57 protein-coding genes and 4 tRNA genes (1 of these 61 running past the window's edge) are annotated in these 54,818 nt (G+C 65.7%); 17 read left to right on the forward strand and 44 right to left on the reverse strand.

From position 1 onward, the window contains the following. The first annotated feature begins 25 nt into the window (after positions 1 to 25). From AC5P5R_RS07200 to dxs, 5 genes are all read left to right on the forward strand, one after another. A complete protein-coding gene (locus tag AC5P5R_RS07200) occupies positions 26 to 577 on the forward strand; it encodes a lipocalin family protein (RefSeq protein WP_033833224.1) in 552 nt (183 codons plus the stop codon). Positions 578 to 746: 169 nt separating this feature from the next. After that, on the forward strand, positions 747 to 1,223 hold the full coding sequence (locus tag AC5P5R_RS07205) for an LEA/WHy family protein (RefSeq protein ID WP_049395301.1): 477 nt from the start codon (positions 747 to 749) through the stop codon (positions 1,221 to 1,223). A gap of 65 nt (positions 1,224 to 1,288) precedes the next feature. Continuing rightward, positions 1,289 to 3,079: an acyl-CoA dehydrogenase C-terminal domain-containing protein gene (locus tag AC5P5R_RS07210; RefSeq protein ID WP_065183448.1), complete on the forward strand. Its 1,791-nt coding sequence runs from the start codon at positions 1,289 to 1,291 to the stop codon at positions 3,077 to 3,079. Positions 3,080 to 3,510: 431 nt separating this feature from the next. Next, positions 3,511 to 4,176 (forward strand): HNH endonuclease, encoded by a 666-nt coding sequence (locus AC5P5R_RS07215; protein ID WP_005410414.1) that lies wholly within the window; start codon positions 3,511 to 3,513, stop codon positions 4,174 to 4,176. 105 nt (positions 4,177 to 4,281) lie between these two features. Then, positions 4,282 to 6,189: a 1-deoxy-D-xylulose-5-phosphate synthase gene (gene dxs, locus AC5P5R_RS07220; protein ID WP_012480865.1), complete on the forward strand. Its 1,908-nt coding sequence runs from the start codon at positions 4,282 to 4,284 to the stop codon at positions 6,187 to 6,189. A gap of 95 nt (positions 6,190 to 6,284) precedes the next feature. Here the strand turns inward: dxs and AC5P5R_RS07225 are convergent, their stop codons facing one another. The 3 genes from AC5P5R_RS07225 to AC5P5R_RS07235 all read right to left on the reverse strand — a co-directional run bounded on the left by AC5P5R_RS07225 (position 6,285) and on the right by AC5P5R_RS07235 (position 7,548). Beyond that, on the reverse strand, positions 6,285 to 6,488 hold the full coding sequence (locus tag AC5P5R_RS07225; RefSeq protein WP_005410416.1) for a hypothetical protein: 204 nt from the start codon (positions 6,486 to 6,488) through the stop codon (positions 6,285 to 6,287). Between the two features lie 168 nt (positions 6,489 to 6,656). Beyond that, on the reverse strand, positions 6,657 to 7,211 hold the full coding sequence (locus AC5P5R_RS07230; RefSeq protein WP_164281499.1) for a DUF3011 domain-containing protein: 555 nt from the start codon (positions 7,209 to 7,211) through the stop codon (positions 6,657 to 6,659). Positions 7,212 to 7,341: 130 nt separating this feature from the next. Then, a complete protein-coding gene (locus tag AC5P5R_RS07235) occupies positions 7,342 to 7,548 on the reverse strand; it encodes a hypothetical protein (protein ID WP_005410418.1) in 207 nt (68 codons plus the stop codon). A gap of 403 nt (positions 7,549 to 7,951) precedes the next feature. Here AC5P5R_RS07235 and AC5P5R_RS07240 point away from each other — a divergent pair, with 403 nt between their 5' ends. The 4 genes from AC5P5R_RS07240 (at position 7,952) to AC5P5R_RS07255 (ending at position 9,489) form a co-directional block, all read left to right on the forward strand. Further along, on the forward strand, positions 7,952 to 8,236 hold the full coding sequence (locus tag AC5P5R_RS07240) for a hypothetical protein (protein ID WP_005410420.1): 285 nt from the start codon (positions 7,952 to 7,954) through the stop codon (positions 8,234 to 8,236). A gap of 12 nt (positions 8,237 to 8,248) precedes the next feature. After that, entirely contained in the window at positions 8,249 to 8,482 is a 234-nt protein-coding gene (locus AC5P5R_RS07245) for a DUF1653 domain-containing protein (protein ID WP_059034964.1), read from the forward strand. 88 nt (positions 8,483 to 8,570) lie between these two features. Continuing rightward, positions 8,571 to 9,143: a TetR/AcrR family transcriptional regulator gene (locus AC5P5R_RS07250; RefSeq protein WP_164281498.1), complete on the forward strand. Its 573-nt coding sequence runs from the start codon at positions 8,571 to 8,573 to the stop codon at positions 9,141 to 9,143. A 13-nt stretch (positions 9,144 to 9,156) separates the two neighbouring features. After that, on the forward strand, positions 9,157 to 9,489 hold the full coding sequence (locus AC5P5R_RS07255; RefSeq protein ID WP_005414055.1) for an SMR family transporter: 333 nt from the start codon (positions 9,157 to 9,159) through the stop codon (positions 9,487 to 9,489). A gap of 22 nt (positions 9,490 to 9,511) precedes the next feature. Here the strand turns inward: AC5P5R_RS07255 and AC5P5R_RS07260 are convergent, their stop codons facing one another. Beyond that, entirely contained in the window at positions 9,512 to 9,685 is a 174-nt protein-coding gene (locus tag AC5P5R_RS07260; protein WP_005410424.1) for a DUF1328 domain-containing protein, read from the reverse strand. A 94-nt stretch (positions 9,686 to 9,779) separates the two neighbouring features. Beyond that, complete coding sequence (locus AC5P5R_RS07265; protein WP_005410425.1) at positions 9,780 to 10,421, reverse strand: LysE family translocator; 642 nt, start codon at positions 10,419 to 10,421, stop codon at positions 9,780 to 9,782. Positions 10,422 to 10,577: 156 nt separating this feature from the next. Between AC5P5R_RS07265 and AC5P5R_RS07270 the strand changes: the two genes are divergently transcribed. Then, complete coding sequence (locus AC5P5R_RS07270; protein WP_005410426.1) at positions 10,578 to 11,270, forward strand: aspartate/glutamate racemase family protein; 693 nt, start codon at positions 10,578 to 10,580, stop codon at positions 11,268 to 11,270. Between the two features lie 24 nt (positions 11,271 to 11,294). On the opposite strand, the gene AC5P5R_RS07275 is transcribed toward AC5P5R_RS07270, so the two are convergent. Beyond that, a complete protein-coding gene (locus tag AC5P5R_RS07275) occupies positions 11,295 to 11,690 on the reverse strand; it encodes a hypothetical protein (protein ID WP_099497996.1) in 396 nt (131 codons plus the stop codon). Positions 11,691 to 11,933: 243 nt separating this feature from the next. Between AC5P5R_RS07275 and AC5P5R_RS07280 the strand changes: the two genes are divergently transcribed. The 3 genes from AC5P5R_RS07280 to AC5P5R_RS07290 all read left to right on the forward strand — a co-directional run bounded on the left by AC5P5R_RS07280 (position 11,934) and on the right by AC5P5R_RS07290 (position 13,320). Beyond that, positions 11,934 to 12,443, forward strand: coding sequence for a DUF3011 domain-containing protein (locus tag AC5P5R_RS07280; RefSeq protein WP_005410428.1), 510 nt, complete (start codon positions 11,934 to 11,936; stop codon positions 12,441 to 12,443). A gap of 86 nt (positions 12,444 to 12,529) precedes the next feature. Continuing rightward, positions 12,530 to 12,883 carry a DUF6713 family protein gene (locus tag AC5P5R_RS07285; RefSeq protein WP_099497997.1) on the forward strand — a complete coding sequence of 118 codons (354 nt, stop codon included), beginning with the start codon at positions 12,530 to 12,532 and terminating at the stop codon, positions 12,881 to 12,883. Then, positions 12,880 to 13,320: a GNAT family N-acetyltransferase gene (locus tag AC5P5R_RS07290; RefSeq protein ID WP_099497998.1), complete on the forward strand. Its 441-nt coding sequence runs from the start codon at positions 12,880 to 12,882 to the stop codon at positions 13,318 to 13,320. The genes AC5P5R_RS07285 and AC5P5R_RS07290 overlap by 4 nt, the downstream gene beginning before the upstream one ends. A 64-nt stretch (positions 13,321 to 13,384) precedes the next feature. On the opposite strand, the gene AC5P5R_RS07295 is transcribed toward AC5P5R_RS07290, so the two are convergent. The 9 genes from AC5P5R_RS07295 to thrS form a co-directional block, all read right to left on the reverse strand. Then, a tRNA-Pro gene (locus AC5P5R_RS07295) sits at positions 13,385 to 13,461 on the reverse strand. A 68-nt stretch (positions 13,462 to 13,529) separates the two neighbouring features. Then, a complete protein-coding gene (locus AC5P5R_RS07300; RefSeq protein WP_005410431.1) occupies positions 13,530 to 13,886 on the reverse strand; it encodes a MerR family transcriptional regulator in 357 nt (118 codons plus the stop codon). After that, positions 13,867 to 14,166: an integration host factor subunit alpha gene (locus tag AC5P5R_RS07305; protein ID WP_005410432.1), complete on the reverse strand. Its 300-nt coding sequence runs from the start codon at positions 14,164 to 14,166 to the stop codon at positions 13,867 to 13,869. The genes AC5P5R_RS07300 and AC5P5R_RS07305 overlap by 20 nt, the downstream gene beginning before the upstream one ends. A 27-nt stretch (positions 14,167 to 14,193) precedes the next feature. Further along, positions 14,194 to 16,575 (reverse strand): phenylalanine--tRNA ligase subunit beta, encoded by a 2,382-nt coding sequence (gene pheT / locus AC5P5R_RS07310; protein ID WP_099497999.1) that lies wholly within the window; start codon positions 16,573 to 16,575, stop codon positions 14,194 to 14,196. Between the two features lie 120 nt (positions 16,576 to 16,695). Further along, the gene (locus tag AC5P5R_RS07315) at positions 16,696 to 17,691 is read right to left on the reverse strand and encodes a phenylalanine--tRNA ligase subunit alpha (protein ID WP_005410434.1); all 996 of its coding nucleotides are present in this window, start codon (positions 17,689 to 17,691) and stop codon (positions 16,696 to 16,698) included. A 192-nt stretch (positions 17,692 to 17,883) separates the two neighbouring features. Then, positions 17,884 to 18,243, reverse strand: a complete 360-nt coding sequence (gene rplT, locus AC5P5R_RS07320; protein WP_005410435.1) for a 50S ribosomal protein L20 — start codon at positions 18,241 to 18,243, stop codon at positions 17,884 to 17,886. Between the two features lie 11 nt (positions 18,244 to 18,254). Further along, positions 18,255 to 18,452, reverse strand: a complete 198-nt coding sequence (rpmI, locus tag AC5P5R_RS07325) for a 50S ribosomal protein L35 (RefSeq protein ID WP_005410436.1) — start codon at positions 18,450 to 18,452, stop codon at positions 18,255 to 18,257. 265 nt (positions 18,453 to 18,717) lie between these two features. Further along, positions 18,718 to 19,260 (reverse strand): translation initiation factor IF-3, encoded by a 543-nt coding sequence (infC, locus tag AC5P5R_RS07330; protein WP_005410437.1) that lies wholly within the window; start codon positions 19,258 to 19,260, stop codon positions 18,718 to 18,720. 48 nt (positions 19,261 to 19,308) lie between these two features. After that, positions 19,309 to 21,210, reverse strand: a complete 1,902-nt coding sequence (gene thrS, locus AC5P5R_RS07335) for a threonine--tRNA ligase (RefSeq protein WP_005410438.1) — start codon at positions 21,208 to 21,210, stop codon at positions 19,309 to 19,311. Between the two features lie 429 nt (positions 21,211 to 21,639). Here thrS and AC5P5R_RS07340 point away from each other — a divergent pair, with 429 nt between their 5' ends. The 3 genes from AC5P5R_RS07340 to AC5P5R_RS07350 are packed head-to-tail and all read left to right on the forward strand — an operon-like array spanning position 21,640 to position 23,769. Next, positions 21,640 to 21,936, forward strand: a complete 297-nt coding sequence (locus AC5P5R_RS07340) for a hypothetical protein (RefSeq protein ID WP_005410439.1) — start codon at positions 21,640 to 21,642, stop codon at positions 21,934 to 21,936. Further along, positions 21,936 to 22,199 (forward strand): hypothetical protein, encoded by a 264-nt coding sequence (locus AC5P5R_RS07345; protein WP_005410440.1) that lies wholly within the window; start codon positions 21,936 to 21,938, stop codon positions 22,197 to 22,199. Before AC5P5R_RS07340 ends, AC5P5R_RS07345 begins: the two co-directional genes overlap by 1 nt. 10 nt (positions 22,200 to 22,209) lie before the next feature. After that, positions 22,210 to 23,769, forward strand: coding sequence for a PepSY-associated TM helix domain-containing protein (locus AC5P5R_RS07350; RefSeq protein WP_005414066.1), 1,560 nt, complete (start codon positions 22,210 to 22,212; stop codon positions 23,767 to 23,769). A gap of 129 nt (positions 23,770 to 23,898) precedes the next feature. Here the strand turns inward: AC5P5R_RS07350 and AC5P5R_RS07355 are convergent, their stop codons facing one another. Next, positions 23,899 to 24,291 carry a VOC family protein gene (locus AC5P5R_RS07355; protein ID WP_005410442.1) on the reverse strand — a complete coding sequence of 131 codons (393 nt, stop codon included), beginning with the start codon at positions 24,289 to 24,291 and terminating at the stop codon, positions 23,899 to 23,901. A 90-nt stretch (positions 24,292 to 24,381) separates the two neighbouring features. Continuing rightward, positions 24,382 to 25,572, reverse strand: coding sequence for a glycoside hydrolase family 18 protein (locus tag AC5P5R_RS07360; RefSeq protein WP_012480874.1), 1,191 nt, complete (start codon positions 25,570 to 25,572; stop codon positions 24,382 to 24,384). Between the two features lie 216 nt (positions 25,573 to 25,788). Here AC5P5R_RS07360 and AC5P5R_RS07365 point away from each other — a divergent pair, with 216 nt between their 5' ends. Then, complete coding sequence (locus tag AC5P5R_RS07365) at positions 25,789 to 26,775, forward strand: tetratricopeptide repeat protein (RefSeq protein ID WP_223846433.1); 987 nt, start codon at positions 25,789 to 25,791, stop codon at positions 26,773 to 26,775. 127 nt (positions 26,776 to 26,902) lie between these two features. Here the strand turns inward: AC5P5R_RS07365 and pnp are convergent, their stop codons facing one another. The 27 genes from pnp to AC5P5R_RS07500 form a co-directional block, all read right to left on the reverse strand. Beyond that, positions 26,903 to 29,011, reverse strand: a complete 2,109-nt coding sequence (pnp, locus tag AC5P5R_RS07370; RefSeq protein WP_005410444.1) for a polyribonucleotide nucleotidyltransferase — start codon at positions 29,009 to 29,011, stop codon at positions 26,903 to 26,905. 151 nt (positions 29,012 to 29,162) lie between these two features. Further along, complete coding sequence (gene rpsO, locus AC5P5R_RS07375) at positions 29,163 to 29,423, reverse strand: 30S ribosomal protein S15 (RefSeq protein ID WP_005410445.1); 261 nt, start codon at positions 29,421 to 29,423, stop codon at positions 29,163 to 29,165. Between the two features lie 172 nt (positions 29,424 to 29,595). Beyond that, a complete protein-coding gene (gene truB / locus AC5P5R_RS07380; protein ID WP_005410446.1) occupies positions 29,596 to 30,504 on the reverse strand; it encodes a tRNA pseudouridine(55) synthase TruB in 909 nt (302 codons plus the stop codon). Positions 30,505 to 30,611: 107 nt separating this feature from the next. Continuing rightward, positions 30,612 to 30,995, reverse strand: coding sequence for a 30S ribosome-binding factor RbfA (gene rbfA, locus AC5P5R_RS07385; protein WP_005410447.1), 384 nt, complete (start codon positions 30,993 to 30,995; stop codon positions 30,612 to 30,614). A gap of 132 nt (positions 30,996 to 31,127) precedes the next feature. Next, positions 31,128 to 33,773 carry a translation initiation factor IF-2 gene (gene infB, locus AC5P5R_RS07390; protein WP_005410448.1) on the reverse strand — a complete coding sequence of 882 codons (2,646 nt, stop codon included), beginning with the start codon at positions 33,771 to 33,773 and terminating at the stop codon, positions 31,128 to 31,130. A 92-nt stretch (positions 33,774 to 33,865) separates the two neighbouring features. Continuing rightward, a complete protein-coding gene (gene nusA, locus AC5P5R_RS07395; protein ID WP_005410449.1) occupies positions 33,866 to 35,377 on the reverse strand; it encodes a transcription termination factor NusA in 1,512 nt (503 codons plus the stop codon). Between the two features lie 4 nt (positions 35,378 to 35,381). Next, a complete protein-coding gene (gene rimP, locus AC5P5R_RS07400; RefSeq protein WP_005410450.1) occupies positions 35,382 to 35,972 on the reverse strand; it encodes a ribosome maturation factor RimP in 591 nt (196 codons plus the stop codon). Between the two features lie 366 nt (positions 35,973 to 36,338). Next, a tRNA-Met gene (locus AC5P5R_RS07405) sits at positions 36,339 to 36,415 on the reverse strand. Positions 36,416 to 36,497: 82 nt separating this feature from the next. Further along, a tRNA-Met gene (locus AC5P5R_RS07410) sits at positions 36,498 to 36,574 on the reverse strand. 129 nt (positions 36,575 to 36,703) lie between these two features. Continuing rightward, the gene (nuoN, locus tag AC5P5R_RS07415) at positions 36,704 to 38,164 is read right to left on the reverse strand and encodes an NADH-quinone oxidoreductase subunit NuoN (protein WP_005410451.1); all 1,461 of its coding nucleotides are present in this window, start codon (positions 38,162 to 38,164) and stop codon (positions 36,704 to 36,706) included. A 15-nt stretch (positions 38,165 to 38,179) separates the two neighbouring features. Continuing rightward, the gene (locus AC5P5R_RS07420; RefSeq protein WP_100438773.1) at positions 38,180 to 39,688 is read right to left on the reverse strand and encodes an NADH-quinone oxidoreductase subunit M; all 1,509 of its coding nucleotides are present in this window, start codon (positions 39,686 to 39,688) and stop codon (positions 38,180 to 38,182) included. A 23-nt stretch (positions 39,689 to 39,711) separates the two neighbouring features. After that, the gene (nuoL, locus tag AC5P5R_RS07425; RefSeq protein WP_012480880.1) at positions 39,712 to 41,871 is read right to left on the reverse strand and encodes an NADH-quinone oxidoreductase subunit L; all 2,160 of its coding nucleotides are present in this window, start codon (positions 41,869 to 41,871) and stop codon (positions 39,712 to 39,714) included. A gap of 7 nt (positions 41,872 to 41,878) precedes the next feature. Beyond that, on the reverse strand, positions 41,879 to 42,184 hold the full coding sequence (gene nuoK, locus AC5P5R_RS07430) for an NADH-quinone oxidoreductase subunit NuoK (RefSeq protein WP_005410454.1): 306 nt from the start codon (positions 42,182 to 42,184) through the stop codon (positions 41,879 to 41,881). Next, complete coding sequence (locus AC5P5R_RS07435) at positions 42,181 to 42,837, reverse strand: NADH-quinone oxidoreductase subunit J (protein WP_010486441.1); 657 nt, start codon at positions 42,835 to 42,837, stop codon at positions 42,181 to 42,183. The genes nuoK and AC5P5R_RS07435 overlap by 4 nt, the downstream gene beginning before the upstream one ends. A gap of 9 nt (positions 42,838 to 42,846) precedes the next feature. Continuing rightward, positions 42,847 to 43,335 carry an NADH-quinone oxidoreductase subunit NuoI gene (gene nuoI / locus AC5P5R_RS07440; RefSeq protein ID WP_005410456.1) on the reverse strand — a complete coding sequence of 163 codons (489 nt, stop codon included), beginning with the start codon at positions 43,333 to 43,335 and terminating at the stop codon, positions 42,847 to 42,849. A gap of 4 nt (positions 43,336 to 43,339) precedes the next feature. Beyond that, positions 43,340 to 44,434 (reverse strand): NADH-quinone oxidoreductase subunit NuoH, encoded by a 1,095-nt coding sequence (nuoH, locus tag AC5P5R_RS07445; protein ID WP_005410457.1) that lies wholly within the window; start codon positions 44,432 to 44,434, stop codon positions 43,340 to 43,342. Further along, entirely contained in the window at positions 44,431 to 46,665 is a 2,235-nt protein-coding gene (gene nuoG / locus AC5P5R_RS07450) for an NADH-quinone oxidoreductase subunit NuoG (RefSeq protein ID WP_043035584.1), read from the reverse strand. The genes nuoH and nuoG overlap by 4 nt, the downstream gene beginning before the upstream one ends. Continuing rightward, the gene (nuoF, locus tag AC5P5R_RS07455; protein ID WP_010486436.1) at positions 46,662 to 48,002 is read right to left on the reverse strand and encodes an NADH-quinone oxidoreductase subunit NuoF; all 1,341 of its coding nucleotides are present in this window, start codon (positions 48,000 to 48,002) and stop codon (positions 46,662 to 46,664) included. The genes nuoG and nuoF overlap by 4 nt, the downstream gene beginning before the upstream one ends. 4 nt (positions 48,003 to 48,006) lie before the next feature. Continuing rightward, positions 48,007 to 48,534 carry an NADH-quinone oxidoreductase subunit NuoE gene (nuoE, locus tag AC5P5R_RS07460; RefSeq protein ID WP_005410460.1) on the reverse strand — a complete coding sequence of 176 codons (528 nt, stop codon included), beginning with the start codon at positions 48,532 to 48,534 and terminating at the stop codon, positions 48,007 to 48,009. Positions 48,535 to 48,631: 97 nt separating this feature from the next. Next, positions 48,632 to 49,939 (reverse strand): NADH-quinone oxidoreductase subunit D, encoded by a 1,308-nt coding sequence (locus AC5P5R_RS07465; RefSeq protein ID WP_014037950.1) that lies wholly within the window; start codon positions 49,937 to 49,939, stop codon positions 48,632 to 48,634. Next, positions 49,936 to 50,685, reverse strand: coding sequence for an NADH-quinone oxidoreductase subunit C (locus AC5P5R_RS07470; protein ID WP_005410462.1), 750 nt, complete (start codon positions 50,683 to 50,685; stop codon positions 49,936 to 49,938). The genes AC5P5R_RS07465 and AC5P5R_RS07470 overlap by 4 nt, the downstream gene beginning before the upstream one ends. 33 nt (positions 50,686 to 50,718) lie before the next feature. Next, the gene (locus tag AC5P5R_RS07475) at positions 50,719 to 51,273 is read right to left on the reverse strand and encodes a NuoB/complex I 20 kDa subunit family protein (protein ID WP_005410463.1); all 555 of its coding nucleotides are present in this window, start codon (positions 51,271 to 51,273) and stop codon (positions 50,719 to 50,721) included. Continuing rightward, entirely contained in the window at positions 51,264 to 51,620 is a 357-nt protein-coding gene (locus AC5P5R_RS07480; RefSeq protein ID WP_005414075.1) for an NADH-quinone oxidoreductase subunit A, read from the reverse strand. Before AC5P5R_RS07480 ends, AC5P5R_RS07475 begins: the two co-directional genes overlap by 10 nt. Positions 51,621 to 51,731: 111 nt before the next feature. Continuing rightward, a tRNA-Leu gene (locus AC5P5R_RS07485) sits at positions 51,732 to 51,816 on the reverse strand. A gap of 51 nt (positions 51,817 to 51,867) precedes the next feature. Next, a complete protein-coding gene (gene secG, locus AC5P5R_RS07490; RefSeq protein WP_005410465.1) occupies positions 51,868 to 52,305 on the reverse strand; it encodes a preprotein translocase subunit SecG in 438 nt (145 codons plus the stop codon). 31 nt (positions 52,306 to 52,336) lie between these two features. Next, positions 52,337 to 53,092 carry a triose-phosphate isomerase gene (tpiA, locus tag AC5P5R_RS07495; RefSeq protein ID WP_005410466.1) on the reverse strand — a complete coding sequence of 252 codons (756 nt, stop codon included), beginning with the start codon at positions 53,090 to 53,092 and terminating at the stop codon, positions 52,337 to 52,339. Positions 53,093 to 53,871: 779 nt separating this feature from the next. After that, positions 53,872 to 54,818 carry the 3' portion of an isopenicillin N synthase family dioxygenase gene (locus AC5P5R_RS07500; protein WP_005410467.1) on the reverse strand. The gene runs 31 nt beyond the window's last position, so the window shows 947 of its 978 coding nt (coding positions 32-978); the start codon falls outside the window, past its right edge; it ends in the stop codon at positions 53,872 to 53,874.

Consider the following 54,818-nt stretch of genomic DNA (forward strand, 5'->3'; position numbering starts at 1 on the left):
TGCAGATTCCTGCCGGAGCCTGCCGATGCAATTGCGCCCCACCCTGCTCGCCTGCCTGCTGCTGGCCGCCGCCCCGGTGATCGCCGCCGAACCGGTGCGTGCAGTCGACACGCTGGACATCGACCGCTATGCAGGCCAATGGCACGAGATCGCTCACCTGCCGGTGTCATTCCAGAAGCAGTGCGTCGGCGAGATCACCGCCAACTACGGGCTGCGCCGCGATGGCCGCATCAGTGTCACCAATGCCTGCCGCAACGCCGACGGAGAACGCGTAATCGCCGAAGGCGTTGCACGCCCGGTGGCTGGCCATCCCGGCCAACTGCAGGTGCGCTTCGTTCCGGACTGGCTGAGCTGGGTGCCACTGGTCTGGGCCGACTACTGGGTGTTGGCGCTGGACCCGGACTACCAGTGGGCCCTGGTCGGTGAACCGGACCGTAAGTACCTGTGGATCCTCTCGCGCCTGCCGGAAATGGATCGCGCCCGGTTCGAGCAGTTGAAGGAAAAAGCCGAAGCCATGGGCTACGACCTGCGCCCGCTGCGCCTGATGGCCCCGCTTCGCGATACGCCCGCCGATTGAGCCGCAGTTCAATCCGTACGCGCACCGTGCGCCCGAAGATCCAGCGCTGCGCACGCCCCGCCGCCATTTTCACGCGCTACCCTCTGCGACGGCTCGCCACAGGCGATCCAAACGACCATACGCCGTAGTATGCTTATTCCAACGCACCGCCTCCAGAGGACCTGCGCCCATGCTCCACCGTTTCCGTATCGCCTTGATCGTCCTGAGCACCCTCGCCCTTGCCGCCTGTGGCAACGGCATCGTCAAGCGTGTTTCGGAACCGGCGGCCAGCCTGCAGCAGCTGACCGTGCGCGCCGACGGCAACTGGACCGTGGCGCTGCGCCTGCAGAACTACAGCTCCATGCCGATGACCTTCGATGACGTCTCGCTGGCACTGACCGTCGGCGACAGCGACGCCGGCACCCTGCAGGCCAAGCCCGGTATCTCCATCGGCGGCACCTCCGCGGATGTCATCAATGTCGACCTGGTGCCCAGTTCGGCCGCACGCCTGGTGGTGGCCGATGCACTGGCCGGCAACCGCACCCTGGCCTATGGCCTGAAGGGAACGGTCGCGGCCACGCCGCAGGAAAAGAAGCAGCGCAGCTTCGATATCAGCAGCCGCAGCACCCTCAACCAGGCCCCGGGCCTGCCGGGCGTGCTGCGCTGATTTCCACCTTCCGTCGCGGCGCCTGGCGCCGCTCTCCCCTGCCCTGATCAAATCGAGACGTACCGATGAGCAGCTACACCGCCCCGCTTTCCGACCTCCGTTTCGCCCTGCACGACGTGCTCAAGGTCGAACCCCTGTTCGCCCGCCTGGGCTTCACCGACGCCACCGCCGACGTGGTCGATGCCGTGCTGGAAGAAGCTGGCCGCTTCAGCGCCACCGTGCTGGCCCCGCTCAACAGCGTTGGCGATGAGATCGGCTGCGTGCTCGACCAGGCCACCGGTGAAGTGACCACCCCGCCCGGCTTCAAGCAGGCCTACGACCAGTTCGTCGATGGCGGCTGGACCGGCCTGACCGCCTCGCCGGAACTGGGTGGCCAGGGCCTGCCGCACACCCTTGGCGTGCCGCTCAACGAAATGATCAACGCCGCCAACCTGGCTTGGGGCAACTTCCCGCTGCTCTCGCACGGCGCCATCGAAGCGCTGAAGCAGCACGGCGAGGCCTGGCAGCACGAGGCCTTCCTCAAGCCGCTGATCGAGGGCCGCTGGACCGGCACCATGTGCCTGACCGAGCCGCACTGCGGTACCGACCTGGGCCTGCTGAAGACCAAGGCCGAGCCGAACGCCGATGGCAGCTACTCGATCACCGGCACCAAGATCTTCATCACCGCCGGCGAGCACGACCTGACCGAAAACATCGTGCACCTGGTGCTGGCCAAGCTGCCCGACGCCCCTCCGGGCGCCAAGGGCATCTCGCTGTTCGTCACGCCCAAGTTCAAGGTCGACCGCGATGGCAATGTCGGCGAGCGCAACGCACTGCGCTGCGGCTCGATCGAGCACAAGATGGGTATCAAGGGTTCGGTCACCTGCGTGATGAACTTCGACGGTGCGCAGGGTTACCTGGTCGGCCAGCCGCACAAGGGCCTGCAGGCCATGTTCACCATGATGAACACCGCGCGCCTGGGCGTCGGCCTTCAGGGCATCGGCCTGTCCGAGCGCGCTTACCAGAACGCACTGAAGTACAGCCGTGAACGCCTGCAGTCGCGCGCCCTGAGCGGTGCGAAATTCCCGGACAAGCCGGCCGACCCGATCCTGGTGCACCCGGATGTGCGCCGCATGCTGCTGACGGTGAAGTCGCTGGTCGAAGGCAGCCGCCTGCTGGCCCTGCACGCCGCCACCCTGATCGACGTCGCCCACCATGCCGAGGATGCCGCCGAGCGCGAGCGCGCCGACACCCTGGTGAGCTTCCTGACCCCGATCTCCAAGGCCTGCCAGACCGAATGGGGCATCGAGAACACCTACAACGCCCTGCAGTGCTTCGGTGGCCACGGCTACATCCGCGAACACGGCATGGAACAGCTGGCCCGCGATGCCCGCATCACCACGCTGTATGAAGGCACCACCGGCATCCAGGCGCTGGACCTGATCGGCCGCAAGACCGCCTCCAGCCAGGGCGCCGGCCTGAAGCTGATGCTGGCCGAGATCGAAGCCTTCGCCAAGGAGCATGAAGGCAACGAAGCGCTGGCCGAGTTCATCGGCCCGCTGCGCGCCAAGGCCGCCGAATGGGGCAAGCTGACCCTGGACGTGCTGCAGCGCGCGGCCGGCAATCCAGACGAACTGGGTGCGGCCAGCTACGACTACCTGTTCTATTCGGGCTACGTGGTACTGGCCTACTGGTGGGCCCGCAGCGTGGCCGCCGCCGACGCCAGCGCGCACGGCGCCGCCTTCGCCCAGGGCAAGCGCGAAACCGCCCGCTTCTACTTCGCCCGTGTGCTGCCGCGCACCCTCAGCCACGCCGCCGCGATCCAGGCCGGCGCCGCCCCGCTGATGGCGATGGACGACGAGCGCTTCGGCGCCTGAGCCGGGCTGCGCCCGGCACCCGCAGAAGCCAAGGCTGGAGCCAAAGCAACAGCAACAGCTGGCTTCCTGCGGGATGGCAGGGTGGGTCCGATTGCGGGGGACGGCGCAAGTACGTCCCTGTAGCCTCGATCGCCGCATCCATGCGGCTCACGCCCCCGCAACCGGACCCACCCCGCCTTCGACAGATCTCCGGTGGCCAGTGGATCCATGCCATGCGTGGATGAAAACCACCGAAATCCATCTGGGGAAAAGCCCCCCTTTGTTAAGGGGGGCGCGCCGACGGCGCAGGGGATAGGAGGAATGCGTGGGCATCCCAACCCGCCATCGGCGGGCTGGGATGCGGAATGCGCGGACCTGAATTGTTGCGTTTTGGGTATCGCCCAAGTGGCGATACCCAAAACGCAACAATTCAGGTATAAGCTGTTCTCCCGATGGAGACAGACACTACACGCTTGGGTCTGATCGAAGCCGGAGCTCCGTTTTCTGCTCCGGGCGCCGAAGCATCGCCCAACGCCACGACGCTGCATCGCCCCGGTTCGGTCCGGCTGCTCTCGCTTGATGCCCACGGACGCGTACTGGACTGGATCACCTGGCAGGATGCGGCGTGCCTCTACGCCCGCGAAGCGGTGGCCTGGACGCTGGGCGATCCCTGCCTGCACATCCACGGCGGCACCAATCGCTTCAGCGGCCTGCAGAGCGGCATGGACCTGCACCCGATCATCGCCGCGCGCGGCCATGCCCGCTCCCGCGCGATCGACCCCACGCCGAACCTGACCAACCCGGCCCTGTTCGCCCGCGACGCCCACCTGTGCATGTACTGCGGCCAGCAGTTCAACCGCCCCACGCTCACCCGCGACCACGTCGTGCCACTGTCCAAGGGCGGCCTGGACTGCTGGGAAAACGTGGTCACCGCCTGTTTCCACTGCAACTCGCGCAAGAGCGACCGCACCCCGCAGCAGGCCGGAATGCCGCTGCTGGCCGTGCCCTACCGGCCCAGCTGGATCGAGCACCTGATCCTGTCCAACCGCAACATCCTGGCCGACCAGATGGCCTTCCTGAAGGCGCAATTGCCCAAGCGGTCGAAACTGAGCACCTGAACGCCTGAAAATGCAACCCTCACCGTCCTGTCACGGACGGCGGCGTTTGCTTGCCCCACCCCCGTTTGAGGGCGAAAATGGGCATTCAGAAAAAGTGCGAACATGATGATCGACTCTGCCCGCTATCCCCGCCTCGCGCGCATCCAGACGCCGGATGACCTGCGCACGTTCGACGAATCCGAACTGAGGGCGGTTGCCGACGAACTGCGCGCCTACCTCATCGAATCGGTGGGCAAGAGCGGTGGCCACTTCGCCGCCGGCCTGGGCGTGATCGAACTCACCGTGGCCCTGCACTACCTGTACCAGACTCCGGTCGACCAGCTGGTCTGGGACGTCGGTCACCAGACCTACCCGCACAAGATCCTGACCGGGCGCCGCGACCAGATCCACACCGTCAAGCAGAAGGACGGCGTCGCGCCATTCCCGAAGCGCGAGGAGAGCGAATACGACACCTTTGGCGTCGGCCACTCCTCCACCTCGATCTCGGCGGCACTCGGCATGGCCATTGCCCGCCAGTCCGAAGGCGACGACCGCAAGATCGTGGCGGTGATCGGTGACGGTGCGATGACCGCCGGCATGGCCTTCGAAGCGCTGATGCACGCCGGCGGCATGGACCCGGAACCGAACCTGCTGGTGATCCTCAACGACAACAACATGTCGATCTCCGAGGCGGTCGGCGGCCTGACCAAGATGCTCGGCCGTGCCACCGGCAGCCGGACGCTCAATGCGCTGCGCGAAGGCGGCAAGAAGATCCTCGGTGACAAGAAGAACAACCCGGCGCGTTTCGTGAAGCGCTGGGAAGAACACTGGAAGGGCATGTTCGTGCCGTCCACGATGTTCGAGGAGATGGGCTTCCACTACACCGGCCCGATCGACGGCCACGACATGCCCGCCCTGCTGTCCACGCTGAAGACGCTGCGCGCCTCCAAGGGCCCGAAGCTGCTGCACGTGATGACCACCAAGGGCAAGGGCTACGAGCCGGCCGAAGGCGACCAGATCGGTTACCACGCCGTGGGCCCGTTCGATCCGGACAAGGGCCTGGTGGCCAAGGCCGGTGCCAAGAAGCCGACCTATACCGATGTGTTCAGCGACTGGCTGTGCGATGCCGCCGCCGCCGAGCCCCGCCTGTACGGCATCACCCCGGCGATGCGCGAAGGCTCCGGCCTGGTGCGTTTCAGCAAGGAATACCCGCAGCGCTATTTCGACGTGGCGATTGCCGAACAGCATGCGGTCACCCTCGCCGCCGGCATGGCCACCCAGGGTGGCAAGCCGGTGGTGGCGATCTACTCGACCTTCCTGCAGCGCGCGTACGACCAGCTGGTACATGACGTGGCGATCCAGGACCTGGACGTGCTGTTCGCGATCGATCGCGCCGGCGTGGTCGGCCCGGACGGTGCGACCCATGCCGGCAACCTCGACCTGAGCTTCCTGCGCTGCGTGCCCAACCTGGTGGTGATGGCACCGTCCAACGAAGCCGAGTGCCGGCAGATGCTCAGTACCGGCCTGCAGCACCCGGGCCCGGCCGCCGTGCGCTACCCGCGCGGCACCGGCACCGGCGTTGCAGCCGGCACCGACCTGTCCACCCTGCCGATCGGCAAGGGCGAACTGCGCCTGCAGGGCAGCCGCATTGCCCTGCTCGCCTTCGGCAGCACCGTGGCCGCCGCCGAGCAGGTCGGCCGCGAACTCGGCCTGAGCGTGGTCAACATGCGTTTCATCAAGCCGCTGGACCGCGAGCTGGTGCTGGCGGTCGCCGCCCAGCACGAGGGCCTGGTGACGATCGAAGACAACGTGGTGGCCGGTGGCGCCGGTTCAGGCGTCGGCGAGCTGCTCAATGCCGAAGGCGTGCTGCGCCCGATCCTGCACCTGGGCCTGCCCGACAGCTACCAGCACCATGCCAGCCGCGAGGACCTGCTGGCCGAAGCAGGCATCGACGCCGCGGGCATCCGTGCGGCCGTGCTCAAGCGTTGGCCGCAGCTTGTCACAGGTACCCCGCCGCTGAGCGCGGCGGGCTGAGGCCGATTGCCACCCAGTGGATCCGCGCATGGCGTGGATCTACCTTGCGTGGATAGCGGGGCCCGGAAACAGGATCTGGCCGGAAACCCCCGCCCTCAGCCGTAGCTGACCGCTTCCACGAAGGCGCCGCTGGCTTCCACGCGCACGGCAGCGCGCTGCCCGGTATCGACAAAGTGCAGGCGCGCCAGGGTTTCAGCGAAGTCGAACGCGCGGGCACCGTCGCGGAAATCGATCGGCTCCGGCCGGTCCGGATGCAGCACGCGCCATTGGCGCTGTTCGCATTGCAGGCGGATCAACATGCGGCTCACTCCTTGAGGCAGCGTATCGACGGTAGCGGGACATTCCTGCCGATCACGGCAGGCATCGTCGCAACAGATCAGGGACACACAGAGATGCCCTGATCGCAGAAGATACGGCAATTCAAAATGTGAGCTGTATCAGATTTTTCTGATTTTAGAGGGGCACGCTCAGTTCACCTGGAACTGTGCCCGGCAGCCGTCGCTGACCCAGATGCCACGACGATCCCAGCCCCAGGTCTGGCCCTCGATGCAGGCACTGCGCGAATCCTGGCGAACCAGGCGCACGCCGCGGCGGATGCGGGCGTCGCAGTACTCCTGGCGATGCCCATTGGAATGACAGGTGATCACCTCACCGCCGCCCCAACCGTTGCCGTTGCCCCAGCCACCCCCATTGCCCCAGCCACCGCCACGACGGTACTCGCCGACGAACTCGGCGCGGCAGCCCTGGGTCACCCAGACGCCATAGCGCAACTGGCCCCAGGTCTCACCTTCCACGCACGGCGAGCCGGACAACTGGCGGATCATCCGCGCGCGGCCCTCCAGACGGCACTCGTTGCTACGGTTCTTGATCGACTCGCAGCGCACGATGCCGCTGCCTTCGCGGCCACCGTAGCGGTCATCTTCATAGCCGTAGCCATAGCTCTGCGCCTGGGCGCCACCCGCCGCCGCCAGCATCGGCAGCAGGGTGCAGGCCAGGGTACGCCAGGTGAGTGCCTTGCCCATCGAGATCTCCAGATGAATACGATGGCGCAAGCATCCGGGATTCCCGGCACGGCGCACAGGGGGGCGCGTGACGCCGGTTTTTCCCCATTCAAACAACGCAACCGTAGCTGACTGCACGCAACGACCGGCGTCAGTCTCCTACGTGCAGGGCATCCACCGCGCTGCCGAGCGCCTCGACCCGCACCGTGCTGCGCTGGCCGGTGCGACGGTGGTGCTCGAGGGCCCGCGCCGCGGCGACATCGAAAGCCTCGGCGCCCCGCGCATATCGGGTTGCGTCATGCACCTGCGGATCCAGCACGGACCAGTGCCGGGCGTTGCGTTGAACGGTAATGACCATGAGGGGCTCCTGCGGATGGAAGGATGCGACGGCAGGCGGACGGTCCACGTGCCGGTACACCTTCAGGCTAGCGATCACCTCAGGGGTGGCCCATCAGATTTGTACGAAAATGCCGCGCCCTCCGGTCAGCCCTTGCCTGCCCTCACATCCCTGAGTCCATTTAGCCTGTTCATTCCGTGATTCTTGTCACGGAGTCAGCTGGGCTTCACACTACCGTCATCAACAGGGGCCCCTTCCACATGCGCACCTTCTTCTCGCAGCAGCGTTGGACGCTGCTGAAGTTCTATTTCGTGGCCAGCTACCTCGTGCTGATCGAGGAACTGATCCGCGCCGCCATGCACTGAGCGCTTGCTGCAGGGCTATTTGCGACAGACACTGTCGCTTTAGGCACGGAGCCCGGCCGATGAAAGCGCTTCTTCTGATTCCAGCCCTGCTGGTGCTGTCCGCCTGTGCCAACCAGCATCAGGCCGCTGCGCGTGCCGATACGGCGGCCACTTCACCCGCCACGCCGAAGGTCGGTGGCGACCGCGATGCCCACGGTTGCATCGGTTCGGCCGGCTACCAGTGGTGCGAGCACAGCCAGCGTTGCGAACGTCCGTGGGAACTGGCGCAGGCACAGGGCCTGGCCAACACCGCCGAAGCCATCGATGCCTACTGCGCGAAGCCGGCCAGCCCGGCGCGCAAGTGAGTCGCGCCGCCCATGGCTGAGCTGAGTCCGCTCCCCACCCTGGCCACAGGCCGCTACCGCCACTTCAAGGGTGGCGAGTACGAAGTGCTCGACATCGTCCGCAGCAGCGAGACCCTGCAGCCGATGGTGCTGTACCGCGCGCTGTATGGCGAAGGTGGCCTGTGGGTACGCCCGTACGCCATGTTCGTCGAGCAGGTGCCCGGCGAGCACGGACCGCAACCGCGTTTCGCCCGCGTCGACGCATGAGGGTTCCGCTGCCGGCCATGGCCGGCAGCGCGCGGTAACGCGGCGGGCCTGCGTTACAATCGTACCGTCCAGTCGGTTTCTTCCCGCCATGTCCACATCCCCCTCCCGTTCGCGCCGCAAGGCGCCCGACAGCGTGCGCCAGTCACTGCTGCAGGCCACCATTGAAGTGATCGGCCGTAACGGCCTGGCCGCGCTGACCGTGCAGGACGTCGCGCAGGCCGCCGGTGTCAGCAAGGGTGCGTTGTTCCATCATTTCAGCAGCAAGCAGGTGCTGGTGGATGAAGCCATCGGAGCGCTGATTGGAGAATTCGAAGCGCGCGTGCGCGCCCTGCTGCAGGAAAACCCCGAAGGCCATGGCCGTTTCAGCCGCGCCTATGTGCAGGCCAACTTCGAGCATCTGCTGCAGCAGGAGCAGGACAACGACATCGGCCTGACCTTGGGCAACCTGATGGAACCGGGCCTGCTTGCGCACTGGCGCAACTGGAAGCGCGCGATGCTGGCCGAGTTCCCTGGCGAAGCCGGCGACCCACGGCTGTACGCGGCGCGCTGCGCTGCCGATGGCTACTGGGCCACGGCCTATGGGCGTCCGCTGGACGAGGAAGAACGTGCCAATGCATTGGCCATGGCCGAGCAGGCCCTGAAACTGTGCGACCCGCAGTGAGCTGGAGCGCTCGATGAATCCCTACCTCTACCTTGCCGCTGCCATCGTGCTGGAAGTGATTGCCACATCACTGCTGAAGGCATCCGACGGCATGAGCCGGCTGGCGCCGACACTGGGCGCACTGGTCGGCTACGGGCTGTGCTTCTACCTGCTGTCGATGACCATGAAGTCGATCCCGACCGGCATCGCCTACGCAATCTGGTCCGGCGTCGGCATCGTGCTGATCTCACTGATCGGGCTGGTGGTGTTCAAGCAGCGCCTGGATGCACCGGCGTTGACCGGCATCGGCCTGATCTGCGCCGGCGTACTGGTGATCAACCTGTTCTCGCGCAGCAGCGCGCACTGAGCACGCTGCTGCGCGATCAACGCTAGCTGACCTTCTTCGCTACGGTCATGCCGAGCAGGAACAGCACCACGGCGATGATGATGCCGGCCCAGAACAGGAACTTGGCGATACCGACCGCGGCACCGGCAATGCCACCGAAGCCGAGCACGCCTGCGATCACACCGATGACGGCGAAGATGATGGCCCACTTGATCATGTCAAACCTTTCCCTGCGGGGACTGCGTACTGGATGATCAGGCTAGGCCGTGGCCGATGCGGCAATCGTGAACAGGCCGCGTGCGCGGCGTGAATCAGCGCGGACGGAAGCGCAGCAGCGCGACGGCAAACGCCAGGAACACGCTGCCCACCAGGCGCTCGAACCAGCGTCGCGCAAACGGCTTGGCCAACCAGCGGCGAAGGCCATGGCCACCGGCCGCATACATCACGTACCAGAACAGTTCGCACGCGGCGAAGGTGGCCACCAGCACGCTGTACTGCAGCGCCTGGCCGCGTGATGGGTCGACGAACTGCGGCAGGAACGCCGCCGCGAACAGCAGCAGCTTGGGATTGCTCAGGCCCACCAGAAGGCCACCACGGAACACCTTCCACGCGCCCAGCGAGGCCGCAACCGGCGGCGTAGCATCGACCGTCACCGGCGGTGCCGGCCGGCAACTGTCACGCCATGCCTTCAGGCCCAGCCAGGCCAGATAGGCCACGCCCAGATAGCGCAGCACCTCGAACAGCATCGGCGAGGAATGCAGCAGCGCACTCAGGCCTGCTGCGGAGGCCGCCAGCACCAGCAGCATCGCCAGCAGGCAGCCGGCCATCGCCGGCACACTGCCACGGAACCCCAGCCCGACGCTGCGACCGAGGATATGCAGCATGTTCGGCCCCGGCGTACCACACAGAACGAACACCGTGGCGAGGAACCACCACCAGGTATGCAGGGCCATAGCGCACATCCACTTCAGAAGATCCAACCAGCATAGAGTGCGCCGGGCCTGCCGCGGCACACACAGCGCAGCATGGATGTGGTGGTTACAGATCGCCGCCATCGGCAACCGGGCACCATCTGTGCTGCAATGAGGGCTCCTGGCACGGAGCGGCGCATGAAGACCCTTGGCCTGATCGGTGGCATGAGCTGGGAAAGCTCGGCCCAGTACTACCGGCTCATCAACGAGGAGGTACGGCGGCGGCTCGGCGGTGCGCACTCGGCACAGCTGCTGCTGTGGTCGGTGGATTTCGCCGGCATCAAGCAGCTGCAGCACGAAGGCGACTGGGACACCCTGGGTGACCACATGGTCGATGGCGCGCGGCGCCTGCAGGCGGGCGGCGCTGACCTGCTGCTGATCTGCACCAATACCATGCACAAGCTGACCGATCGCATCGAGGCGGCCTGCACGCTGCCGCTGCTGCATATCGCCGACCCCACCGCCCAGGCCATCGTGCAGGCAGGCGCACGCAAGGTGGGCCTGCTCGGCACCGCCTTCACCATGGAACAGGACTTCTACCGCGGCCGGCTGCAGGATCGCTTCGGACTGGAGGTGCTGGTACCCGAAGCCGATGATCGTCGCAGCGTGCACGACATCATCTACCAGGAGTTGATCGCTGGTGTGGTCAGCGAGCACTCACGGCAGGTCTATGCCGGCGTGATCGCGCGACTGGTGGCGCGCGGTGCCGAAGCAATCATTCTTGGCTGCACCGAGATCATGCTGCTGGTACGCCCGGAGGACAGTGCAGTGCCGCTGTTCGATACCACCGCCCTGCATGCGCGGGCCGCCGTGGACACGGCCCTGGCTTGAATCAATGCGCGCCGGAGCGCGGAATCAGTCCGCGCCCTGCACTTCCAGCGCGGTGATCAGCCACTCGACCACCGCCTGTGAATCGCACAGGAAGAAGATGGCGTCACCGGAGCGTGCGTCGGTAAGCAGCCGATAGACCGTGATCGCCACCGCCGACTGGTTGGCGATGAACACTTCCGGGCTGCGCGGCCCTTCACTATGCCCGGCAACGGCATGCAATGCCTTGCGCGCAGCCACAGTGGCAGCCGGGTCCGCGCTGCGGGTCAGTTCCGGCCCGCGCAGCCCCCAGGCAACGAACACATGCTTGCCCTTGAACGTAGTGTCCAGGACCCGCACCTCGGCGCCACCTGCGTCGGCCGAGCGATGAATGACGGTACTGCTGATCAACGCAACCCCCTGTGGTCGTCGTGGTCCGCGCATCCTCCCCCGCAGGCCGCCCGCACACCAGTGACGGCAGCCACAGGCTGCGCCGACAGGCGTGGAAGACATGTAAGAAGGTGTAAACCGATGCGATCGGATGTGCAGCGATGATACGGGATGTAAGCCTCTGCATGGGCTGGTGCGCACTACTAAATCCCTCCTGAGCCGCTTCCGGAACGATGCGTTCCGACGGCCCCGTGCTGGGTCATTCTTGCCGCCCGAATCCCCGCCCGAGGCTCCCCCATGACCCTTCGCCCGCTGCTGCCGATCACCGGCGCCGCCCTTGCCCTGCTGCTGGCCGCCACCGCCGTGGCCGCCCAGGACTACGACACTGATCACATTCCAGCGCTGCGCTGCGAATCCCAGTTCAACAAGACCGAGCAATGCCCCATCGAGGGACCGATGCGCCTGGCCAGGCAGCTGTCGGTGACCCGTTGCGTGGAAGACCAGAACTGGGGCCAGAGCCGGCGCATGCTGTGGGTGACCGACGGCTGCCGCGCCGAGTTCGTTGCCGACGAACACGGCCGCTGGCCGGGACGTGGCCGCAGCCGTGATCGCGACAACGAGGGCGAACGCCTGGTCTGCGAGTCCTACGAGAACAAGGACAAGGAGTGCCGGATTCGCGTGCGCCATGAGGTACGGCTGGTCAGGCAGAAATCGGTGACAGCCTGCATCGAGGACCGCAACTGGGGCTGGGACCGCCGTGGGGTGTGGGTCAGCGACGGCTGCCGTGCCGAGTTCCGGGTGTATTGACTGCCGGCCGCGCGCTGGCTGCATCGAGCAGGCGTGCGTGCCAGGCGGAGTCGATAGACTATGGCCTGCACGGCAGGGAGCACGACATGGAACGATGGTATCTGGCGACGCTGCTGGCGTTGATCCTGCATCAGATCGACGCTGCGTTCTGGCAGGAATGGGCCATGTTCCATGTCCCCGGTGGCATCCAGGGCTTCCTGCTGTTCAACCTGTTCGCAGTCGGCGCCGTGCTTTGGGGTTATCGCCAGATCGTGCTGGGCACATCCACGGCGCGCAGCTATGCACTGGCGTGCGGGGGGCTCGGCATTGGCACGGCACTGATCCATCTGACCTTTGCCCTGTTCGGTCGCAGTGAATTCCACCTGCCGCTGTCGATTGCGGTCCTGCTCGCCTGCTTTGTGTCGGGTGGCGGCCTGTTGCTGAAGCTGCGCCCGCGATGAACCGGACGTCCTCTTCTCCGCACCTGCGCGACGGCATTCCGCAGGACGCAGATGCCTTGATCGCGCTCGACAGCGTGGCAGCCACTGATCCACGGCGGATCATGCAGATTGCCGACTGGCTGGCGCACGGCGTCGTGCAGGTCGCCGAGCAGGACGGCAAGATCGTCGGCTACCTGGTCATCCATCACCACTTCTTTGGCGAAGCCTTCATTGAAATGTTGATGGTGGCGCGCGAACAGCGCAGCCAGGGCATCGGCGCCATCCTGCTGCGGCACGCGATCACGTGGCGCGGTGGCGGCAAGCTGTTCACCTCGAACAATGCCTCCAACACGGGCATGCAACGCCTGCTCGCTGCCGCCGGCTTCGTGGGCAGCGGCATCGTGCATGGCCTGGATGAAGGCGATCCGGAACTCATCTACCGCTTCGCGGAAGACTGATCAGATCTGCAGAACGCACAAAAAAGCCCGCGCATTGCTGCGCAGGCTCCTTGATTCATCACAGTGGTCGGGACGGCCGGATTCGAACCGACGACCCTCTGCCCCCCAGGCAGATGCGCTACCAGGCTGCGCTACGCCCCGACTGATGCTGCGATGTGCCCGCCAGTGCGGCGGGCCGTGAAGTATAGCGGATTACGATGGAAATGGGATCAGCGGCGCAACAACTGCAGCACTTCTTCCAGCTCCATGCGCACCTGCTTGATGATCTGGTTGCTCAGCGCCGATTCCTCGCGGGCATCGGGGCCATCCAGGCGCAGGCGGGCACCACCGATGGTGTAGCCCTGTTCGTACAGCAGGCTGCGGATCTGCCGCACCATCAGCACGTCATGGCGCTGGTAGTAGCGGCGGTTGCCTCGGCGCTTGGCCGGCTCAAGGCTGGGAAACTCGGTTTCCCAGTAGCGCAGGACGTGCGGCTTGACGTCGCACAGCTCGCTGACCTCACCAATGGTGAAGTAGCGCTTGGCCGGGATCGGCGGTAGTTCGCGGTTACTGCCCGGATCCAGCATAAGCCTCCACCCTCTCCTTGAGCTTCTGGCCCGGACGGAAGGTGACCACCGTACGGGCGGAAATCGGAATTTCCTCGCCGGTCTTGGGGTTGCGACCCGGGCGCTGGTTCTTGCGCCGCAGATCGAAATTACCGAAGCCCGACAGCTTCACCTGACGTCCCTGTTCCAATGCTTCACGCAGCACATCGAAAAACGCGTCGACGAATTCCTTGGCTTCACGCTTGTTCAGACCGACTTCGTCGAACAGCTTTTCCGCCATCTCCGCCTTGGTCAATGCCATTGCCTACTACCCCCGAGTGCTGCCCGCTCAGCCGCGGATCCGGGCGTGGTGTTCACGCTCGATGGCAGTGACCGCCTCGGCCACCACCGCATCCACGTCGCGGTCCGTCAGAGTGCGCGACTTGTCCTGCAAAATCAAGCCCATAGCGAGACTCTTGAAGCCCGGCTCGACGCCCTGGCCAACATAGCGGTCGAACAGGTTCAGGTCGCGCAGCAGCGGGCCGGCGGCCTGGCGGACGGTCGCCGCCAGGTCGGCCCAGGCCACCTGCTCAGGCACCAGGAACGCCAGGTCGCGGCGCACCGCCGGGAAGCGCGACAGCTCGCCGGCACGCGGCAGGCGACGGGCGGTCAGCGGCTCCAGGTCCAGCTCGAAGGCGTACACGTCGGCCTCGATCTCCATCGCCCGCGCCAGGCGCGGATGGATCTGGCCGATCCAGCCGATGGCCACGCCATCGCGGAACACCTCGGCCGAACGCGCCGGGTGGCCGTAGGCGCGGGCCGACGGACGGAACTCCAGCTGCGCGCCACTGGCAGCCGCCAGCGATTCCAGGTCGCCCTTCAGGTCATGGAAATCGACCTTGCGGGTCGGCAGGCCCCACTGCACCGCCTGCGCCTCACCGCAGACCGCAGCGGCCACGCGCGGGGTTTCCAGCGGCGCCGGTTGGCCGTCTCCGCCCTGCTGGGCAAACACACGGCCGATCTCGAACAGGCGCACGCGGCCCAGCTGGCGCGCGGCATTGCGGCCAAGCGTGGCGACCAGGCCCGGCAGCAGCGACGGACGCATCACCGCCAGTTCCGCCGACAGCGGGTTGGCCAGCGGCACCAGACCGTCGCGCAGCTGCCACTGGGTCAGCAGCGCGTCGTCGACGAAGGCGAAGTTGACGGTTTCCTGCTGGTCACGGGCGATCAGCTGGCGGCGCACGCTCAGCGCGTCCAGCTGGGTCTCGCTCGGCATCGCCACGCGTGAGGCACCGCCCGGCAGCGTGGTCGGGATCTGCTCGTAACCGTGGATGCGGGCCAGCTCTTCGATCAGGTCTTCTTCGATGGCGATGTCGAAGCGGCGGCTCGGCGCCGTGACCTGCCAGCCCTCGGCGGTAGCAACCACGTCCATGCCCAGCGCGCGCAGGATGCGCTCGACTTCGGCATCGTCGATGCTGATGCCGAGCACGCGGGTGATGCGGGCGCGGCGCAGCACGATGGTCGCCGGCTGCGGCAGATCGGCTTCACGCACGGCCTCGGTGACCGGTGCCGGGGTACCGCCGGCCAGGTCCAGCACCAGGCGGGTGGCGTACTCGATCGCGGTGCGCGGCAGCGCCGGATCGACGCCGCGCTCGAAGCGATGGCCGGCATCGGTGTGCAGGCCCAGCTTGCGGCCACGGCCCATGATCGCGGCCGGCGCGAAGTGCGCGGCTTCCAGGAACACGGCGGTGGTCGCGTCGGTGACGCGGGTGTCGAAGCCGCCCATCAGGCCGGCCAGGCCGACCGCACGGTCAGCATCGGTGACCACCAGGAAGCTGTCGTCCAGCGCAGCATCGCGGCCGTCCAGCAGCTTCAGCGTCTCGCCCGCGCGCGAACGGCGCACGGCGATGCTGCCCTGCAGGGTGCCCAGGTCGTAGGCGTGCATCGGCTGGCCCAGCTCCAGCATCACGTACTGGGTGATGTCGACCAGCAGCGAGACCGGACGCACGCCGCTGCGGCGCAGGCGCTCGGCCATCCACAGCGGGGTCCTGGCGGCAGCATTGACGCCTTCGATGACACGGCCCAGGTAACGCGGCGCTTCGGCGCCGGCGTCGAGCTGGATCGACAGTTCGCGGTTGCCAACCGGCACGATGGCATCGGCGGCGAAATCCAGCACTTCACTGCGGGTGGCGGCGGCGACGTCGTAGGCGATGCCGCGCAGGCTGAAGCAGTCGGCGCGGTTCGGGGTCAGCTTGATCTCGATGCTGGCGTCCGGCAGGCCCAGGTACTCGACCAGGGTCTGGCCGATCGGGGCATCGTCCGGCAGTTCCAGCAGGCCGGACGCATCGCTGTCCAGGCCCAGCTCCTTGGCCGAGCACAGCATGCCGTTGGACTCGACGCCACGCAGCTTGGCCGGCTTGATCTTCAGCTCGCCGATCTGCGCGCCAACCATCGCCAGCGGCGCGACCAGGCCCGGGCGTGCGTTCGGTGCGCCGCACACGATCTGCAGCAGTTCGCCCTGCCCGGCATCGACCCTGCACACCTGCAGGCGGTCGGCTTCCGGATGGCGCACGGCTTCAACGATGCGTGCCACGACCACGTGATCGAGGCCTTCGCCAAGCGCGGTTACTTCTTCCACTTCCAGGCCGATGGCGGTCAGCACCGCGCTCAGCTCATCGCGCGAGGCGGAGGTCGGGACGTGGCTGCGCAGCCAGTTTTCGGAGAATTTCATGGTGTCACCCTGGTGGGAGGCGGGCCTCCCGTTGCGGTTTTTGGGGTCGCCCAGCGCATGCGCAAGCAGGCGTCCATCCAGAAAGCAGCCGAGCGTGGCTCGGCTCTACACGGTTGCGGCTTACGCGAACTGCTTCAGGAACCGCACATCGTTCTCGAAGAACGCGCGCAGGTCGTTGACGCCGTAGCGCAGCATCGCAAAGCGCTCCACGCCCATGCCGAAGGCGAAGCCGGTGTAGCGCTCCGGATCGATGCCGACGTTGCGCAGCACGTTCGGATGCACCATGCCGCAACCGAGCACTTCCAGCCAGCGGGTGCTGCCATCGGGCTGCTGCCAGGCGATGTCCACTTCCGCGCCCGGTTCAACGAACGGGAAGTAGCTGGGACGGAAACGCATCTCGAAATCGCGCTCGAAGAACGCGCGCACGAACTCGGCCAACGTGCCCTTCAGGTCGGCGAAGGTCGAATGCTCGTCGACCAGCAGGCCTTCCACCTGATGGAACATCGGCGAGTGGGTCTGGTCGCTGTCGCTGCGGTACACCTTGCCGGCGGCGATCATGCGCAGCGGCGGCGCGTGGTCGCCCATGTAGCGCACCTGCACACCGGAGGTATGCGTGCGCAGGAGGCGGCCGTCGCCGAAGTAGAAGGTGTCATGCATGGCGCGCGCCGGGTGGTGCGGCGGGAAGTTCAGCGCCTCGAAGTTGTGCCAGTCGTCCTCGATCTCCGGCCCTTCCGACAGCTCGTAGCCCAGCCGGCCGAAGATGCCGGTGATGCGCTCCAGGGTGCGGGTGATCGGGTGCAGGCCGGCACGGTCGCCATTGCGGCCCGGCAGGGTGATGTCGATGGCTTCGGCGGCCAGGCGCGCATCCAGTGCCGCGTCTTCCAGCAGCGCCTTGCGCTCGCCCAGCGCGCGGGTCAGCACGTCGCGGGCCTGGTTGATCGCTTCACCGGCGGCCTTGCGCTCGTCGGCCGGCAGGGCACCGAGCTGCTTGAGCTGCGAGGTGATGCTGCCGCTCTTGCCAAGCAGGGCCACGCGCAGCTGCTCCAGCACGTCGGGGCTCTGTGCGGCGGCCACATCGGCCAGCGCCTGAGTGGTGAGGGATTGGATGTCGCTCATGGGGGGCTGGAACTCCAGTCGATCTGCCATCGCGATGCGCGAAGGGCCGACCCCTGTCGCCACCGCCGTCCCCGCGCTGCCGTCGTGGCCTCGCCGGGACCCAAAAAAGAATGGGGAAGGACTTGCGCCCTTCCCCATGCATTGCCTTGACCTGACACCGTCCGAGTGAACGGTTACGGCATCGGGAAGGACTTATGCCGCCAGCGCGCCCTTGGCCTTTTCGGCCAGCGCAGCAAAACCGGCTGCGTCGTGCACGGCGATGTCAGCCAGGACCTTGCGATCCAGGGTGATGCCGGCCTTCAGCAGACCGTTCATGAAGCGGCTGTAGCTCAGGCCGTTGATGCGGGCAGCCGCATTGATACGGGTGATCCACAGCGAACGGAAGTTGCGCTTCTTCTGCTTACGGCCGATGTAGGCGTACTGCTGTGCCTTGATGACCGCCTGCTTGGCGACGCGGAAGACCTTGCGGCGGGCGTTGTAATAGCCCTTGGCGAGATCCAGGATTTTCTTGTGGCGGCGACGCGCCTGTACGCCACGCTTAACTCGTGCCATTTTTCAGTTCCTCAGAGGTAAGGGAGCATGCGGTCCAGACGGCCTGCGTCTTCTGCACGGACATGGCCCGTCTGACGCAGATTACGCTTACGCTTGGTCGCTTTCTTCGTGAGGATGTGGCTACGGTTGGCGTGGCCGCACTTGTACTTGCCCGAGGCGGTCTTGCGGAAACGCTTGGCCGCTGCCCGGTTGGTCTTGATCTTGGGCATTGCAATGTCCTTGATGGGATATGACCCTGGTTTCTGACTGATCTGGCGGCGGCCTGGGCCGCTCTTTCCGTCCTGCCATGATCGGCGTACGACCCGTCCTGGGTGGGTCGAGCCGGGCATGATACAGGCAAAACCGCCCTGCCACCAGCCCCTGCAACCCTTTACCGGCGATTCACCGGCGTCCTGCAAAAGCAAAGGGACGCCAGCGGCGTCCCCTCACCCTGAACCCTTCAGCCAGGCGCCCCGGAAGGCGGCCCGTCAGGCCTCAGGTCTTCTTCTTCGGCGCGATCATCATGACCATCTGACGCCCTTCCAGGCGCGGACGGGATTCAATGACGATGTCCTCGCCCAGATCGGTCTCGATCCGGTTGGCCATTTCGCGGCCCAGTTCCTGGTGGCTCATTTCACGGCCACGGAAACGGATGTTGACCTTGATCTTGTCACCATCTTCGAGGAACCCGCGCATCTTGCGCAGCTTGATCTGGTAGTCGCCCTCGTCCGTGACCGGACGGAACTTCACTTCCTTGATCTCGACCTGCTTGGTCTTCTTCTTGGCCTCGCTGGCCTTCTTCTGCGCTTCGAACTTGAACTTGCCGAAGTCCATGATCTTGCAGACCGGCGGATCGGCCTGCGGCTGGATCTCGACCAGGTCCAGGCCTTCATCTTCGGCCATGGACAGCGCTTCGTCGCGCGACAACACGCCGATCATTTCTCCGTCACTGCCGATCACGCGGACGCGCGGCACACGGATTTCCTGATTCTTGCGGTTCTGTTTGTTGTCAGGGGTGCTGATATTACGTTCTCCCAAGGGTATCGAACCGGTCCGGGTGCCTGTGCGCCCGGACCGGACCTTTGCTTACGCGCCCTCGGCGTGGAGCCGCTCGATGAAGGCCTGCAGGCTCATGCTGCCCAGGTCTTCGCCAGAACGCGTACGCACCGCCACAGCCCCATTTTCCTTCTCGCGGTCACCGATGACCAGCAGGTAGGGCACGCGCTGCAACGTATGCTCGCGGATTTTATAGCCGATCTTCTCGTTACGCAAATCCGAGCTGACGCGGAAGCCTTGCTCCGCAAGGGTTTTGGTCACGCCCGAGACGTAGTCGGCCTGGGCGTCGGTGATGTTGGCCACCACCACCTGGGTCGGCGCCAGCCAAGCCGGGAACTGGCCGGCATGGTGCTCGATCAGGATGCCCAGGAAGCGCTCCATCGAGCCGACGATGGCGCGGTGCAGCATGACCGGGTGCTTCTTCTGGCTGTTCTCGTCCACGTACTCGGCGCCCAGGCGGCCCGGCATCATGAAGTCGACCTGCATGGTGCCCAGCTGCCAGGTACGGCCGATGGCATCCTTCAGGTGGTACTCGATCTTCGGGCCGTAGAAGGCGCCCTCGCCCGGCAGCTCCTGCCATTCCACGCCACAGGCGGTCAGCGCCGAGCGCAGCGCGCCTTCGGCCTTGTCCCAGGTGGCGTCGTCGCCCAGGCGCGATTCCGGGCGCAGCGCGATCTTGATCTGGATCTCGTCGAAACCGAAGTGCTGGTAGACCGCCAGCGCCTGCTGGTGGAAGGCCGTCACTTCCGACTCGATCTGGTTTTCCGTGCAGAACACGTGGCCGTCGTCCTGGGTGAAGCCACGCACGCGCAGGATGCCGTGCAGCGCGCCGGACGGCTCGTTGCGATGGCACGAACCGAACTCACCATAGCGGATCGGCAGGTCGCGGTAGCTGTGCAGGCCCTGGTTGAACACCTGGATGTGGCCCGGGCAGTTCATCGGCTTGACCGCGTACGTGCGCTTCTCCGATTCGGTGAAGAACATGTTGTCCTGGTAGTTGTCCCAGTGACCGGACTTCTTCCACAGGCTCACGTCCAGGATCTGCGGGCAGCGCACTTCGCCATAGCCGCTGTTGCGGTAGACCTTGCGCATGTACTGCTCGACCACCTGCCACAGCGCCCAGCCCTTCGGGTGCCAGAACACCAGGCCCGGTGCTTCTTCCTGCAGGTGGAACAGGTCCTGCTGCTTGCCGATGCGGCGGTGGTCGCGCATTTCAGCTTCTTCGATGCGCTTGATGTACGCCTCGAGCTGCTTCTTGTCGGCCCAGGCGGTGCCGTAGATGCGCTGCAGCTGCTCGTTCTGCGCGTCGCCGCGCCAGTAGGCGCCGGAGATGCGGGTCAGCTTGAAGGCCTTCAGGAAGCGCGTGTTCGGCACGTGCGGGCCACGGCACATGTCCACGTATTCCTGGTGGTAGTACATGCCCATCGCCTGGATGTCGTCGGACATGTCCTCGATCAGGCGCAGCTTGTAGTCCTCGCCACGGGCCTTGAAGATCTCGATCACTTCGGCGCGCGGGGTCATCTTCTTGATGACGTCGTAGTCCTGGGCGATCAGCTCGCCCATGCGCTTCTCGATCGCGGCCATGTCGTCCGGGGTGAACGGGCGCTCGGAGTAGATGTCGTAATAGAAGCCTTCGGCGATCACCGGGCCGATCACCATCTTCACGTCCGGGTAGAGCTGCTTGACGGCGTGGCCGACCAGGTGGGCGCAGGAGTGGCGGATGATCTCCACGCCCTCCTCGTCCTTGGCGGTGATGATGCGCAGGCTGGCATCGTGGTCGATGACGTCGCTGGCATCGACCAGCACGCCATCCACGGCACCGGCGATGGTGGCCTTGGCCAGGCCGGCGCCGATCGACTGGGCGACCTCCATGACGCTGACGGGGTTTTCAAATTCGCGGCGGCTGCCGTCGGGAAGAGTAATGTTGATCATCGCAGTGGCTTCGTGCGGGGCCCGCTGGGCGGGCTGGAAAGCGTTCCCGGGGCGGCGCCCGGGCAATAAAAAAGCGCCGCGAGGGCGCCTGGAACACAGGGCCTTCGGGGGCAGGTCAACAGTGGGCGGTGGTAGTGCTCATGTCGCACGCTCGGCCGGCGCTGGGCGCGGGCCACCTTGTTCCAGTCAGGGTTCTACGATGATCTTAAACCAGCGCACGGGAAAGCCCAAGGGCTACCGTACGGTCGGCTGAATGTGCCTCGCTGGCGGCGTGAAATCGCAATGATTACCATGTCGGCGCAGGCCGCTCCGTGCCAGCCTGCCCGCTTTCCCCCAGGACCCCGTGATGCGCCACCCGCTCCGACCGGCTTCCGCCGGCCCCGTCCGTGCCCCGCGTTCGCCGGCCCGCTGCCGCGCCGGCCGCCCGCAATGATCACCGTCGGCCTTTCCACGCTCGGCTTCTGCAGCCTGGGCATGCTGGCAGCGATGTTCTCGGCGCTGGCCTTCTATGCCGCTTCGCCGCATTGCCGCTGGCCGCGCCTGCGCCGCGCCGGCCGCCTGGGCCGCCAGATCGGCCTGGTCGCCGCTGCCGCCGCGCTGTGGCTGTGGATGGCCGAGCTCGGCTTTGCCGCCGGCCTGGTGGCGATGTTGTGCACCTGGATGCTGGCCGCGATGCTGTTGCCGGCGCTGGCCGCCTGGCACCGTCCCGGCACGGAGTCGCCCTGATGTGGCCGCGCGCCTTCGCTGGCACCGTGGCCGGCTTCCTCCTGGCCGCGGCCGCGACCGGCCTGCTGGCATGGGTACCGCCCGGCCCCTGGCAGCGGGCGCTGGTGCCGACCCTGATCGCTTTCATCCCGCTGTGGATGCTGGCCGCCCTGTGGGCGTTCAGTTTCCGCAGCGCGCTGCGCGCCTGGCTGGTGCTGGGTGGCAGCGCCGCCGCCGGCTTCGCCATGCTCGGGCTGCTGCGCCTGACCGGCGCAGTGCAATGAGACCTCTCCCATGAAGTTCAGTTCGCAGACCCTGCGCACGTTCACCACCCTGCATACCTGGGTCGGCCTGGTGGCCGGCTTCGGCCTGTTCGTGGCCTTCTACGCAGGTGCGCTGACCCTGTTCCATCACGACCTGCCACTGTGGCAGACCCCGGGAGCCGCCACCGCACTGCCCGCCGGGCTGGACGATGCGCAGTACCTGCTGGAAGACGTGCTGGCTGCGCATCCGGAGGCACGCCGCCACGTCGGCATGACCTTCCCCGGCGCCGAACACCCGCAGCCGCTTGCGTACTGGCAGGCCGATGACGGCAGCTGGCGCTATGCCTGGCCCGGCCAGATCGCCGGCAGCCCCACACCACCGCAGACCGGACTGGCCGAACTGGTCAACGAGCTCCATTACAGCCTCGGCCTGCCCGTAGCCGGGATCTACGTGATGGGCATTGTCAGCCTGCTGTACGGCATGGCACTGCTCAGCGGCCTGGTGATCCATCTGCCGAAGCTGCTCGGCGACCTGTTCGCGCTGCGTCCGGGCCGCAACCTGAAGCAGCTGTGGCAGGACGCGCACAACGTGATCGGCGTGCTCAGCCTGCCTTTCCACCTGATGTTCGCGGTGACCGGTGCCCTGCTCTGCCTGGTGTTCGTGCAGATGGCCCTGCTCAACCCGTTGATCTACGACGGCAAGGCGCTGCAGGCGGTGCCGACGGCGATGGACACCGCGCCCGTGCGCGATGCCAGTGGCATTCCGGCACCGCCGGGCAGCCTGCGCGTGCTGCATGCGCGCGCGCTTGAAGTCGCCCGCGCACAGGGCGTGGCCAACTTCGAACCGGCCTACCTGAAGCTGGCCAATGCCGGCGATGCCAATGCCACCATCGAGATCACCGGCGAATCCACCGGCACGCTCGGCCCGCTTGGCGCGGTGGCGCTGGACGTGGCCACCGGCGACGTTCTGGCCTCGCAGCTGCCGGGCCAGCGCGACGCCAACCACGCCACGCTCAGCGCCGCCTACGCGCTGCACTTCGGCGAATTCGGCAACGGCGTGGTGGTCTGGCTGTACTTCCTGCTCGGCCTTGGCGGTGCGTTCCTGTTCTATTCGGGCAACCTGCTGTGGATCGAGTCGCGGCGCAAGCGTCGCCAGCCGCAGCAGCCGCGCGCCGGGGTGAACATGGCGCGGGCGACGGTCGGCGTGTGCATCGGCCTGTGCGTGGCGATCTCGGTCGCGTTCGTCACCGCGCTGGTGCTGGAGCGGCTGGCGCCGACAGCGGTCGATCGCGGCATCCGCTGGGCCTGCTTCGGCAGTTGGGCGGCCTGTGCGCTGTGGGCCGCGCTGCGACGCCCGGCGCAGGCCGCACGCGAGTTGCTGTGGGCGGCGGCGATCAGTACCGCGCTGGTACCGGTGCTGCACGGCGCACTCAATGGTGACTGGCTGTGGCGCGCCGCCGCGCGTGGCCACTGGCCGCTGTTCTGGGTCGACGCCATCGCGCTGGCCATGGCCTTCGGCTTTGCCCGCCTGGCAGTGGCCAGCCAGCGCCGCGCCCGCAACGGCGATCCCAACAGCGTCTGGGCCAACTGAACCTTCGCCGGGCATGCCCCGGCGCTACCTGCCATTGCGCGCAACGCCCCCTGTAGCGTCGAGCTTGCTCGACAGCTGTTGATTTCGCGCCAAGCACCGTCGAGCAAGCTCGACGCTACCCAAGCAGGATCATGCCTCGCCGGGGTAACGACTCACTTCGATCAGGTTGCCATCCGGGTCGCGGAAGTACACCGATTCGATCGGCCCCAGCGCACCGGTGCGCGCAACCGGCCCCTCCTCCACTGCAACGGACTGCGCCTGCAGGTGGGACAGCACATCGACTGTCGCCATGCGCGTGACCAGGCACAGGTCGGCACTGCCCGGCGTGGGCCGCAGCGCATGCGGCTGCAGCGGGGCACTGGCCGCATGCAGATTGATCTTCTGCTGGCCGAACTGCAGCGCGGTACGACCCGCGCCGAAGCGCACGACCTGCATGCCGAGCACGCGCTGGTAGAAATCACAGCTGCGGTCGATGTCGGCGACGGTGAGGACCAGGTGGTCCAGGCGTTCAAGATGGATCATGCCCGCAGCGTAACGCTGCGGGCGTGGCCATGCTGTGCGGGGTTGGGCCAATGGCGTTGCGGCATTGCGCCGGGCATCGCCTGATGCAGCTCAATCGCCGATGCGCGCCTTCTGCCACGGGCCCAGCATGGCGTTGAGCAGGCTGGCCTGTTCGTCGTCGCCGGTCAGCTCCCACATGAACACCCCGGCCAGGCCCTGCTCGCGGGCGAACTGCGCACGCAGGCCGATCGAGCGCGGGTCTTCATAGCTGATGAAGATCTTCTGCCCGGCGTTGTACAGCCACGGGCTCTGCGCCTGCGGCTGCCAGTGTTTCGTCCAACCCGGCTGATCGAGATAGCGCGCCTTGATCACCCGCCAGTCGCCGGCATCGGCCGGCGCACTGTAGGACTGGTACAGACCATCCGCTGCATCGCCGGTGACCTTGAAGCCGCGCCCGTAGAACGGTACGCCCAGCACCAGCTTCTCGGCCGGCACGCCGTGCTCGCGGTAGTACTGCACCGCGCCGGCCACGTTGTTCCAGCGCCGCAGCTCCGGGGCCAGCGGATCGGCCGGCACTTCATGCAGCGGCGCATTGAAGGTCGACACCGCAGAGAAACCGGTGCCCATGTCGTAGCTCATCAGGTTGATGAAATCGAACACCTTGGCCAACGCCGGCAGGTCGTAGCTGGCGGCCGGATCGTAGGGGCCATCGGTCTGCAGGCGACCGGCGGCCAGTGCGGCGGTCAGCAGCATCGGCTGTCGCTCCTTGCGCCCGTGCGCGTCGAGTGCCACGCGGAACGCCTGCGCGAGCCTGGTCAGATTGGCGCGATCCTGCGGGCGGTGCGCCAGCTCCTTCGGGCCGCCACTGACAGGAAATTCCCAGTCGATATCCACGCCATCGAAGCTGCCGGCATGGCGATCGAAGAACAGTGCCATGCACGAGTCGACCAGGCGCTTGCGGCTGGCCTCGGTCAGCGCTGCATCGGAGAACCCACCTGCGCCCCATCCGCCAATTGAGATCAGCGTGCGCAGATGCGGGTGCGCCTTCTTCAGCTCGGCCAGCGCCGCGAAATTCTTCGGCGCTTCGGCACCGATCGTGCAGCGCCCGTCCTCGATGGTGGAGAACGCGTAGAACAGATGGGTGAGGCGCTCGGCCGGAATGCTCGACACCGGGTAGCGCTCGGCCGAACCACCGGGGTAGTAGGCACCGAAGATCGGTGGCTGCGCGGGCGCCGCATGCACGGCAATGGGCAAGGCACCGGCAATCAGCACGGCAAGGACAGCCACGGTCTGGCGGAACATGGGATCTCCCGGTTCGAAGGCGCAGCCACGTTAGCAAACGGATGGGGCTGTGGGACGGTTGTCGCGGCATGTCGTCCAGTGGACAGGCACGCCGCATCCCTTGACGACATCGGGGCAGACATGCGATTGCCGTCATGCACTGCAGCAGGACACACACCGACGCCGGTCTCCCATGCATCGGCTAAGGTAGCCGCGGACCTCCAACCGTGCATGGACATGAGCACCGACCACAACGACATTGACGACGGCGACCTGCTGGACGACGAAATCCTCGACGAACACCAGGCACTGGAGGCACGCGCCTACGCCGTTTTCCGCGAGGGCGACCTGCAGCAGGCAGTGGCGCTGTTCGGCGAGCTGATCGCACTCGCTCCCGAAGTGCCGTATCTGCATTACATGCGCGGATTGGCGCACAAATACCTGCGCGACTGGGCTGCCTCGCTGCAGGACAACCGGCAATCAGAACAGCTGCGCGGCGAGTTCGATGAAGCCACCGCGTGGAATGCCGGTATCGCCGCCACCGGCGCCGGTGACTGGGCCGAAGCGCGCCGCCAATGGGCCCGCTGTGGCATCACCCTGCCCGAGGGCGAAGGTCCGATCGAGGGCAACTTCGGCGTGGCCTGTGTGCGCTTGGCACCGTGGTCCGATGCCGAAGTGGTGTATATGAGCCGCATTGATCCGGTGCGTGCACGCATCGACAACGTACCGCTGCCCGAAAGCGGCTTCCGCTTCGGCGACATCGTGCTGCACGACGGCGCATCAACCGGCCATCGCACCTACGGCGAGCGCCAGGTGCCGGTGTTCAACGCGATACAGCGCCTGCAGGCATCGGACATGACGACCTTCACCGTGTTCGTGCAGTGTGATTCGGCCGATGACATCGCTGCCCTGGAGGCCATCACGCTGCCAGGCATCGGCATGGTCGAGGACTGGACGGCCACCGTGCGCCGGCTGTGCCGCCGCTGCAGCTACGGCACGCCGCACCAGCATGGTGATGAGGCGCCAGATGAAGACCAATGGAGACGCGAACGTGACCTCGGCGTGGCCGCACAGGGCCGGGCTGCGGTGGAAAAGCTCATGGCGGTGTGGGGCGCTGCAGCCCCCAGCCGGGTGCTGGAGGCCATCGAACAGCGCGAGCACCCGATGAGCGCCCCGGAGCCAGGCCAGGTCTGGTGGCTGGGGGAGGACGAAGAAGGCGCGTAAGTGCAAGGACCAACGGTCCTCATCCACAGGATTCCAGGCAAAGAAAAAGCGGGCCGAAGCCCGCTTTTTCATTTGCGAAAGCGTGAGGACCAACGGTCCTCACCCACCGCACAATCAGCAATACCGATTATTCGGCGCTGGCGGCGTCGCCTTCTTCCACGGCCTTCATCGACAGGCGGATACGGCCCTGCTTGTCGACTTCCAGCACCTTGACCTTGACCACATCGCCTTCCTTCAGCACGTCGCCGACCTTCTCGACGCGATCGCTGGAGATCTGCGACACGTGGACCAGACCGTCCTTGCCCGGCAGGATGGTGACGAACGCACCGAAGTCCATGATCTTGGCGACCTTGCCTTCATAGATGCGGCCCGGTTCGACGTCCGAGGTGATCTGCTCGATGCGGGCCTTGGCGGCCTGCGCAGCGATGGCGTTGACCGAAGCGATGACGATGGTGCCGTCGTCCTGGATGTCGATCTGGGTGCCGGTTTCCTTGGTGATGGCCTGGATGGTCGAACCACCCTTGCCGATCACTTCGCGGATCTTGTCCGGGTGGATCTTGATGGTCAGCAGGCGCGGCGCGTAGTCCGACAGCTCTTCACGCGGAGCGGTCAGGCCGTGGGCCATTTCGCCCAGGATGTGCAGACGGCCAGCCTTCGCCTGCTGCAGGGCCTGCTTCATGATCTCTTCGGTGATGCCTTCGATCTTGATGTCCATCTGCAGGGCGGAAATGCCCTCAGCGGTACCGGCGACCTTGAAGTCCATGTCGCCCAGGTGATCTTCGTCACCCAGGATGTCGGACAGGACGACGAAGCGCTCGCCTTCCTTGACCAGGCCCATGGCGATACCGGCCACCGGAGCCTTCACCGGCACGCCGGCGTCCATCAGGGCCAGCGACGAGCCGCAGACCGAGGCCATCGACGAGGAACCGTTCGACTCGGTGATTTCCGAGACGACGCGGATGGTGTACGGGAAGGCTTCCAGCGACGGCATGACAGCCAGCACGCCGCGCTTGGCCAGGCGACCGTGGCCGATTTCGCGGCGCTTCGGGCCCATCATGCGGCCGCACTCACCCACCGAGAACGGGGGGAAGTTGTAGTGGAACAGGAAGTTTTCCTTGTACTCACCGGCAACGGCGTCAATGACCTGGCCGTCACGGGCGGTGCCCAGGGTGATGGTCACGATGGCCTGGGTTTCGCCACGGGTGAACAGCGAGGAACCGTGGGTACGCGGCAGCACGCCGGTCTTCACGGCGATCGGGCGGACGGTGTCCAGCGCACGGCCGTCGATACGGACCTTGGTGTCCAGCACCGAGTCACGCATGGTGCGGTATTCCAGCTCGCCGAATTCCTTCGACAGCTCGGCCGGGTTCCAGCCTTCGGCGGCCACGCGGCCAGCCAGGGTTTCGAACACGTCCTTCTTGATTGCCGAGATGGCGTCACGGCGCTGCAGCTTGTCACGCACCTGGAAGGCTTCGCCCAGGCGCGGGCCGATGGCTTCCTTCAGGGCGGAGATCAGCGCGTCGTTCTTGGCCGGGGCTTCCCAGGTCGACGGCTTGGTGCCGGCTTCGACGGTCAGCTCGTTGATCGCGTTGATGACCTTCTGCATTTCGCGGTGACCGAAGGTCACGGCGCCCAGCATCACTTCTTCGGACAGCAGCGCGGCTTCGGATTCAACCATCAGCACGGCGTTGGAGGTACCGGCGACGACCAGTTCCAGCTGCGAGTCAGCCAGTTCGCTGACGGTCGGGTTCAGGATGTACTCGCCGTTCTTGTAACCGACCTTGGCAGCGCCGATCGGACCCATGAACGGGGTGCCGGCCAGGGCCAGGGCAGCCGAGGCACCGATCAGGGCCGGGATGTCGCCGTCCACGTCCGGGTTCAACGACATGACCGTGGCGATGATCTGCACTTCGTTCTTGTAGTCTTCCGGGAACAGCGGACGGATCGGACGGTCGATCAGACGCGAGATCAGGGTTTCCTTCTCGGTCGCACGGCCTTCACGCTTGAAGAAACCACCCGGGATACGGCCGCCGGCGTAGAACTTTTCCTGATAATCGACGGTCAGCGGGAAGAAGTCCTGGCCTTCGCGCGCGCTCTTGGCGGCGACGGCGGTGACCAGCAGTACGGTGTCGTCCATCTTGACGATGACGGCGCCGCTGGCCTGACGGGCAACTTCGCCGGTCTCAAGCGTGACGGTGTGCTTGCCGTACTGGAAGGTTTTGGTGATTTTTGCCACGGAGGGTGTCCTTGGGGATGCTGTCTGCGAATTTGGACCGTCGGCGACCCTTGCCGCCAGCGGGTGGCCGGATCGTTCCGGCCTGAATCGGGGATTGCGGTACTACAAAACAAAACCGCGGCGCATCGCTGCGCCGCGGGGGATTCGTTGCTTAGCGACGCAGGCCAAGCTTCTCGATCAGGGCCTTGTAGCGCTCGACGTCCTTCTTCTTCAGGTAGTCGAGCAGGCTGCGACGGCGGTTGACCATCTGCAGCAGGCCGCGGCGGCTGTGGTGGTCCTTCTTGTGGGTCTTGAAGTGGCCGGTCAGCAGTTCGATGCGGGCGGTCAGCAGCGCAACCTGGACTTCCGGGGAGCCGGTGTCAGCCGAGCTGCGCTTGTTGTCTTCAATGACCTTCTGGGTGTCGATCGACATTTCTTTTTCTCTGTGATGCGTGGCCGGCAGGAACGCGCTTCGCGCACCGCCAGGCTCGCCGTGGACTACGAGGATGAAACCTGCGCCAGGCAGGCTGCCGGAAAACGGCCGCGAAATTGTAACGGTCGGGGGCTTCCGGGACAAGGACCGGGGCTGAACCGCCCGGGCCCGGTCAGAGGTTGAAACGACGCTGCGGGGCCAGCAGGCCGCTTTCGTCGACCTGGCCCAGGCCCTGGACAGCGTCGTCCGGACCAAACACCGCCACCAGGCCACGCGGCCAGGACAGATCGCGCTGGCGCTGGCCGACGCAGAAGCGGTGGGCCTGGTCGGCATCCAGGTCGACCCGCGGGTACTCGGCCAGGCCGGCCGCCAGCGGCAGCAGCAGCGCGTCCATGCCCGCCTCGTCACCCGCCTCGACCATCGCCCGCAGCTGGTCCAGAGTGACCATCACCGGCTCACGGAACGGCTCGACCCAGAGCCGACGCAGTGCGCTGATGTGGGCACCACAGCCCAGCGCCTCGCCCAGGTCGCGGGCCAGGCTGCGGATGTAGGTGCCGGAGCCGCAGGTCACGCGCAGCCGCAACCGTTCCGGCTGCTGCTCCAGCACCTCGATGGCATGTACCTGCACCTCGCGTTCGGGCGCTTCGATGACATCGCCGCGGCGGGCCTTCACATACAGCGGCTCACCGCCCTGCTTCAGCGCCGAATAGATCGGGGCACGCTGGCGGATGTTGCCGGTCAGCGCCGCCAGTGCGGCCTGCAGCGCTTCGGCACTGATGGCCGGCACCGGGCGCTGCAGCAGCACCTGGCCTTCGGCATCGTCGGTATCGGTGGTCTGGCCCAGAACGATCTCGGCGTCGTAGGCCTTGGCCGAGCCGAGCAGCAGGCCGGCGATCTTGGTTGCCTCGCCGAAGCACAGCGGCAGCAGGCCGGTGGCCAGCGGGTCAAGGCTGCCGGTGTGCCCCCCTTTCTCGGCGCGGAACAGGCGGCGGGCTACCTGCAGGGCGGCGTTGGAACTCATGCCGGTCGACTTGTCGAGCAGCAGGATGCCATCCAGGCGGCGGAACTGAATTCGGGTCATGGCAGAATTTTGTAGGGTCGAGCCATGCTCGACTGCCGCAGCGCGGTCTGCATCAGACATCGCGCAGCCGGAATGCAACAACGCCGGGCATGCCCGGCGCCACGCGGTTATTCTTCGTCGCTCTCGCGACGCTTCTCCGCGGCCAGCGTATCGGGCAGGTCGCGCAGGATGTTGTCGATGTGCTCACCACGGTCGACCGAGTCGTCGTAGTGGAAATGCAGCTCCGGCACGTGGCGCAGCTTCATCGCGCGTGCCAGGTCCATGCGCAGGCGGTAGCCCAGCTCCTTCAGGCCGGCCACGGCTTCGGCCGAACGTTCCGGCATCAGCGCGGTGACGAACACCTTGGCATGGGCCATGTCGCGGGTGATTTCCACGTCGGACACGCTCACCGAGGGCAACCCATGCTCGCGCACGGCGTTGTGCACCAGGGTGCCGAGTTCACGGCGCAGCTGGGCGGAGACACGGTCGGTTCGATGGAAAGTCTTGGGCACGAGGAGCTCTTCGTTCAGTTGTCGCCCGACCAACGGTCGGGCGCTACCTTTGATTCGATTGTCGCCCGACCAACCGTCGGGCGCTACAGGTCCATGGTGGGGCCCGACCGTTGGTCGGGCCACCTTGCAGCATTACAGGGTGCGCGGCACTTCGATACGCTCGAAGCACTCGATCTGGTCACCCGGCTTGACGTCGTTGTAGGCCTTCACCGCGATACCGCACTCGGTACCGTTGCGGACTTCCTCGACGTTCTCCTTGAAGCGACGCAGCGATTCCAGCTCGCCCTCGAAGATCACCACGCTGTCGCGCAGCACGCGGATCGGCTTGTTGCGCCTGACCACGCCCTCGATGACCATCGAGCCGGCAACGGCGCCCAGCTTGGAGCTGCGGAACACGTCGCGGACCTCGGCGATACCGATGATCTCTTCGCGGATCTCCACGCCCAGCAGACCGGAGGCCACCTGCTTCACCTGATCGATCACGTCATAGATGATCGAGAAGTAGCGCAGGTCCACGCCGTTGGATTCGATGATGCGACGGGCCGAAGCATCCGCACGCACGTTGAAGCCGATGACGGTGGCCTTCGAAGCGGCCGCCGAGTTGGCGTCCGATTCGGTGATGCCGCCCACGCCGGAGTGGATCACGTTGATGCGGATGTCTTCGTTGGACAGCGCCACCAGCGCCTGGCTGAGGGCCTGCACCGAACCCTGCACGTCGGCCTTGATGACCAGGTTGAGGACCTGCTGGCCCTCGCCCTTGCCCAGGGTCGCCATGATGTCTTCCATGCGGCTGCCGGCGGTGGCGACCAGGCGCGATTCACGGCGCTTGGTCTCACGCTGCTGGGCAACGTCCTTGGCCAGGCGCTCGTCCTCGACCACCACGAAGTCGTCACCGGCTTCCGGCACGCCGGACAGGCCCAGGACCTGCACCGGGATGGACGGGCCGGCGAATTCCGGCTGCTTGCCGGTTTCGTCGAACAGCGCACGCACGCGGCCGTACTGGATGCCGCACACCAGGTAGTCGCCCTTCTTCAGGCGGCCCTGCTGCACCAGCACGGTAGCGACCGGGCCGCGGCCCTTGTCCAGCGACGATTCGATCACCACGCCCGAGGCGCGGCCTTCGTCGACGGCCTTCAGTTCCAGCAGTTCGGCCTGGATCGAGATGGCGTCCAGCAGGTCGTCGATGCCCAGGCCGGTCTTGGCCGAGATCTCCACCATCTGGGTGTCACCACCGAAATCTTCGGCCACGACCTGCTCGGACAGCAGTTCGTTCTTGACCCGCATCGGGTCGGCGTCGGACTTGTCGATCTTGTTGATCGCCACGATCAGCGGCACACCCGCCGAACGGGCGTGCTGGATCGCTTCCTTGGTCTGCGGCATGACGCCGTCATCGGCGGCCACGACCAGCACCACGATATCGGTCAGCTTGGCGCCGCGGGCACGCATCGAGGTGAAGGCAGCATGGCCCGGGGTATCCAGGAAGCTGATCACGCCCTTCGGCGTATCCACGTGGTAGGCACCGATGTGCTGGGTGATGCCGCCGGCTTCGCCGGTGGCGACCTTGGTGCGGCGGATGTAATCCAGCAGCGAGGTCTTGCCGTGATCGACGTGGCCCATGATGGTGACCACCGGCGGACGCTGGGTGGCTTCGCCCTGGTTTTCACCGGTCGAGGCCAGCAGTGCGTCCTCGGCGTCGTTGTCGTTGGCACGGATCGCCTTGTGGCCGAGTTCTTCGGTCACCAGCGCGGCGGTGTCGTGGTCGATGGACTGGGTGATGGTGGCCATCACGCCCATCTTGAACAGCGCCTTGACCACCTCGCCGCCCTTCAGCGCGAGCTTCTGCGCCAGGTCGGCCACGGTGATCGTGTCGCCGATCGCCACTTCACGCACCACCGGCGCGGTCGGACGCTCGAAGGCGTGCGGGCCGGCATTGTTGCCACCGCGCGACATGTCGCGACGGCCACCGGCCTGGTTACGGCCGCCCGGCCGACCACGGGTGTTGCTGTTGTTGCTGTTGCCACGACGCGCACGGTCGGCAGCCGACAGGTGCATCTGGCCGGCGAAACGGTCGCCCGGGCCACGCTCGTTGCGCGGCGCGCTGCGGTTGTTGCGGTCGTCGTTGCGCGGCGGCGGCGGCGCACTGCGCGGCGCAGCCGGAGCGGCTGCCGGCGTGCGCGGCGGACGCGGCGCGGTTTCATCGATCGGAGCGCGCTTGGGCTTGGTGGCCGCCAGTGCCTCGGCAGCCTTGGCGGCGGCCGCAGCTTCCTCGGCAGCCTTCTTCTCGGCCTCTGCGCGTTCCTTGGCCGCAATCTCTTCCTCACGGGCACGGACGATGGCTTCGTCGCGCAGACGATCCTTCTCGGCCAGGGCCTGCTGTTCGGCGAGGTTGCGGGCGCGCGACTCTTCCAGCTTGCGCAGGATGTCGGCGCGCTCTTCGTCCGGCGTCATGGCGCGCGCACCATCCTTGACGTAGGTGCGCTTCTGGCGCACCTCGACATTCACGGTCGTCTTGCTGCGACCGGAATTGACCGTCACTTCCTGCTGCTTCCGGCGGTTGAGCGTGATCTTCTTTGCAGACTGATCGCTCTCTTCCGGGGCCTGCTCGGGCTTGCCGTGCGAACGACGAAGGAAGCCCAGGAGCTTCACCTTCTCGGAGCTGGTCACGACCTGGTCGGGACCGCTGAACTTCATGCCGGCACCGGCCAGCTGTTCCAGCAGTTTTTCGACCGGCGTGTTGACCAGTTCGGCAAGCTTGCGGATGGTGGTTTGCTGCGACATTCGGATCCTATGATCTTGTGGGCGCCCCCCCGCATCTGGAGGTGGCGCGGATTCTACGCCCTGAGCGGCTCAGGGCCCTGTTCATTGCCGGCTCATTCGCCGCGTTCCAGTCGGGCGATCTCTTCGGCACGGGCGGCCAGGATCAGCGCAGCGGCGCGCGCCTGATCCAGTCCTTCGATGCCGAAGTCCATGACCTCGTCGGCGGCCAGGTCGGACAGGTCCTCGCTGGTACGCACGCCGTGGCCGGCCAGCGCATATGCGGTGGCTTCGTCCATGCCCTTCAGGGACAGCAGGTCCTGCGCCGGCTGGCCGTCTTCAAGGCCTTCTTCGACTGCCAGGGCCTCATTGAGCAGCGCATCGCGGGCACGAGCGCGCAGCTCTTCGACGATGTCCTCGTCGAAACCTTCCACGGCCAGCAGTTCACCGACCGGGACATATGCGATTTCCTCGACGGTGCCGAAGCCTTCGCTGACCAGGATGCCGGCGATTTCCTCGTCCACTTCCAGCTTGTCCATGAACAGCTGGCGGGCCGAAGCCTGCTCGGCCTCCGACTTGGCGGTGACCTGGTCCTGGGTCATCACGTTGAGCTGCCAGCCGGTCAGGCGGCTGGCCAGGCGCACGTTCTGGCCGCCCTTGCCGATCGCCTGGGCCAGGCGGTCTTCGGCAACGGCCAGGTCCATCGAGTGCTTGTCTTCATCGACGATGATCGACTGCACTTCGGCCGGCGCCATCGCGTTGATGACGAAGTTGGCCGGGTTGTCGTTCCACAGCACGATGTCCACGCGCTCGCCATTGAGCTCGTTGGACACGGCCTGCACGCGCGAACCGCGCATGCCGATGCAGGCACCGATCGGATCGGTGCGCTGGTCGTGGGCGAGCACGGCGATCTTGGCGCGGTCGCCCGGATCACGGGCGCAGGCCTTGATTTCCACCAGGCCCTGGCCGACTTCCGGCACTTCCAGCTTGAACAGCTCGATCATGAATTCCGGGGCGGCGCGGCTGATGAACAGCTGCGGGCCACGGGGTTCCGAACGGACTTCGGCCAGGTAGCCGCGCACGCGGTCACCGGCGCGCAGCACGTCGCGCGGAATGCCCTTGTCCTTCGGAATGAAGCCTTCGGCATTGCCACCGAGGTCGACATAGATGTTGCCGCGCTCGGCGCGCTTGACCACACCGGTGATCAGTTCGCCGACGCGATCCTTCCACGCATCCACGACCTGCTGGCGCTCGGCCTCGCGCACGCGCTGGACGATGACCTGCTTGGCGGCCTGGGCGGCGATGCGGCCGAAGTCCGGGTTCTCGATCTGCTCTTCGATGTAGTCGCCGACGTCCACGCCTTCGGCCTCGTCGACGGCGTCCATCAGGCGGATCTGGCGGTCCGGCGATTCCATGACCACGTCGTCGGCCACCACTTCCCAGCGGCGGAAGGTTTCGTAGCTGCCATCCTTGTGGTCGATGACCACGCGGGTCAGCACTTCCTCGTCGGGATAGCGCTTCTTCGCTGCCGAGGCCAGGGCGGCCTCGATGGCATCGAAGATCACTTCACGCGGCACGCCCTTCTCGTTGGCGACCGCGTCGACTACCAGCAACAGTTCCTTGCTCATTGGCTCACTCCGCGCGCGGCTTCTTTGCCGCCGGCTCGTTGGAAGAAGAATTCGTGTTCGGCTTCGGACGCTTCGGCGCCGGACCGGTCGGCTTGCTCGGGGCCAGCCCCAGCGCCACCCAGTCGGGCATGATCCGTGCCTTGTCGATGTTGTCGGCCGACACCACCACTTCGGTCTTGTCGACGATGAAGGTGATGGTGCCTGCGGCCTCGTCGGTTGCCTCGATACGGCCCTGCAGGCGACGACGGTTGTCCTGCGGCAGCTTCAGCGTGACCTTGGCCGATTCCCCCTGGTGGCGAGCGAACTGCTCCAGGTTGAACAGCGGGCGATCCACGCCCGGCGAGGACACTTCCAGCGTGTAATTGCCGCTGATCGGGTCTTCGACGTCCAGCTGCGCCGACACTTCGCGGCTGACCCGCTCGCAGTCGTCGACATTGATGATGCGCTCGGGCTGTTCAGCCAGCGGCACGTCGATGTAAAGGCGCAGGGTCGCACCGCCGGGGGCCGGCAGATACTCAACGCCCAGCAGCTCCAGGCCCAGCGACACAACGGTCGGGGCGAGCAGATTCGCGATGTCGGTTGCCTTGTCGCTCACAGCCTGCCTTGATCTCTTGGTTGGGTGCCGGCTTTGGCCGGCGTGAAAACATGACGCCCCGGAAACGACAAAGGGCCCGCTGGGCCCCTTTTCCGGAAAGACTCCGGTGACTGGATTCCGGTTGCAACCTGCAGTGCCTGCCGGTTGCGGCCCTCCTTCCGGGTCCGGACTCCCGCCGGGAGGCCGCCTTCAGGGGTACTGCTAGGCCGCTGATGATAGCGGCTGCACCGCGCTGGTGCAAGGTGCGGACCTGGGGTCAGATCCCTTTCCCGCGGAAAAGGGAGCTGACCCCGATCACGCAGAAACGACGCAGCCACCCAAAGAAAAACGCCTTCGAAGCAGGACTTCGAAGGCGATCTCTTTACTTGGTAGCGGGGGCAGGATTTGAACCTGCGACCTTCGGGTTATGAGCCCGACGAGCTGCCAGACTGCTCCACCCCGCATCAGAAGCGGAATTATGAGCGTTGGCTCCAAAAAATGCAAGCTTTCCCTCATTCATCAAACCGGTTGGCGCCGATCTGAAGTTGGTAGCGGGGGCAGGATTTGAACCTGCGACCTTCGGGTTATGAGCCCGACGAGCTGCCAGACTGCTCCACCCCGCACCGGAAGTGTTTGAACTGCTGCCCTGCTCTCTTTCGAGGAGGACTACCGCAACGATGTTCTGGCTGAACCGCTGCAGTGACAACTCAGGCTGCGCATATTACACGAATCGCGCAGCTTTGTGTCAACTTTTATGCAAGATGCGCAAATGCCTGCTGGCACCAGACCATGATCGGGTTCCAGGCCAGGCCCAGCGCCAGCAGCGCCAGCGCGTTCACGCCCAGCACCAGGCCCAGCACGCGGTCGTTGCTGCGCGGCATGGCCTCGCCCACCGGCTCATCGAAGTACATGACCTTGATGACGCGCAGGTAGTAGAAGCAGCCGACCACGGCACACAGCACGCCGAGGATGGCCAGCCACAGCAGGCCCCCGTTGACGGCCGCGCCCAGCACCGCCAGCTTGGTCCAGAAGCCCAGGAACGGCGGAATGCCGGCCAGCGACGCCATGATGCACAGCACCAGGCCGGCCATCCACGGGTTGCGGGCATTGAGGCCCTTGAAGTCCTCGATGTTCTCGGCTTCGAAACCGGCACGCGACAGCGCGATGATCGCGCCGAACGCGGCGGTGGACATGATGGCGTAGGCCAGTGCGTAGAACAGCGCGGCGGCATAGCCCTGCGCGCCACCACCGGCGATGCCCATCAGCAGGAAGCCGATGTGCGAGACGGTGGAGAACGCCAGCATGCGCTTGAGGTTGCTCTGCGCGATGGCCATCAGGTTGCCGATGACCAGCGAGACCGCGGCCAGGCCGGCGATCAGCAGCTGCAGTTCAGTCGACAGCGGACCCACGCCCATTTCCAGCAGGCGGTAGGCCATGCCGAAGGCGGCCAGCTTCGGCGCCGAGCTGATGAACAGTGCGATCGGTGCCGGGGCACCCTGGTACACGTCCGGCAGCCACATGTGGAACGGTGCGGCGCCCAGCTTGAAGGCGACGCCGGCGATCATGAACACCGCACCGGTGATCAGCAGCACGCGCTCTTCCGAGTGCGGGATGGCGTCACGGATGACGTCCAGGTGCAGGCTGCCGGTGGCGCCGTAGATCAGCGACATGCCGTACAGCAGCAGGCCCGAGGCCAGCGAACCCAGCACGATGTACTTCATCGCCGCTTCCGAGGCCAGACCGTTCTCACGGTTGCTGGCAACCAGTGCGTAGGAGCACAGCGCCAGCAGTTCCAGGCCCAGGTAGACCATCAGCAGGCTGCCGGCCGAGACCAGGATCATCATGCCGGCGGTGCCGAACAGGATCAGCACCGGGATCTCGCCCTGGAACAGGTTGCGGTCACGCAGGTAGCGCCAGCCGTAGACCAGGGTCAGGCCGCTGAGCAGCACGATCCCGGTCTTCATCACGTCCGCGGCGGTATCGCGCACGAACATGCCATGGAAGACCTCGCCCTGCCCGCCCACGCCGGTGGCCAGCATGAACAGCACCACGGCCAGCGCAGCGAGCGAGAACAGGTGGGTGACGATCTTGTTCCGGTTGCTGACGAACAGGTCGAGGATCATCAGGGCGAAGGCGCTGCCGATCAGCACCAGCTCGGGAGCGAGCGGTGGCAGGTCAGCGGCGGTCAATGGCAGCAGCGGCGAGGTGGTCATCATCAAATCCTGGAATTACAGCAGCTTGCTGGATGCGATCTGCATCGCCAGCTTCGCGATCGAGGGCTCCATCAGGTCGGTCAGCGGCTTGGGGTAGATGCCCAGGGCCAGCACGCCGATGGCGAACACGCCCAGCACCAGCCATTCGCGGCCGTTGATGTCCTTCAGTTCGGCCACGTGGCTGTTGGCCACTTCGCCGAAGAAGATGCGCTTGTACAGCCACAGGGTGTAGGCGGCGCCGATGATCAGGGTGGTGGCCGCGCCCAGTGCGATCCACGGATTACGCTGGAAGGCCGACAGGATGACCATGAACTCGCCGACGAAACCGCTGGTGCCCGGCAGGCCCGCATTGGCCATGAAGAACAGCATGGCGAAGGTGGCGAACCACGGCATCACGTTGACCACGCCGCCGTAATCGGCGATGCGGCGGCTGTGCATGCGGTCGTACAGCACGCCGACACAGGAGAACATCGCACCGGACACGAAGCCGTGCGAGATCATCTGCACCATGGCGCCCTGCAGACCCAGGCGGGCAGCATCGGCGTTGCCGGCTTCACGCACCAGCCACAGGGCGATGAAGGTGCCCAGGGTGACGAAGCCCATGTGCGCGATCGACGAATAGGCGATCAGCTTCTTCATGTCGTCCTGCACCAGGGCGACCAGGCCGACGTAGATCACCGCGATCAGCGACAGCGCGATCACCAGCCAGGCCCATTCCTGCGACGCGTCCGGGACGATCGGCAGGTTGAAGCGCAGGAAGCCGTAGCCACCGATCTTCAGGGCGATGGCGGCCAGGATCACCGAACCGGCGGTCGGCGCTTCCACGTGGGCGTCCGGCAGCCAGGTGTGGACCGGGAACATCGGCACCTTGACCGCGAAGGCGATCAGGAAGGCGAAGAAGATCCAGGTCTGTTCCTTGGCCGACAGCGGCAGCGCGTACAGGTCGGCCAGCTGGAAGCTGCCGCCCTTCATGTACAGGTAGATCAGCGCCACCAGCATCAGCACCGAGCCGAGGAAGGTGTACAGGAAGAACTTCAGTGCTGCATAGATGCGGCGCGGGCCACCCCAGACACCGATGATCAGGAACATCGGGATCAGCATGGCTTCGAAGAACACGTAGAACAGCATCGCGTCCGTCGCGGCGAAGATGCCGAGGGTGACGCCTTCCAGGATCAGGAAGGCCGCCACGTACTGGTTGACGCGCTTGTCGATGGCGCTCCAGGCGCCGATCAGGGCAAGCACGCTGACCAGGGTGGTCAGCAGGATCAGCGCCACGGCAATGCCGTCCACGCCCAGGTTGTAGCCGATCTTGTACGCCGGGATCCAGGCATGGGTCTCGACGAACTGCAGGCCGTCGATGCCCGCGTTGTAGCCGCTCAGCAGCGAGAGGCTTGCAACGAAGGTGAGCACCGCGACGCCCAGCGACGCCCAGCGGGCAGTCTGTGCATCACGGATCGCAAGGATCAGGGCGCCACCGATGATCGGCAGCCAGATGAGGACACTGAGTAGAGGCCAGTTCGACACGTCTTCTTATTCCGTACAGGTCATCAACGCAGGTAATGCATCAGCACGCCCAGCAGGGCAATCAGGCCGATGATCATCGCGAAGGCGTAGTGATAGAGGAAACCGGATTGGGTACGACGCAGCACGCCGGCTGCAACGTCCACAACACGTGCCGAGAGATTGACCACGCCGTCGACGATATTGCTGTCGATCCAGCGCGAGACCTTGCCCAGCTTGACGCTGCCACCGGCAAAGCCATCGATCCACAGCTTGTCGAAGCCGTACTTGTTTTCCAGCACCGAAACGATCGGGGCGAAGGTCTTGCGTGCCTTGCCCGAGAGGTCCGGCTTCCACAGGTAGAACAGCGCAGCCAGCAGGAAGCCCGCCAGGGTCAGCCAGAACGGCGGCAGCATCATGCCGTGCAGCGCGAACGCCACCGGGCCATGGAACTCTTCACCCAGGAACGCGACGGTGTTCTTGGCCGGATCGTAGAAGTCGACGATGCCGGTGAAGAACGTCTGTGCCTGGCCCTTGATCGCCTCGTGCGCATGGTTGCCGGCCCAGTCGGTGCCGTGCAGCATCGGACCGATGCTGAAGAAACCGATGGCGATCGACGGGATGGCCAGCAGGATCAGCGGCAGGGTCACCACCCACGGGGTTTCATGCGGCTCATGCGGACCGTGGCCATGGCCGTGGTCGTCATGGGCATCGCCATGGTGGGCATCGGCGGCGTGGTGATCGTCATGGCCGTGGCCATGATCGTCGTGCGCGTCGCGGAAACGCTCCTTGCCGTGGAAGGTCATGAACAGCAGGCGGAAGCTGTAGAAGCTGGTAACCAGCACGCCACCCAGCACCGCCCAGTAGCCATAGGTGGCCACCCAGCTGTTCTGCATGTGGGCGTGGATCTCGGCCGCCTCGATGATGGTGTCCTTCGAGTAGAAGCCGGAGAAGAACGGCGTACCAACCAGGGCCAGCGTACCGATCCACATGGTGATGAAGGTGATCGGCATGTACTTGCGCAGGCCGCCCATCTTGCGCATGTCCTGCTCGTGGTGCATCGCGATGATGACCGAGCCGGCGCCCAGGAACAGCAGGGCCTTGAAGAAGGCGTGGGTCATCAGGTGGAACACGGCGGCCGAGTAGGCCGACACGCCCAGGGCGACGGTCATGTAGCCCAGCTGCGACAGCGTGGAGTACGCGACGACGCGCTTGATGTCGTTCTGCACGATGCCGATCAGGCCGGTGAAGAACGCGGTGGTGGCACCGATGAACAGCACGAAGTTCAGCGCCGTCTGCGACAGCTCGAACAGCGGCGACATGCGGGTGACCATGAAGATACCGGCGGTCACCATCGTCGCGGCGTGGATCAGTGCCGAGATCGGGGTCGGGCCTTCCATCGAGTCCGGCAGCCACACGTGCAGCGGGACCTGGGCCGACTTGCCCATGGCGCCGATGAACAGGCAGATGCAGATGACGGTGGCGATCGACCAGATCACCGGCTCGTTCAGCAGCTGCATGCCCAGGAGCGTGCCGTCCCAGATCTGCAGCTGGGCGCGCGGGTCAGCCAGCATGCCGGCCTGCGAGAACACCTGCGAGTAGTCCAGGGTGCCGAACACCCACAGCACGCCGGCGATACCCAGCAGGAAGCCGAAGTCACCGACGCGGTTGACCAGGAACGCCTTCATGTTGGCGAAGATCGCGGTCGGACGCTTGAACCAGAAGCCGATCAGCAGGTACGACACCAGGCCCACCGCTTCCCAGCCGAAGAACAGCTGCAGGAAGTTGTTGCTCATCACCAGGGTGAGCATCGAGAAGGTGAACAGCGAGATGTAGCTGAAGAACCGCTGGTAGCCCGGGTCGTCCTGCATGTAGCCGATCGTGTAGATGTGGACCAGCAGCGACACGAAGGTCACCACCACCATCATCATCGCGGTCAGCTTGTCGACCATGAAGCCGACGTGCGCCGAATACTGGCCGACTTCGAAGAACGTGTAGATGTTCTGGTTGAACGGCTGCGCGCCGCCCCACATCAGCTGGTAGAACGTGTACATCGACAGGCCGCAGGCTACCGCGACGCCGAGGATGGTGATGGTCTGCGCGCCGAAGCGCTTGACCTGGCGACCGAACAGGCCGGCGATGATGCTGCCGAACAGCGGCGCAAGCACCACTGCGATCAACAGACTCTTGGAGAGAGTGATTTCCATCTGTGGATCAGCCCTTCAACGAATCGACTTCGCCGACATTGATCGTGCGGCGGGTACGGAACAGGGTCACCAGGATCGCCAGGCCGATGGCGGCTTCCGCGGCGGCGACGGTCAGGATGAAGAACACGAACAGCTGGCCGGACGGATCGCCCAGCTGACGCGAGAAGCCGACGAAATTGATGTTCACCGACAGCAGCATCAGCTCGATCGACATCAGCAGGACGATGACGTTCTTCCGGTTGAGGAAGATGCCGGCCAGGCTGATGGCGAACAGCACCGCGCCAAGCGCAAGCATGTGGCCAAGGGTAATCACGGCTGGGTCTCCTCGCCGGTGGCCGGCTTGCTGTTGCTGTGCACGACCGGTGCTTCGGCGCCCATCTTGACCATGCGCAGGCGCTGGCCGGCCTTGACCATGGTCTGCTCACCCGGGTTCTGGCTCTTCACGCCGGTACGGCGACGCAGGGTCAGCATCACGGCGGCGACCACGGCCACGGTCAGGATGACGGCGGCGAACTCGAACGGCAGCAGGTATTCGGTGAACAGCGTGCGCGCCAGCCAGGTGACGTTGGAGCTGTCGGCAGCGACCGCAGCGGCGTTGTCGGCCGGGAACGGAGTGACCGCCCTGCCCTTCACGCCGATCAGGATCAGCATCTGCACCAGCATCGCCACTGCCACGATCAGGCCGACCGGCAGGTAGCGCACCCAGCCCTCACGCATCTTGGTGGGATCGATGTCCAGCATCATCACCACGAACAGGAACAGCACCATCACCGCGCCGACGTAGACCAGCACCAGCGCCACGCCGAGGAACTCGGCGCCCACCAGCAGCCACACGCAGGCAATGGAGAAGAAGGTCAGCACCAGGCACAGCACTGCATGCACCGGGTTGCGCACGCTGATCACCGCACCGGCCGAAACCGTTGCCGCGATGGCGAACACCCAGAAAGCGATATTTACCCAATCCATCTCTCGACCTCAGCGGTAAGCGGCATCGGCGGCACGACGCTCGGCGATCTCGTTTTCGAGACGATCGCCAAGGGCCAGCAGCTGCGGCTTGGTAACGATGTTTTCGCCACGGTTCTCGAAGTGGTACTCGAGGATGTGGGTTTCGACGATCGAGTCCACCGGGCAGCTTTCTTCGCAGAAGCCGCAGAAGATGCACTTGAACAGGTCGATGTCGTAGCGGGTGGTGCGGCGGGTGCCGTCCTCGCGCTTGGCCGAGTCGATGGTGATGGCCAGGGCCGGGCACACCGCTTCGCACAGCTTGCAGGCAATGCAGCGCTCTTCGCCGTTGGGGTAACGGCGCAGCGCGTGCAGGCCACGGAAGCGCGGCGACTGCGGGAACTTCTCCATCGGGTACATCATCGTGTACTTCGGCTTGAAGCTGTACTTCAGCGTCAGCCAGAGGCCCGCCAGCAGTTCGAGCAGCAGCAGGCTCTTGAAGTAATGGGTAATCCTGTTCATCACTTTAGACGCCCTTTTGAATCACGCCGAAGAACACCATGACGGCGGTAACCGCGATCCACAGAATGGCCAGCGGGATGAAGACCTTCCAGCCCAGGCGCATGATCTGGTCGTAGCGGAAGCGCGGGAAGCTGGCACGGAACCAGATGTAGGCACTGGCGAAGAAGAACACCTTGACGAACAGCCACGGTGCACCGCCCTTCCAGATCCAGTCGACCAGCGGCGAGACATCGCCGAAGTTGACCCAGCCCTGGACCGGGCTCAGCCAGCCGCCGAGGAAGAAGATCGAGATCAGGAAGCTGATCAGGATCATGTTCGCGTATTCGGCCAGGAAGAACAGCGCGAAGGCACCGCCGGAGTATTCGACCATGTGGCCGGCGACGATTTCCGATTCGCCTTCCACCACGTCGAACGGCGCGCGGTTGGTTTCAGCCACGCCCGACACCCAGTAGATGACGAACAGCGGGAACAGCGGCAGCAGGAACCAGTCGAAGAAGCCGGAGCTGCCGGCCTGCGCCATCACGATATTGCTCAGGTTCAGGCTGCCAGCGGCGATCATCACGCCGACCAGGGCGAAGCCCATGGCGATTTCGTAGCTGATCATCTGCGCCGAGGCGCGCATGGCACCCAGGAACGCGTACTTCGAGTTGGACGCCCAACCGGCCAGGATGATGCCGTAGATGCCCAGCGAGGTCATCGCCAGCAGGTACAGCAGGCCGGCGTTGGCATTGGACAGCACGATCTGCGAATCGAAGGGGACCACCGACCAGGCCGCGAAGGCCGGGGCCAGGGTGATCAGCGGTGCCAGCAGGTAGATCGCCTTGTTGGCGCTGCTCGGCTGGACCACTTCCTTGAACAGCAGCTTGAAGACGTCGGCGAAGGCCTGGAAGATGCCCATGCCCACGTACATCGGGCCGTGGCGGACGTGCATCCAGCCGATCAGCTTGCGCTCCCAGACCACGTAGAAGGCCACCGAGATGATCACCGGAACGGTGATCACCAGGATCTTCAGGATGATCCAGATCAGCGCGCCGATGTCACCGAGGCCCAGCAGCCACTGGTGCAGCGGGTCGACCGCGTTCAACAGCAATTCGTTCATGCAGCCACCACCGTTACGCGAGCGGCACCCAGCGGCGCGGTCGCGCCGTGGCCCGATTCAATCCAGACCGAACCCGCAGCGACGCGGGCGTCGACCACCACCGGCAGGGTGGCCTTGCCGGCATCGGTGCCGACCTTGGCCATCTGCCCTTCCTGCAGCTGCAGGCGAGCGGCATCTTCAGCGTTCAGCACGATGCGCGGGGCGTTGTTGAGCGGATGCGACTGCAGCGCCGGGGCGCGACGGACCACCGCATCGGTGCGGTAGATCGCGGCGGTCGAAGCCACTTCCAGGCCTTCGCCGGCAACCACCGGCTGCGCCGAAGCGGCAACGGTGACCGACACTGGGGCCAGGCTGGCACGCAGGCCGGCCAGGTCGGTGAAGTCGAAACCGGCCAGCGCCATGTCGCCGCCCAGTGCGCGCAGCACGCGCCACCCTTCACGGGCCTCGCCCGGCAGCTTGCCGCCGGCACGGGCCGACTGCTCGCGACCATCGAGGTTGGTCAGGGTGGCGTCGATTTCCGGCAGCGCACCGATCGGCAGGATCACGTCGGCGACGTCGCGGGTCGAGGCACAGGCGAACTGGCTGAAGGCCACCACCTGGGCACCGGCCAGCGCCTTGCGCGCGGCAGGTGCATCGGCGAAATCCAGGCCCGGCTCCAGGCCGTACACCACGTAGGCCTGGCGCGGCTGCGCCAGCATCGCGGCGACGTCCTTGCCGGCCGGCAGCACGCCAGCGCGGGTCAGGCCCACGGCGTTGGCGCCCTGCGGGATGCGGCACAGCTTGGCACCGGTGGCGGCGGCGAAGTCACGCGCGGCGGCGCGGATGGCGGCAGCCTGCGGGTGGTTCTCGGCGATGCCACCAACGATCAGCACGGTGTTGTTGCCGCCCTGCACGGCCGAACGCAGCTCGGCGCTGGCCAGCGCGTCGACGAACTTCGACGGCGCGACGATCTGCTTGCCGGCGATGCTGAAAGCGAAGTCGAAGTCCACCGGATTGACGACGTGGATCTTCGCGCCCTTGGTGGTCTGCGCCTTGCGCAGGCGGGCGTGCAGCAGCGGCAGTTCGTGGCGGATGTTGCTGCCCAGAACGACGATGCGGTCGGCGCCTTCGATCTCGGCCAGCGGCAGGCCGAACACTTCGGCGGTTGCGGCGTCGGAGAAATCGCGGTTGTTGATGCGGTGGTCGATGTTGCTCGAGCCCAGGCCCTTGGCCAGGCGGGCCAGCAGCGCGCCCTCCTCGTTCGAGGTGGACGGGTGCACCAGCACGCCCAGGTTGTCGCCCTGGTTGGCCTTGAGGATCTCGGCGGCAGCAGCCAGGCCTTCGGTCCAGCTCACTTCCTTCCACTCGCCATTGACCTTGCGCAGCGGCTTGACCGCACGGTCTTCGCTGTACAGGCCCTGGTGCGAGTAGCGGTCACGGTCGGACAGCCAGCACTCGTTCACCGCTTCGTTGTCGCGCGGCACGGTGCGCAGCACTTCGCCGCGACGCACGTGCAGGAACAGGTTCGAACCCATCGCGTCGTGGTAACCCAGCGACTCGCGCGCGGTCAGTTCCCACGGGCGGGCGCGGAACTGGAACACCTTGTTGGTCAGTGCGCCGACCGGGCAGACGTCGACGACGTTGCCGGACAGTTCGGTGGTCAGCGGCTTGCCGTCGAAGGTACCGATCTGCAGGTTCTCACCGCGGTACATGCCACCCAGTTCGTAGGTACCGGCGACGTCGGCGGTGAAGCGGACGCAGCGGGTGCACTGGATGCAGCGGGTCATCTCGGTGGCGACCAGCGGGCCCATGTCCTCATCCGGCACCACGCGCTTGCGCTCGTTGAAGCGGCTGACCGAACGGCCATAGCCCAGCGACACGTCCTGCAGCTCGCACTCGCCGCCCTGATCGCAGATCGGGCAGTCGAGGGGGTGGTTGATGAGCAGGAACTCCATCACCGAGCGCTGGAACTTCAGTGCCTTCTCGCTGCGGGTGGCGACCTTCATGCCATCCATCACCGGAGTGGCGCAGGCCGGCGCCGGCTTCGGCGACTTTTCCACGTCCACCAGGCACATGCGGCAGTTGGCGGCGATCGGCAGCTTCTCGTGGTAGCAGAAGCGCGGAATCGAAATGCCGGCCTTGTCGGCCGCCTGGATGATCATCGAACCCTTGGGCACGACCAGGGACTTGCCATCGATTTCGATGGTCACGTGATCCGGTGGCACGTTCGGGTTTACGGGTTGCGCGCTCATGCGGCGGCTGCCTCCACCTTCTTGCCGTCAACCATCGAATGACCGTTGACGATGTAGTACTCGAATTCGTCCCAGAACTGGCGCAGGAAGCCCTGGATGGGCCATGCAGCCGCTTCACCGAACGCACAGATGGTGTGGCCTTCGATCTGGCCGGCCACCGCCTTCAGCTGGTGCAGGTCTTCCATCGTGGCCTTGCCGGCGACGATGCGCTCCAGCACGCGGTGCATCCAGCCGGTGCCCTCACGGCACGGGGTGCACTGGCCACAGGATTCCTTGTGGAAGAACTGGCTGATACGGCAGGCGAACTTGACGCAGCAGACGCTGTCGTCGAGCACCACGATCGCGCCCGAACCCAGGCCGGAGCCCAGCGCGCGGATGGTGTCGTAGTCCATCGGCAGGTCCTTCAGCTCGGCCGCGGTCAGCACCGGCATCGACACGCCGCCCGGGATCGCACCCTTCAGCGTGCGGCCCGGACGCAGGCCACCGGCCATTTCCAGCAGGTCGTGGAATTTGGTGCCGAGCGGCACTTCGAAGTTGCCGCCATTCTGCACGCAGCCGGACACCGAGAAGCACTTCGGACCGCCGTTGGCGGTCAGGCTCAGGCCCTTGAACCACTCCGGACCGTTGCGGATGATCGCCGGCACCGAGCCATAGGTTTCGGTGTTGTTGATCGTCGACGGCTTGCCGTACAGGCCGAAATTGGCCGGGAACGGCGGCTTGTAGCGCGGCTGGCCCTTCTTGCCCTCCAGCGATTCCATCAGCGCGGTTTCTTCGCCGCAGATGTACGCGCCGGCGCCCAGCGCGCCGTAGATGTCGATGTCCACGCCGCTGCCGAGGATGTTCTTGCCCAGCCAGCCGTTCGCATAGGCGTCGGCCAGGGCCTGCTCGAAGTGCTCGAACGGCTCGTGGTGGAACTCACCGCGCAGGTAGTTGTAACCCACGGTCGAACCGGTGGCGTAGCAGGCGATCGCCATGCCTTCCACCACCGAATGCGGGTTGTAGCGCAGGATGTCGCGGTCCTTGCAGGTGCCCGGCTCGGATTCGTCCGAGTTGCAGAGGATGTACTTCTGCATGTTGCCCTTGGGCATGAAGGACCACTTCAGGCCGGTCGGGAAGCCTGCGCCACCGCGGCCGCGCAGGCCCGAGGCCTTGACCATCTCGATGACCTGCTCCGGCGGGATCTTCTCTTCGAGGATCTTGCGCAGGGCGGCGTAGCCACCGGTCTTCAGGTAGCTTTCGTACGACCACGGGGTGTCGTAATGCAGGGTGGTGTAGACCACCTGGTGCGGCAGCGGCGCGGGGCCGACTGGACCCTTGGATTCGTGGTGATGTGCCATGCCCTTACTCCAGCCCGTCCAGCAGCTCGTCGACCTTTTCCAGGGTCAGACGCTCATGGTAGTGACCGTTGATGACCATCATCGGCGCGCCACCGCAACCGGCCAGGCACTCTTCCTCGCGCTTGAGGTAGACGCGGCCGTCCGGGGTCGATTCACCGTGCTTGATGCCCAGCTTCTTCTCGCAATGGCGCACGATGTCCTCGGCACCATTGAGCCAGCAGCTGATGTTGGTGCAGATGGCCACGTTGTTGCGGCCGACCTTCTCGGTCTCGAACATCGAGTAGAAGCTGGCGACCTCGTAGGCCCACACCGGCGGCAGGTCCAGGTACTTGGCCACGCCGGCGATCAGCTCGTCGGTCAGCCAGCCCTGGTTCTGCTCCTGGGCCGCATGCAGGCCCTGCAGCACGGCAGAGCGCTTGCGGTCCGGCGGGAACTTGGACAGCCAGTGATCGATGTGAGCGCGGGTCTTGTCGCTCAGCACCACCATCGGGTCGACGTCGCGCGCCGCCTCGAAATTACCTGTCGCCTTCATCGGCCGACCTCAGCGAAATGCATAACGTGAAATTCCAGAAACTGCGGCGCCGGCTTGCGCCGGCTGCCTGCAGCGGGCGTTGGCGTGGCGGACGGCATTACCGGTCAACCTCGCCGAACACCAGGTCGTAGGTACCGATCATCGCCACCACGTCGGCCAGCATGTGGCCGCGCACGATCGAATCGATCGAGGACAGGTGGGCGAAGCCCGGCGCACGCAGGTGCACGCGGAACGGCTTGTTGGCGCCATCGGAGACCAGGTAGCAGCCGAATTCGCCCTTCGGGGCTTCCACCGCCGAGTAGGTCTCGCCGGCCGGCACGCAGTAGCCTTCGCTGAACAGCTTGAAGTGGTGGATCAGCGCTTCCATGTCGTCCTTCATGTCCTCGCGCTTGGGCGGAGCGACCTTGAAGTTCTTCACCATCACCGGGCCCGGGTTGGCCTTCAGCCACGCCACGCACTGCTTGATGATGCGGTTGGACTCGCGCATTTCGGCAACGCGGACCAGGTAGCGGTCGTAGCAGTCGCCTTCCTTGCCCAGCGGGATGTCGAAATCGACGGCATCGTACTTGGCGTACGGGCGCTTCTTGCGCAGGTCCCAGGCGACGCCCGAGCCACGCAGCATCACGCCGGTCATGCCCCACTGGTGCGCCAGTTCCGGCGTCACCACGCCGATGCCGACGGTACGCTGCTTCCAGATACGGTTGTCGGTCAGCAGGGTTTCGTATTCGTCGATGCGCTTGGGGAACTCGACGGTGAAGTTCTCCAGGAAGTCCAGCAGCGAGCCCTCGCGCGAAGCATTGAGCTGCTTCAGCGCCTTGCCCTTGTGCCAGCGCGACTCCTTGTACTTCGGCATGTGGTCCGGCAGGTCGCGGTAGACACCGCCCGGACGGTAGTACGCCGCGTGCATGCGTGCGCCGGAGACTGCTTCATAGCAGTCCATCAGCTCTTCGCGCTCGCGGAAGGCGTACAGCATCACCGCCATCGCACCCAGGTCGAGCGCGTTGGAGCCCAGCCACATCAGGTGGTTGAGGATGCGGGTGATCTCGTCGTACATGGTGCGGATGTACTGCGCACGCTCCGGCGCCTCGATGCCCATCAGGGTCTCGATCGCGCGCACGTAGGCGTGCTCGTTGCACATCATCGACACGTAATCCAGTCGATCCATGTAGCCGATCGACTGGTTGAACGGCTTGGACTCGGCCAGCTTTTCGGTACCACGGTGCAGCAGACCCACGTGCGGGTCGGCGCGCATGATGGTTTCACCGTCCATTTCCAGGATCAGGCGCAGCACACCGTGAGCGGCCGGATGCTGCGGGCCGAAGTTCATGGTGTAGTTGCGGATTTCCTGCCGGCTTTCGGCGGCGTTGCTGGCGAATGCTTCGCCGGCCTGGTGTACGTGGCTCACTTCACTGCCTCCTGCGCGCGCTCACCTTCTGCGGTCTGCAGACGGGCGTCGTCGCGGATCACGCGCGGCACGCCGACACGCGGCTCCACCGAGGTGACCGGTTCGTAGATCACGCGCTTCTTTTCTTCGTCGTAGCGGACTTCGACATTGCCGATCAGCGGGAAGTCCTTGCGGAACGGATGGCCGACGAAACCGTAGTCGGTCAGGATCCGGCGCAGGTCCGGGTGGCCTTCGAAGATCACGCCGTACAGGTCGAACGCTTCGCGCTCGAACCAGTTCAGGCCCGGCCAGATGCCGGTCAGCGAGGACACCACCGGCAGTGCTTCGTCAGGCGCGAAGCAGCGCAGGTGCATCATCAGGTTGTGCTGGTACGAGCGCAGCTGGGCGACCACGGCGAAACGCTGGGTCGGCATGTGCTGCGGGCGGGCACCGTCGGCACCGTTTTCCTCGGTGGGGAACTCACCCCACGCGAAACGGCCCTGGGCCTTGCCTTCGACGCCACGGCTGAAGCCCTGCGAGGACACGTCGGCGGTGTCCCATTCGTCGGAGCCATAACCCAGGTAATCGACGCCGCAGAGATCCACGGCCTGCTCGAAACCAAACTCGTCACGCAGCGCCAGGGCGGTGGCGTGCCACTCGGCGGCAGGCACTTCCAGCGTCACTTCGCCGCGGGGTTCGACCACGATGACCTTCGCACCAGCGAAACGTGCGGAGAGTCGGTCGATGAAGGATGCTTGCTCTGCCATGGGGGCTTGGCGCGCTCTTGTCAGGTGAAGGGGTCAGCGGGCGATGGTCTGTGTACGCCAGATCTTCTTCTGCAGCTGCAGGATCCCGTACACCAGCGCCTCGGCGGTCGGCGGGCAACCCGGGACGTAGACGTCCACCGGCACCACGCGATCACAGCCGCGCACGACAGAATAGGAGTAGTGGTAATAGCCGCCACCATTGGCGCAGCTACCCATCGAGATGACCCACTTCGGGTCCGGCATCTGGTCGTAGACCTTGCGCAGCGCCGGGGCCATCTTGTTGACCAGGGTACCGGCCACGATCATCACGTCGGACTGGCGCGGCGACGGGCGGAACACCACGCCATAGCGGTCAAGGTCCAGGCGCGCGGCGCCGGCGTGCATCATCTCGACCGCGCAGCAGGCCAGACCGAAGGTCATCGGCCACATCGAGCCGGTGCGCGCCCAGTTCAGCAGTGCATCGACGCTGGTGGTGACGAAGCCCTTCTCCAGCAGCGGGTTGTCGCCTTCCGGCCGCAGGATGTCATCAACCCGGCCTTCCGGCGTGGGGTTGTTCATGAGGCCATCGAGAGTCTGAATCACTCCCATTCCAGCGCTCCCTTCTTCCAGACGTAAATGAAACCGAGGAACAGCATGCCGACGAACAGGCCCATGGTGACGAGCGAACGCGCGCCCAGCTCCATGAAGACCTGGGTCCACGGCACGATGAAGATGATTTCCAGGTCGAAGACGATGAACTGGATCGCGATCAGGTAGTAGCGCACGTCGAACTTCATGCGCGCGTCTTCGAAGGCCTCGAAGCCGCACTCGTACGGCGACAGCTTTTCCAGATCGGGGCGGCGGGGACCGAGGAATCGACCAACCAGCATCAGCGTAATGCCGATACCGGTGGCAACGATCAGAAACAGCAGAGACGGCAAATATTCGGCCAGCACAGCGATTCTCTCTTGCCTCTGCCGCTGCGCCTGCAGGCGCTTTGGCATGGGGGAGTGGACGGGAATCTACCTGGCGCCTTGCGCGCCAGGCGAACCCGCTTTACTTACAAATGGTGCCCAAGAGGGGACTCGAACCCCTACGACCTAAGTCGCTACCACCTCAAGGTAGTGCGTCTACCAATTCCGCCACCTGGGCAAACGATCACATCAGACTATCTTCCCGATGCGCCGCGTATTGTAACCGGCTTCAGTGTTTCTGGGAGCCTTCCGAAGGCTTTTCTTCACCAGAAACCGAAGATTCCGCCTGAGCCGGCACATTCGCGGCCGGAACCGGGGCGGCCGGGACCGCATCAGCCTTCGGAACGGCCGGCAATTCGCCTGCCGGAGCCGCCGGAGCGACCGCCGCCGGGGCGGACATCAAGCCCAGATCCTGGTCGGCCGCCGGACGGCTGCCATGACCGGCATACCAGGCCATGAAGAGGCTGATGCCGAAGAACACGACGGCCAGCCACTTGGTCGACTTGGACAGGAAGTTCGAGGCGCCACGCGCACCGAACACCGTACCCGAGGCGCCGGCACCAAAGCCCGAACCCGCCGCCGCACCCGAGCCGCGCTGCATCAGGATCAGCGCGATCATGGCCACAGCGACCAGCACGTAGACGACATTGAGGATCAACATCAGCATTGGAAACCGCCCTCGGACAATACTTCTAGGATTAGTTCGCGGCCGCCGCCCTTGCGATGGCCAGGAAGTCCGCGGCCACCAGGGAGGCGCCGCCGACCAGCCCACCATCGACATCCGGCTGCGCGAACAGTTCCCCGGCATTGTCGGGCTTCACGCTACCGCCGTAAACAATGGGCAGTGAATCAGCGATTCTAGCATCGATACGCGCGACTTCGCCACGGATGAACGCGTGCACCTGCTGTGCCTGCTCCTTGGTCGCGGTACGGCCGGTACCGATGGCCCAGACCGGCTCATAGGCGACCACGGCCTGGGCGAAACCGGCCGCGCCGACCAGCTCCAGCACCGGTGCCAGCTGGCTGGCGATGACCGCTTCGGTCTGCCCGGCCTCGCGCTGTTCCAGGGTCTCGCCCACGCACAGCACCGGCACCAGGCCGGCGTGCTGGGCGGCGGCGAACTTGCGCGCGACCAGCTCGCTGCTCTCGTGGTGGTACTGGCGGCGCTCGGAATGGCCGACCAGGCCATAGCGGGCCCCGACCTCGACCAGCATGGCCGCGCAGACCTCGCCGGTGTAGGCGCCCTTCTCGTTGCTGCTCACGTCCTGCGCGCCAAAGGCCAGGCCGGTCTCGCCGAAGTCCTCGACCAGCTCGCCCAGGTACGGCAGCGGCGGCAGGATCACCACGTCCACCCCCTCCAGCGGCAGCCCGGCAGCCACCTGCCCCAGCAGTTCATTGGCGAATTGACGGCTGCCATGCAGCTTCCAGTTTCCGGCGACGATCTTGCGGCGCATGAGCGGGTGGCTCCTGTGTGAAGTCAGCCGGTCATGATACCCGCTGCGGCAAAAATCCGTTTCCTTGTAAGCGGTTACATGGATTTTCAGCCAACGGCGCAGCCCCTCGTGGCGGGGGGGGCGGGGGGCGGGGTTTGGTTGCTCGCGGAGAGCCAGGCTAGATCCAGGGCTTGGCCGGGCGGGTGGGACTGCGCAGGGGACGCTGCAAGTACGTCCATGTAAGCTCGATCGCCGCATCCATGCGGCTCACGCCCCTGCGCAGCCCCACCCACCCGGCCTCTGACACAGTCCGGCGGCTCCGCCCGCCACGGAAAGAAAAAAGAAGAGCAGGAGCAAAGGCAAAAGCTGTATTCCGGGTTGCTGCCGGCTGGACCAACCCCTACCCCACTTCGATCCGACAGATCTCATCCACGCAAGGCGTGGATCTACCGTGTCGACCAAGGTCGACACCCACCAACCGTCACCGGGAAACTGTTGAAGGCGGGGAGGTGTGGGTTGGCAGGACCATTGGCGCCATGGATGGCGCCATCGAGCCCCCAGGGGTGGGGGCGCTTTGCTTGCGAAGCACTGCTTCGCAAGCGCCCGAACGCACAGCCGCCAGCGGCTGGGCCGGTCTGGGGGTTCACGGCGCGTCCCGCCAACCCACACCGCCCCGCCCAACACGCAGAAACCCAGAGCCGCTTTGGCTTTGGACTTGCCGGCCAGCGGCCGGCACTACCGCGGGTGCAGGGTGCAACCCTGCAAAGACAAAGGCCGCCTTTCGGCGGCCTCACTTTTCTTTACTTCAGCTTGATCTCGCGCAGGCGCTCCTCGAGGAAGCCGTGGGCGGTGATCGGCTCCGGGTACCGGCTCGGGTTCTCCGGGGTGATGCACGAGGGCAGCACGTCGATCAGGAAATCCGGGTTCGGGTGCAGGAAGAACGGCACCGAGTAGCGCGGCTGGCGGGCCAGCTCGCCCGGGGGGTTGACCACGCGATGGATCGTCGACGGGTACACATGGTTGGTCAGGCGCTGCAGCATGTCGCCGATGTTGACCACGATGGTGTCCGCGTCCGAGGTGAACGGCACCCACTCGCCTTCATGCGACTGCACCTCCAGGCCCGCGGCGCTGGCGCCGACCAGCAGGGTGATGAAGTTGATGTCGCCATGCGCGCCGGCACGCACGTTCGGGATGTCGTCGGTGGTGATCGGCGGGTAGTGGATCGGGCGCAGGATCGAGTTGCCGAAGTTGGTCTTGTCGGCGAAGAAGTCTTCCGGCAGGCCTATGTGCAGGGCCAGCGCGGACAGCACGCGCGAACCCAGGTTGTCCAGCGCCTGGTAAAGGCCGTAGCCGCGCTCACGGAAGCCCTCGACCTCGGTCGGCCACAGGTTCGGTGCCATCACGTCGCGGTACTTGGAGTCGTCGGCGATTTCACGACCGATGTGCCAGAACTCCTTCAGGTCGAAGTGCTTGGAGCCCTTGGCGGTTTCCACGCCGAACGGGGTATAGCCGCGGGCGCCGCCGCTGCCGGCCACGTGGTACTTGCGCTTGACCTCTTCCGGCAGGGCGAAGAAGGCCTTGAAGGCATCGTAGGCCGCGTCGATGTCGGCCTGCGGAATGCCGTGGTTGCGGATGCCCGCGAATCCCCATTGGCGGTAGGCCGCGCCCAGCTCGGCCACGAAGGCCTCGCGGTCGCTGTCGAAACGGGTGATGTCGAGGGTGGGGATCTGGCTCACAGCAATTCCTG

It is taken from the genome of Stenotrophomonas sp. YJH_SMC_19 (assembly GCF_059367915.1).

Bases quoted from the DNA above. Each gene is read 5' to 3' on its own strand.
- AC5P5R_RS07285 (WP_099497997.1), top strand. From the start codon at position 12,530: ATGGAACGATGGTATCTGGCGACGCTGCTGGCGTTGATCCTGCATCAG.
- nuoE (WP_005410460.1), bottom strand. From the start codon at position 48,534: ATGAAGGCGACAGGTAATTTCGAGGCGGCGCGCGACGTCGACCCGATG.
- AC5P5R_RS07240 (WP_005410420.1), top strand. From the start codon at position 7,952: ATGAAAGCGCTTCTTCTGATTCCAGCCCTGCTGGTGCTGTCCGCCTGT.
- AC5P5R_RS07365 (WP_223846433.1), top strand. From the start codon at position 25,789: ATGAGCACCGACCACAACGACATTGACGACGGCGACCTGCTGGACGAC.
- nusA (WP_005410449.1), bottom strand. From the start codon at position 35,377: ATGAGCAAGGAACTGTTGCTGGTAGTCGACGCGGTCGCCAACGAGAAG.
- thrS (WP_005410438.1), bottom strand. From the start codon at position 21,210: ATGATCAACATTACTCTTCCCGACGGCAGCCGCCGCGAATTTGAAAAC.
- AC5P5R_RS07470 (WP_005410462.1), bottom strand. From the start codon at position 50,685: ATGGCAGAGCAAGCATCCTTCATCGACCGACTCTCCGCACGTTTCGCT.
- AC5P5R_RS07340 (WP_005410439.1), top strand. From the start codon at position 21,640: ATGATCACCGTCGGCCTTTCCACGCTCGGCTTCTGCAGCCTGGGCATG.
- nuoG (WP_043035584.1), bottom strand. From the start codon at position 46,665: ATGAGCGCGCAACCCGTAAACCCGAACGTGCCACCGGATCACGTGACC.
- AC5P5R_RS07280 (WP_005410428.1), top strand. From the start codon at position 11,934: ATGACCCTTCGCCCGCTGCTGCCGATCACCGGCGCCGCCCTTGCCCTG.
- AC5P5R_RS07305 (WP_005410432.1), bottom strand. From the start codon at position 14,166: ATGGCATTGACCAAGGCGGAGATGGCGGAAAAGCTGTTCGACGAAGTC.
- AC5P5R_RS07210 (WP_065183448.1), top strand. From the start codon at position 1,289: ATGAGCAGCTACACCGCCCCGCTTTCCGACCTCCGTTTCGCCCTGCAC.
- AC5P5R_RS07235 (WP_005410418.1), bottom strand. From the start codon at position 7,548: ATGGTCATTACCGTTCAACGCAACGCCCGGCACTGGTCCGTGCTGGAT.
- AC5P5R_RS07290 (WP_099497998.1), top strand. From the start codon at position 12,880: ATGAACCGGACGTCCTCTTCTCCGCACCTGCGCGACGGCATTCCGCAG.
- rplT (WP_005410435.1), bottom strand. From the start codon at position 18,243: ATGGCACGAGTTAAGCGTGGCGTACAGGCGCGTCGCCGCCACAAGAAA.
- AC5P5R_RS07260 (WP_005410424.1), bottom strand. From the start codon at position 9,685: ATGATCAAGTGGGCCATCATCTTCGCCGTCATCGGTGTGATCGCAGGC.
- dxs (WP_012480865.1), top strand. From the start codon at position 4,282: ATGATCGACTCTGCCCGCTATCCCCGCCTCGCGCGCATCCAGACGCCG.
- AC5P5R_RS07350 (WP_005414066.1), top strand. From the start codon at position 22,210: ATGAAGTTCAGTTCGCAGACCCTGCGCACGTTCACCACCCTGCATACC.
- AC5P5R_RS07475 (WP_005410463.1), bottom strand. From the start codon at position 51,273: ATGGGAGTGATTCAGACTCTCGATGGCCTCATGAACAACCCCACGCCG.
- tpiA (WP_005410466.1), bottom strand. From the start codon at position 53,092: ATGCGCCGCAAGATCGTCGCCGGAAACTGGAAGCTGCATGGCAGCCGT.
- rpsO (WP_005410445.1), bottom strand. From the start codon at position 29,423: ATGTCGATCGACACCCAGAAGGTCATTGAAGACAACAAGCGCAGCTCG.
- AC5P5R_RS07360 (WP_012480874.1), bottom strand. From the start codon at position 25,572: ATGTTCCGCCAGACCGTGGCTGTCCTTGCCGTGCTGATTGCCGGTGCC.
- AC5P5R_RS07200 (WP_033833224.1), top strand. From the start codon at position 26: ATGCAATTGCGCCCCACCCTGCTCGCCTGCCTGCTGCTGGCCGCCGCC.
- secG (WP_005410465.1), bottom strand. From the start codon at position 52,305: ATGCTGATGTTGATCCTCAATGTCGTCTACGTGCTGGTCGCTGTGGCC.
- infB (WP_005410448.1), bottom strand. From the start codon at position 33,773: ATGTCGCAGCAAACCACCATCCGCAAGCTTGCCGAACTGGTCAACACG.
- nuoH (WP_005410457.1), bottom strand. From the start codon at position 44,434: ATGAACGAATTGCTGTTGAACGCGGTCGACCCGCTGCACCAGTGGCTG.
- pheT (WP_099497999.1), bottom strand. From the start codon at position 16,575: ATGAAATTCTCCGAAAACTGGCTGCGCAGCCACGTCCCGACCTCCGCC.
- AC5P5R_RS07265 (WP_005410425.1), bottom strand. From the start codon at position 10,421: ATGGCCCTGCATACCTGGTGGTGGTTCCTCGCCACGGTGTTCGTTCTG.
- AC5P5R_RS07355 (WP_005410442.1), bottom strand. From the start codon at position 24,291: ATGATCCATCTTGAACGCCTGGACCACCTGGTCCTCACCGTCGCCGAC.
- AC5P5R_RS07250 (WP_164281498.1), top strand. From the start codon at position 8,571: ATGTCCACATCCCCCTCCCGTTCGCGCCGCAAGGCGCCCGACAGCGTG.
- rpmI (WP_005410436.1), bottom strand. From the start codon at position 18,452: ATGCCCAAGATCAAGACCAACCGGGCAGCGGCCAAGCGTTTCCGCAAG.
- AC5P5R_RS07315 (WP_005410434.1), bottom strand. From the start codon at position 17,691: ATGAGCGACATCCAATCCCTCACCACTCAGGCGCTGGCCGATGTGGCC.
- AC5P5R_RS07225 (WP_005410416.1), bottom strand. From the start codon at position 6,488: ATGTTGATCCGCCTGCAATGCGAACAGCGCCAATGGCGCGTGCTGCAT.
- AC5P5R_RS07230 (WP_164281499.1), bottom strand. From the start codon at position 7,211: ATGGGCAAGGCACTCACCTGGCGTACCCTGGCCTGCACCCTGCTGCCG.
- AC5P5R_RS07270 (WP_005410426.1), top strand. From the start codon at position 10,578: ATGAAGACCCTTGGCCTGATCGGTGGCATGAGCTGGGAAAGCTCGGCC.
- AC5P5R_RS07205 (WP_049395301.1), top strand. From the start codon at position 747: ATGCTCCACCGTTTCCGTATCGCCTTGATCGTCCTGAGCACCCTCGCC.
- truB (WP_005410446.1), bottom strand. From the start codon at position 30,504: ATGACCCGAATTCAGTTCCGCCGCCTGGATGGCATCCTGCTGCTCGAC.
- AC5P5R_RS07245 (WP_059034964.1), top strand. From the start codon at position 8,249: ATGGCTGAGCTGAGTCCGCTCCCCACCCTGGCCACAGGCCGCTACCGC.
- AC5P5R_RS07275 (WP_099497996.1), bottom strand. From the start codon at position 11,690: ATGCGCGGACCACGACGACCACAGGGGGTTGCGTTGATCAGCAGTACC.
- AC5P5R_RS07300 (WP_005410431.1), bottom strand. From the start codon at position 13,886: ATGCTGGATCCGGGCAGTAACCGCGAACTACCGCCGATCCCGGCCAAG.
- AC5P5R_RS07345 (WP_005410440.1), top strand. From the start codon at position 21,936: ATGTGGCCGCGCGCCTTCGCTGGCACCGTGGCCGGCTTCCTCCTGGCC.
- AC5P5R_RS07255 (WP_005414055.1), top strand. From the start codon at position 9,157: ATGAATCCCTACCTCTACCTTGCCGCTGCCATCGTGCTGGAAGTGATT.
- nuoL (WP_012480880.1), bottom strand. From the start codon at position 41,871: ATGGAAATCACTCTCTCCAAGAGTCTGTTGATCGCAGTGGTGCTTGCG.
- AC5P5R_RS07435 (WP_010486441.1), bottom strand. From the start codon at position 42,837: ATGGATTGGGTAAATATCGCTTTCTGGGTGTTCGCCATCGCGGCAACG.
- nuoF (WP_010486436.1), bottom strand. From the start codon at position 48,002: ATGGCACATCACCACGAATCCAAGGGTCCAGTCGGCCCCGCGCCGCTG.
- nuoN (WP_005410451.1), bottom strand. From the start codon at position 38,164: ATGACCACCTCGCCGCTGCTGCCATTGACCGCCGCTGACCTGCCACCG.
- nuoI (WP_005410456.1), bottom strand. From the start codon at position 43,335: ATGAACAGGATTACCCATTACTTCAAGAGCCTGCTGCTGCTCGAACTG.
- AC5P5R_RS07215 (WP_005410414.1), top strand. From the start codon at position 3,511: ATGGAGACAGACACTACACGCTTGGGTCTGATCGAAGCCGGAGCTCCG.